The following is a 57,671-nucleotide window of genomic DNA, read 5'->3' as shown; positions in this document are numbered from 1 at the left end:
GAATCGGTGCGGTTCAGTCCTGTCACCCTATAACTCCCGGGCAGGGGGCGCCACTCACGCACGGTACGCGCCAAAAAAAGCGCCCCCGAAGGGGCGCCGTCATTGGTCTTGAAATGACTCAGTGATCGACCGCGCCGTGGGCGCCAAGCCCGGTCTGGGAGCGAACGAACTGAGCGTCGAACGCCTCACGTTCGAGCCGCGCCCGCTCGGAGTTGTCGGTGATCGAGAACAGCCAGATACCGATGAACGCGACCGCCATCGAGAAGAGCGCCGGGTACTTGTAGGGGTAGATCGCATTTTCATAGCCGAACACCTGCACCCACACCGTCGGCCCGAGAATCACCAGCGCGATCGCGGTCAGAAGCCCCAGCCCGCCACCGATCACCGCCCCGCGGGTCGTGAGCCGCTTCCAGTACATCGAAAGCAGCAGCACCGGGAAGTTACAGCTCGCCGCGATCGAAAACGCAAGCCCCACCATGAAGGCGACGTTCTGGGTTTCGAATGCGATCCCCAGAACGATCGACACCACCCCAAGCACCAGCACGGTGATCTTGGAGATCCGCACTTCTTTCGCTTCATCGGCGTTATCATTTTTGAGGACGCCCGCGTAGAGGTCATGCGAGATGGCCGATGCCCCGGCAAGCGCAAGCCCCGCCACCACCGCCAGAATGGTCGCGAAGGCGACTGCGGAAATGAAGCCCAAGAACAGGCTGCCGCCGACCGCCTCGGCCAGATGCACCGCCACCATGTTGGTGCCGCCGATGATCGCCCCGGTGTCGTCCATGAAGGTCGGATTGGTGCTGACCAGAATGATCGCGCCGAAGCCGATGATGAAGGTCAGAATGTAGAAGTAGCCGATGAAGCCGGTCGCCACGAACACGCTCTTGCGCGCCTCCTTGGCGTCACTCACGGTGAAAAAGCGCATCAGAATGTGCGGAAGCCCGGCGGTGCCGAACATCAAGGCAAGGCCCAGCGAGATCGCCGAGATCGGGTCATCCACCAGCCCGCCCGGGCTCATGATCGCTGCGCCGTTGTCGTGCACATCGACCGCCTGCTGGAACAGGCCCTCGAGGCTGAAATCCACGTGCGCCAGCACCATCAACGCCATGAAGGTCGCGCCGAACAGCAAAATCGCGGCCTTGATCATCTGAACCCAGGTGGTCGCCAGCATGCCGCCGAACAGCACGTAGCACACCATCAGCACGCCCACCGCGACCACCGCGATCACGTAATCGAGTCCGAACAACAGCTGAATCAGCTTGCCTGCCCCAACCACCTGCGCAATCAGATAAAGCGCCACCACCGCAAGCGAGCCAAACGCCGAGAGCGTCCGCACGGGGCGCTTGCCGAGGCGGAACGAGGCCACATCGGCAAAGGTATAGCGGCCCAGATTACGCAGCCGCTCGGCGATCAGGAACATGATGATCGGCCAGCCGACCAGAAAGCCCATCGAGTAGATCAACCCATCGTAGCCCGAGGTAAACACCAACGCGGAGATGCCCAGAAAGGACGCCGCCGACATGAAATCCCCCGAAATCGCCAGCCCGTTCTGAAAGCCGGTGATCTTGCCGCCGGCGGCGTAATAATCCGACGCGGTGCGGTTCTGTTTCGATGCCCACCACGTAATCACAAGCGTTGCCGCCACGAACACCAAAAACAGCACGATGGCCGAGACGTTGATGCTGCGTTTCTCGACCGACCCCGTGATGGCGTCGGCAAACACGATCTGCGGTGTCAGTACCAGCGCGCCGACCAACACCAGCCACAGAGCCCATAAAAGACGTTGTCGATTAATCACCATGCCCACCCCCCGTGCGCTGCTTCTTGACGTCATCCAGAATCTCGGCGGTCAGCCGGTCAAACTCCCCATTGGCGCGGCGCACGTAGATGCCGGTCAGCACGATAGCCACCACGATCAGGCCAAGCCCGATCGGGATACCGAGGGTGATGACCGTCCCGCTTCCGAGCGGCATGCCAAGTACTCCCGGAGCAAAGGCGATCAATAGGATGAAGGTGAAGTACAGCGCCATCATGATCAGCGACAGTCGCGTCGCGAAGCGCCCGCGGCGCTCGACCAGGGTTTGAAAGGTCGGGTTGCGTTGAATCGCCTGCCAAGGGCTGGCGTCGTCGGTCGGTCTTGCCATGAGCTGCTCCCATCGAAGAATCCTATCGGTCAGGGCCATGTTTTATCCGTCTTATCTATGACCCCGCCTATAATCGATAGCGCATTTGTCAGACAAAGCGCAGCACACTTTGGTCTCTATTCGACCAAAGGCGGGTCGGTTACGCGGCTTAACAGCCGCCGGGCAACCGCTTGCCCACCGGGCAACTTATTGCTCACCGCGCGGGCAACAAGTTGCACGCCTGCGCGGGGCGCGCTTACGCAATAAAAAGTAAGCGATTGATAATAAATGGAAAATAAATACTGGCACGCCGATTGCTCCTTAACCGGTACGCACCGTTCATTCATATCAAAGGAAGAGCAGACTCATGCCAACACCTTGCTATATCTCGATTCAGGGCCAGACCCAGGGCAACATCACCGCCGGCGCCTTCACTTCCGACTCCGTCGGCAACATCTACGTTGAAGGCCACGAAGACGAGATGCTGGTGCAGGAATTCAAGCACAACGTCACCGTGCCGACCGACCCGCAGTCCGGCCAGCCCTCCGGCCAGCGCGTGCACAAGCCGTTCATCATTACCGTTGCGCTGAACAAGGCCGTGCCGCTGCTTTACAACGCCCTCGCCTCCGGTGAAATGCTGCCGAACGTCGCGCTGAAGTGGTACCGCACTTCTGTTGAAGGCCGTCAGGAGCACTACTTCACCACCACGCTGACCGACGCCACCATCGTCGACATCGACTTCAAGATGCCGCACGCCCAGGATCTGCAGAAGTCCGAGTTCACTCAGCTCATCGACATCTCCATGGCGTACCGCAAGGTCGACTGGGAGCACACCGTTTCCGGCACCAGCGGTTCCGACGACTGGCGCGCTCCGCTCGAAGCGTAAGCGCCCCGTGGTCTCAGGCCCCGGCCTGATCCTTGCCGCGCCCTCGGGCGCGGCATTTGTGCTTTTGAAATGACAGTGGTTTCCTGTCACCGCGCAGTGCGCGCAGAGACCGACCGCCACGCGTGACACACGCCGATGCCCGGCACCGCCGCCGACCCAGGCCCGACCCCAATGCGAGGCTCCCATGACCGATGCCACCGGACTCCAGATGACCCTCACCCTGCCCGGTAACCCCGACGATGTCGTGGTCGCGGGGTTTCGATGCGAGGAAGCGCTGAGCACCCCGTTTTCGCTGACGGCAGAGCTTGCAAGCCAGCACACCCCGCTCGATGACTCACTTCTGGGGCAGGCCGCCACGCTCGAGGTCTTCCAAAACGGCACGGTCGCCCGCGCCTTTCACGGCGTGATTTCCGAGGTTACCCGCGGCACCACCGGCCATCGTCGCACGCGCTACCGCCTGATCCTGCGCCCGGCGCTGTGGCAGCTCTCGCTCACCCAGACCTCGCGGTTTTTCCAGCAGCAGACGCCGCAGGCCATCGCCCAGACGCTTTTAAGTAACGCGGGCATCACCGATGTGCAGTTCAACGTCAGCGCCCCGGGGGAAGTGCGGGAGTACTGCGTGCAGTACAGCGAGACCGATCTGGCGTTTTTCGAACGCCTCGCCGCCGAGGAAGGCTGGGTCTACTACCACACCTTCACGAAAAGCGCACACACGCTGGTGATTACCGACACGCTGGCCAGCGCCCCGGCGCTTGGCAGCGCCACCCTCAACACCAACGCCGGCGGCCGCGCGCCCACGCCGCTTTTGTGGGCATTTTCACGCACCGCCCGCGTCGCGCCGTCTCGCTCGGAACTCAAGGATTACACCTTCAAGCGCCCGGCCTACGCTCTTGACCACACCGCGCAGGCCTCGACGCTCAACGGCCAGCAGGACGACTACGAACACTTCGACTACCCCGGCCGCTTCAAGAAGGACGCCAGCGGCGCGCCCTACGCCAATACGCGCCAGCAGTACCTGCGCCGCGACGCCGACACCGCCTTCGTCACCGGTAACCTGCCGGGCTTCAGCGCCGGCCACGCGTTCACTCTCGACGGCAGCGTCGAGGCTGCCGACAACCAGCGCTGGCTGATTACCACTGTTACCCACCAGGGCCGGCAGGATCAGGCGCTCGAGGAGGACGCCGGCGGCCAGGACAGCGGCGACACCTTCTATCAGAACGACACTTACCTGATTCCGGCCACCGCGACCTGGCAGGCCACCCCCACGCCCAAGCCGCGGGTCGAAGGCCCACAGATCGCCCGCGTGACCGGCAGTGAAGGCGATGAGATCACCACCGACGAGTTTGGCCGGGTCAAGGTGGTGTTCCCGTGGGATCGCGACGAACAGCCGAGCGCCTGGGTTCGGGTCGCCCATGGCTGGGCCGGCGGCGGCTACGGCATGGTCACGCTGCCGCGCATCGGCCACGAAGTGATCGTCTCGTTTCTGGAAGGCGACCCGGATCAGCCCATCATCACCGGGCGCACCTACAACGCCGCCAATACCGTGCCCGCGCCGCTGCCGGACAACAAGACCCAGACCCTCTGGCGCACCCAGACCCACCAGGGCGAGGGCTACAACGCCCTGCGCTTCGAGGACAAAAGCGGCAGCGAACACATCTGGCAGCACGCCCAGAAGGACCTCGAGCTCATCACCGAGCACGACCGCCACGACGACGTGCAGAACACCCACCACTCGACCACCGGCAACATATCGAAGACCCGCATTGATGGCCGCGAGGACCTCACCGTCAAGGGCGAGCGCCGGGTGCAGGTCAGTGGCGACATGAGCCACACCATCGGCGCCACCCGCCACACCAGGGCCTCCACCAGCTGGCTGATGGAGGCGGCGACCGTGCACCATAAAGGCGGCCACAAGGTGGTGCTGAGCGCCGGCCAGACCCTCTCGCTCAGCGCCGGCGGCAGCTTCATCAAGCTCGACCCCTCCGGCGTGACCATCGTCGGCCCCTCGATCAAGATGAACTCAGGCGGCAGCGCCGGGTCCGGCCCCGGCCAGAACGCGCAGGTGCCGCTAATGCCGGAAAAGAACACCGACTGACGCAACTCACCGGCGCCTGCCCATAAAAAACGCCACCCTCGGGTGGCGTTTTCCGTTCAATGCGGCGTTTTGAGTCTCACTCAAGACTTCCGCGGCGGTTCGTCGTTTTCAGAGGGTTCGTTTGAAGCATCGTCGCTTGAATCGGTGTTTTTCTGCGCTTCGGGGTGGTCAACGAATTCCGGCGTGCTGCGCAGGAAGGTGCTGAACCGGTCGATGTCCTTCGGCTCGGCGGTACGCTGGTTGCGGTAGCCCTGAATCGACAGCTCCATCGCGTCCGGCCGGCCGGACCATGGGGCGCTTCGTACCTTTCTGGCCTGTTCCTCACACAGCTTCTCGATCTCTTCCTGGCTGGCGTTCAGGTAAAAATCGCGCCAGTACCGCTCGGGGCGCCCACGTTTGCCGGCGGCGTCATACGCCCGTGTGGTCGGGTCGCGGTGACGAAACATCTCAAGCACGGGAATATCGGGCAATGGCTGGTTAACGTCCATATAGCGCTGAAGCGTATCCCACGACGCATAACATTCGGACGGAAAACCTGAGCCGACTGTAAAACTAGGACTTACTTTTAAAGTTTCATCGTAGCTTTTTTCGGGATAGCGATGATGTAACACTAAATAGTGCGTCGTATTGTATTGACTAACTTCTCGTTGCAAATAAGCATCAAACTCATGAAACGGATAAGGCTTATAATTAAAATATAGCATGCCATCTACGCGGCTAAAGCTGAGCCGATCACGCCACTCATTATCCTCAAAATACCTTGTTAAATCCTTTCTCTCAACCACTCTTACATAATAAACATGAAATGCATAAAAAAAAGCCAACGGCACCAAAAAAGATTTAAAAAAACCATAAAAGTCCAACTTCAAAAGAAAAAAAAGCCCAAAAAATGCAAAAGGTATTATTAGAACTTTACCTACGTTATCCTTAAAATTCAGTGCCCTCGAGAGTGCGGTAGCGAATCGCTCCATTCTATTTGAAAAGCCTGACTTCTTTTTTTTAGAGCTCGAAATATTTATTTTTTTTTCACTATAATAAAATCCATTTTTTAAAAAAGCTTTTTCGCCATGATACCTAAGAAGTTCAACCCAATACGCGTTGGAGCTCTTGAAATATTTTGTTGCGTTGATACCCACGTAGCTGCCCCAGGGTACACGCGCAATGGTCATTTCCTTTTTCAGCTTCTTGCTCTGGTCCGGTCCTGGCGGCTGAGGCGGCAGCCAGTCCACGCTGTAGGCCGTATCGGCATAGTGGGTCATTTCATCCGTCATGGGTGCGTCGTCCTTTTCTATAGAAGCGATTAATCGAACAAGTGCTGTGCGCTCTCGAGGGCGTCACTGGCTGTAGCCCGGAAGCTACTGCCCGCGGCCAGGCTCGACTCCTGAGCGGTATCTAACGCATTTGATGGGTGGGCTTATCGTAAAAAAGCCGCCCGAAGGCGGCGTTCAGAGAGGCCTCGATCTCAAGGTTGAAGGTCCTGAAACATCGCTGCTCGCGCCCGCTATCCGTCCTCAGGGCACACGAAACGGATGCTGCTCGGCCGTCTCGCGTTGTGGCAACGCCACGCTGGGCAGGGTCAGGGTGCCCTTGGCGAGGTTGAATTCACCGTCGATTGATAGGGAATACTTGTAGATATCGATGAATTGGCATTCACACCAGGCATCGCCAATGACGATTTAACGATGACCCGATGCAAAAAAGCGCACATATAAAATTATATGTGCGCTTTTAATTTCTATTATTCGATATACTCAAAATAGGATGGATATTTAAATGTCTCTCTCACCCATGAGTCGTATTTTTTAGATTCGTTCTTATCCTTATCTGTAACAAGACGCAAAGCATATTCGTAAGATGATTTGGCATTGCTCCCTCCAACTTCTTTGAGGTATTTAAAGATTGCGATCGCTTTTGGCTTATTGTCATCGCCGTAGCCTTTACATTTAAATTTTTCAGCATCAAGAAGGCAAAGTGCGAATGTATCCATTGCTCGCGCGTAGCCTTCTTTAGCAGATTCAAACATATACTCCTTGCTATTAACTGAATCCTTATTTAACAAAGAATAAAAGTAGCCTCCAACTGGAAAGCCATTTTCAAACGCTTTTTTGGCCCATTTCGCTGCGTCTTCTTTACGACCAGAATCTGTAAAGTAAAACCCTTGCCCACTACTTATGGATTTAGCCCATACATACTGACCACGCGAATACTCTGCCTTGGCTGATTTTTCTATCCACTTATAATATAAGTTATCTTTTTCATTATTTAGGTAACCTATCGCAAGTACGTACATGGCCTTTCCATCACCTTTTTCAGCTCTTTTCTTGGCCTCATTTTCCGCATAATCAAACCAGTCTTTTCCTTTAGGAGGGCAGGACTTACCGTATGCACAAAGTTCGTAGCCTGTTAACCTAAACATCGCGCTAAGGTTTCCATTATTTGCAGATTTATCTAACCACTTGATAGCTTCATTTGATAAACCACCATCCCTCGAAATGATAGAAACCGCATAATAATACTGTGACGAAGGATCACCCTCTTTGGCTGCTGGCAAGAAATATCGCCCAGATTCAACCTTATCCCTTAAATTATAAATAGAGACTGCCTTCTCTTTACTTTCAATAGCTTCTTTGCTTAGTGCAAAGCTTGTTACTGCAAAACTCATCATGAAAATAAAAACAAAAAATCTCACAGATCACCTCCGGCGGACAATTTCTCTTTAGACCAGTAGAAATCATCTTTTATTCTAATATATTGCATTTCATCTCCTTCATCTGGAGAATTATTTATAAAATTACTTATTCTCCCTAGGTTGGATCCGTAGTTTATATCCTCAGGCGCGACTTGCTCAGGAGCAATCCCAACCCCATACATCGCCATATCCTTCATCGAGATGACAGCATTGCGGAACAGCTTCTGCGCGGGATTACGTGTGCTCGAATTTCCAAAGCCATAATGCGTGCCGTCAAAATCGCCATCCTTCGCTGCCTCGATAAGCCATTTCATGATCTTGACGATCGCTTGCTGCTGTAAAAGCAATGCGTCGACTTCCTCAACGTTTGCCCCTCCTCTAAGATCAAAGGCCTGCGAGCGACTGATCAGCGTCTCCAATAACGCCCCCAGCGCTTCGGGCAGTAGCCGGATCACCCAAGCCCGAAATTCTCTGTCGTGGCTGTCGTCACTAACTATCTGGTAGGCGATGATGCCGCTGCGTTCGGGGGTGGTAAAGCGGTCGTAGGCGTCGTCCAGCGCTTGCAGGTTGTGTGCAAGCAGCGCCGCGACTTCGAACCCGGCGGTGACGATGAAGTAGCCGATCTTGGCCAGTGCCGAGCGGGCTTCGGGCTGCACCCATTCGAGCGTATCGTCGGCGCTGTCGAGCACGGCCTGGTTGACCATCAACAGCCAGATGTCGAGGCGGTCGAGGTCCAGTTCGACATCGACACTGCCGCCCATGCCTTCACCCATCACCGCCTTGAGCTTGAACCGGAAGTGAAACCGCCCGTTGCGGACGATCAGCTCGAAATCGAAGCTGACCCCCACGCCCCAGCTGGCCTCTCCAGCCAGTTTGGCCACCGCCAACGGCCGCCAGCCACGGAGGGAGATATCGCTCTCGCCCAGCAGACGCTGATGGGCATTCAATACCGGAAGCTGGTCTTGCAGATCGGCCGGCGGGCACCAGTTGAGCGACACGCACATTTCTGCGGTCACGCTCGCGCCCGCGAACGCTTCGCCGCTGCTTTGCGCGCCCAGCTCGCCCTCGATATAGTCGATGCCGTCTACACAGCCTTCGAAGGTCGCGAACTCGAACGAGGGCGCCGTCTGGGGGGGTACGGCCGGGCAGTTCGACCAGGGCAGTGACCCGGTCGTCGATGCGCTAATTAAGTTCGCTGTCGATCATCCCGAACAGGCAGCTGTATTGAGCTATAAAAAAAGCCCCGAAGGGCTTTTAATCAATAGACGACGCGCTGACCGAAGAGCCTGGGAATTTTAGATTTCAGCTCTTGATAGTATTTTTCGGCTTCTTTCCTTTCTTCATAAGTGAAACTATCTTCATATTCAGATGCTTCGTCGACATATACTCCATAATCATTCATATATAACATTATACCCCACGCTTCCGGCTTGTTAACTTTCAGATCCCCACATACTAAATCTCTGTACCTTAGCGACATCCCAGATGTACACCTATACATCACATCAAAAGCGCCAACGAAGCCATCATCAAATGCCTCATGGAGTAGATTTTTTCCTTCCTTATATTTTTCAACATTGAAATAAAGACTACTTAAAGCAATTGTTGCTGGATAAAAACCATTATCAGAAGACTTCTTGTACCATTCCTCTACATCTTTATTTCTACTGGTTTCACTCCAATAAAATCCTTTTCCTTTCTTTATCTCCATTGCTAAATCATATTGAGCTCTAGCGTACCCGGACTTCGCCGACCTTTTTAACCATCTATATTTTTCATCATTGTCCCCTATTAACCCATAATAATAACTTAAAGCCCTCATTGCTTTTCCGTCATTACTTTCCGAGCGACTCTTAGCTTCTTTTATAAAATAATCAAACCAACCGCCATTATCGGGAGAGCAGAAATTAGAGGATTTACAGGCGTCAACACGGCCAAGGGCAATCATAGAATAAAGATCGCCATTCTCAGCGGAAGCAAGATACCATTTTAAAGACTCACTAGTCATTGAGCCCATATAAGATAACTTATAAGCCAAAAGCCTTTGTGCAATTGAATCCCCTTCTTTCGCTTCTGAACGGAGATATGGGATAGCACTTTTTTCACTATCGATATTGTATAAATAAACACCATCCTCAAGCTTTCCATCCGCACTTACAAATTCTGAAAAAAGAACAAACAAAAATAAAAATGCTGCCATTTTTTTTCTACTCGACATAATCAACCTCTACCATAGCCGTACTGATCCATTTCAGAGCTTTCCAAAGGTGCTAATCGTTCAAAAAGTTTATAAAATTTTAGGTAATGATAACTATCAGCTACCGACTGAGCTTCCCGAGGTAGGTTATCATAACCAGACCTATCTAAATTATTATTCATAAAATCTTTTATCTTATCTCTCGAATCGTAAAAATCCATTAAATAGCCCGACCGGGCTTTATCTCCTTGCACGTTCATTCGAAACATGGCCTCGGTATACAATGTCTGTGCCGGATTTGGGTTACTAAAGTCATTGAATCCATAGCACACGTTATCAAAATCACCGTAACGCGCGGCCTCATACAGCCAGTTGGCACAGAGGTACATCGCTTTTTGTTGGTATACCAACGCTTCATCCTTTGAATGAGCATACCCATCTCCCGGATCAAAAGAAGCTGGCTCACTCGTCAGCAGATTAAGCAACGGCCCCAACGCGCCGGGCATGAACCGGATCATCCAGTGCTTGAACTCGTCCTGATGCGCGTCATCGGTGACGATCTTGTAGGCGATCATGCCGCTTCGATCCCCCCGCCGAAGGGTGTCGATCATGTCCTGCAGCGCCTGCACGTTGTGGCCGATCAGCAGGGCCAGTTCGATGCCGAAGGCGGCGGCGGCAAAGCCGATGTTTTCCAGGAACGTGCCGGCGTCCTCGTGAATCCAGGCCGGCACCTTGTTGCGGTTGTCGATCATGGCCTGGTTGATCAGCAGCATCCAGAAGTCCAGCCGCTCTAGATCAAGCGCCACCGAGACCTTGCCCGCCACCCCGGCACCACAGAAGGCCTTGAGCTTGGATTCGAAGATCAGCCGGCCATGCTCGAGCTTGAGCGCGAAGTCGATGCTGCCACCGGCCCCAGCGCCGGCTTCCCCGCTGAACGTGGCCCGGGCCAGCGATGTCCAGTCCAGCTCGGCCTGTGTTTCTCCGGTCAGGCGCTTGTGGGCGGCGTAGGCCGGCAGGTGCTCGTAGGCGTCCGACGGCGGGCACCAGTTCAGGCTGTGGGTGCTTTCGAGTGCGAGACTGACCCCGGCGTAGAGCTGCCCTTCGAGGCTTGCACCGCCGGCAAACTCGATGCCCTGGAGCGAAGCGCCCCCACTGGTGGGGTCGACTGAAATGCCGACCGATTCGGAAAGCTGAACGCTGACGGCGGCCAGCCCCTTGGCAACCAGGTTCCACTCGAGCGTGTACGCGCCGAGGTCGCGCTGAATCACGCCGTGGGCGGTATTGTCGAGCTCGACCTTGATCGGGTTCTGCCGGGCCTGAGCCCGGGTGGGCAGTTCGAGCGAGCCCAGCTCGATCTCGCCCTTGGCCAGATTGAACGCGCCCTTGATCTCGAACGACTGCTTGGCCGAGGCCTCGGTGGTGCTGGACTGCGCCGTCTGCCACTCGCGGCGGCGGTTGCCGTCGTCATCGACTGTGCCCGGGTCGAACGTATCGCTCTGTAGGCCGTTCCGCGCTTTGCGCTCGACCCCGGCGGGGCTGCTGGCATCGCCCACGCTGCCTTCGAAGGTCGCGAACTCGAATGAGGGCGCCGTCTGGGGGTTACGGCCGGGCAGTTCGACCAGGGCAGTGACCCGGTCGTCGATGCGCTGGTTCAGTTCACTGTCGATCACCCCGAACAGGCGGCTGTATTGGGCCTGTGCCGAGACGTCGAAGAATCGGTAGAGGTTATCTTCCTGTGCTTCGAACAGCATGCGCTCGAGCGCATCGCCCCACGCCCCTTCCTGACCATCCAGGCAGCTGATGTCGTGGCTTTTCTTGATGTCGGCGATAAAGGTACTGGCCTCGAAAAAGCCGAGTTCGTTGAACCATTCATCACGGATACTGACCGCAAGCGCCCCTCGGTTCCTGAGCCATAGCCCCAGGGCCGATTCGTCGAAGCTTCGGGGGTTGGCGGGCAGAATGCCATCCTGGTCGAGCGCGGCCGCGATGGCGTCAGCTTCGTCGTCGGTCATCGGCAGCTGCTTTAAGCTTACGTGGGCCAGTGGGCGAGAGAGCTTGGGCGAGGTGAATTCCCTGAGCGGGTAGCCCTTCTTGACCAGCAGGCTAATCGGCGTTGGCTTGTACCCCAGCGCGTAGCGGCTGTCTTCGATATCGGTGTGCCAGAACAGCGTCCGGCGCGGTACGGTGTTTTTAACCCTGGCCTTGGCGGCGTTGAATTGCCGGTCCAGTGTGTCTTTTGTAGCTCGGTACTTTTCACGCTCTTTTTTGAACACGAACATCGGAATAGGCGCAGCCCGCCCGGTCGCGATCGACCAATCCTTGACCTTGGCTTTCAATTGTTCACTGATCGCGTGCAGTTCGAGCAGCGTCTTGTTGAATTCGCCGAATTCAGATGTCCCGCTTCCCTCATCTCCGGCAAGCGCCAGTTCCGGTACCGCAATGCCGAGATCGCCAAGTTTTATAATGCTGTCGGCATAGCGTTTTTGAACAGCATCTAGAATCTTCCGTATGGTGTTGATCCGGCCCATCGGTGCAACGCACACAGATTTTGCCTTGTCGTTCTCACAGGCGGCGCTCAGCTCTTGATACGCGGAGATAATGCCATTGATCGATTCAAGATCGCCAAAATCCTGACCGCTAGTTCTCGAAAGCGTATCCAGATACGTTTTGGCAGGGCCTTCAAGGCAAAACTTTACCAGCGTGCTACGGCTCTGCTTGTACGCTTCCAGTGCCGCCTTTATTTCATCGACCCATGGGCCATAAAACGCGTTACCGTCGATGGTATAGCCATTTTCCGTAGCCAAGGTGCGCGCTGTTTTGCGCAAATTCCGGAGCGTTCTTTCATGGCGCCTGATTTTAGTTCGAATAGCCCCTTTCTGTTGCGCCAAGAGAGGTAAGTCTTCCATGCTGGCCGACTCGATTCGTCGATCCAGCTCATCAATATCACTATTGAAATCATTGATCTCATACGTTAGCTGGTTGTACTGCTTACGCTCCGACTCGCTAAGAAACGAGCCTTCGGAAGCTGGCAACAAGTAGCTGATGATGCCCGCCTCGCTTTCCAGCGCCTGGATACGCGCTGTTCCCGATTGCGCCGCCGCCTGTGTGAGCGCATTGGCCGCTTCGTGCAGGTCATTCGAGGCCTGCTCCGGCAGAAGGTAAAACGTCGAGGTGCCGGTAATGTGAATAACATCGACAAACTTTGCAGGCTTACAGCCGTGCGCGGGCTCCTCGGCAACCGCCGAATCGGTCGGCGGCTCGCCAGGCTCCTGAAGAGAGATGGGTGAGCTTATACTGCCTTCGGATTGATCCTGCTTCGCCGCTTCTTGAATTTCCTTTCGCTCACGCAGGCGTATTTTCTGCTCCGGATAAATCAGATCCACGTTCTCGATGTCTGGATTTTGAGCCGCCAACTCATCGACCGAGAGACCGTGCTCCTCGGCAATATGGGTGAGGTCATCACCATCCTTGACCGTATACTCCGTGTCATCCGCCATATCTACCTGCCTGTTCGCTGTGCGCGTTTCTGCTCGAGACGCGCTTAATCCTGGGTCACGTTATCAAGTCGTTCGGCAAGCGCCTGAACCTTTTGCCAGCCGGGCTGAGGGCCGTCAAGCACCGCCTCGACCGCCGATGTCCACGGCCGGTCATCGATGATCAGCGGCATGAGCCGCATGAGATGTCTGCGCTGCGTAATGCCAGAGGCGTTCAGTCGCGAAAGTCTGCCAAGCGCGTCGTCACTGATGTCATCGAGCTCGAGCGCCTGCCTCTCGGCGAGCCACCAGCGCCGGTGGGCATCGTTCAGCGCGGCATGAAGCGTGCGAGTGAGCGCGCGTCTTGGGCTCGGCTCGGCCTCGCTTGGAAACCAGTGGCGCCACGCTCCGTGCGGGGTCGGGGTGACAAGCTCGCCGAGCGGGCCTGTGAACGCGGCGCGCTCGCGTTCGGTGGCCGCCATCAAGAGCGCACTGATCGTCGCCGGGTCTTCGATGTGAAGTGCGGACTCACCGCCCAGGGGGTCCGGCAGAATCAGCAGCCCCTGCAACTGCGCAAGCAGCGTCTCGAACACGTCGGTCTCTGGCAGAAAACACCAGCCGCCGCGGGCACGTTCGGCAAGCGCCATACAGGCGTCGAAACCGGGGCCGTCACCCGGCACCTGCACCCACAGCGGGCCACTGGCCTGAAGGTCGGCAAGCGGGGTGCCGGCAAGCAGCGGGAAGATCTCGCGGGCATCCTCGAGGGCGTGCAGCGCGCGCGCCTCTCGCGGTGCGCGACGCGGGTCGATCACCCAGTGCCACAGCCGCGTGTGCCCACGCGGATGGGCGGCTCTGGGGTCCGGCAGCGTCCGGCTTTTCTGCCAGAGGGGGGTTACCGCCATGGGCAGTCCTCACGGGCACAGGGGCTATCGGGGGCCTCATCGGTGCTCGTACAGCCGCCGTCCTTTAGCTTGCCACACAGGGGGATCAGCGAGGCTTCCACCGCGTAGTCATTGGGCGAGACATTGGCGTTGGCCAGCGCCTCGACCGGCTCGGGCGGCTCGGGGGCGGCGGGGGTGCCGCTTCCGGGGCTGCCGCCGGCGTTCATCTTGACGTTGCCGCCGATGGTCACGCCGCTTGCGTTGATGGTGATGAAGCCGCCGCCGGCCTTTAGCGTGATCTCGGCGCCGGCCTCGACCACCAGTTTCACCCCGGCCTCGTGGTGCACTTCGGTGCCGGCCTCGAGAAGATGGCTGGCGCCGATGTGCTCATGTGCGGTGGCATCAATAGTCTGATGATCATTGCCGTCGACCTTGATCCGCCGTTCGCCGGCCACCCGATGATGGTCACTGGCGTCGAGCTTGGCGGTGAGGTTGCGCTTGATGGTGAGGTCGCTGTTGCGCTTGACCTCGTCGAGCCGGTCGTTGGTGACGTGCACGCTCATGTCCTTCTGGGCGTGCCAGCGAATCTGCTCGCTGTCTTGCGCGTCTTCGAAACGCAGCTCGTTGAAGCCTTCGCCCTTGTGGGTCTGGGTGCGCCAGACGCTCACCGTCTTGTGGGCGGGCAGCGGGTACGGCGCCACGTTGACGGCGTGGTAGGTGCGCCCGGTGACGATGGGCTGATCGGGGTCGCCTTCCAGAAACGAGACGATCACTTCATGGCCGATGCGCGGCAGCGTCATCATGCCGTAGCTGCCGCTGGCCCAGTCCTGCGAGACGCGCAGAAACGCAGATGTGGTCTCATCGCCCTTGCCGTAGCGGTCCCAGGGGAACTGCACCTTCACCCGGCCGTGTTCGTCGGTGTAGATCTCCTCGCCCTTCGGCCCGGTGACCACCGCGATCTGCGGGCCATCGACCCGGGGTTTGGGCTCGGGGGCGGGCCGCCAGGGGCGATCCCCCGGCAAAAGCGTCAGGCGGTTCTCGTAAAACGTGCCGTCTGCGCCAGCGCCGCCGGCGTCTTCTTCCAGCGCCTGATCCTGCCGGCCGGTGTGTTTGACCCGAATCACGCTCCAGTCGGTGTTGTCGGTGCTCGGGTAGGCACCGGCGAGCGTCACGCGGCTGCCGCCCATCAGCATCATCAGGTTGCCGGTGGCCATCGCCGTATCGGCCTCGCGGGTCAAATACTCCATCCGCGTGCGGGTGTAAGGCTCCCCGGTGGCGTCACGCTTGAACCGGCCGGGGTAGTCGTAGAAGGGGTACCGCGGCTCGCCGGTGTCGCCTTCCTCCTCTCGGCCGGTCTGTTGGGTCGGCTGCTCGTTGAAGGCGAGGTCGTAGCGCGGCCGCTTGAAAGTGTAGTCCTTGAGCGTTACCTCGTCGTGGGCGAGCTGCCAGGCGTGGCGGAAGGTGAACAGCGATTGTTCGGTGTGCGAGGCGCCGCCGCTGTTGGCGTTGAGTTCGGCCACCGCCACCCACGGAAGGCTGGCCACGTCGTCGGTGAAATAGAGCTGATGCTGGCCGTTTTCGAACGTGTGGAAGTAGAAGAGCCCTTCCTCGGCGGCGAGGCGCTCGATGAAGGCAAGGTCGTTCTCGCGGTACTGCACGCAGTACTCACGCTCGAGCGGGGTCGCGCTCAGCATGAACTTGGCGTCGGTGATGCCGCGCTCTTCCAGAAGCGTTGCGATAATGGCCTGCGGCGTGGCGTGCTGGAAGATGCGCGAATTCTGCCTGAGCGACAGCCGCCACAGCGCCGGGCGCACCTCGACCACGTAGCGAGTGCGGCGCGCGCCGGTGGCACCGCGGGTAAAGGCGCTGACCACGCCGCTGACCGTGCGCTGACACACGCCGTTTCGGTACAGGGAAAGCGTGGCGGGCTTATCGAGCATCGCCTCGGCCGTGAGCCCGCTCTGCTCGCAGGCCAAATGCACCGTCAGCTCGAACGGCTCGGAAAGCCCCTCGGTCAGCTCGAACGAAACCACGGCGACGGCGTCGGCCGTCAGCCCCGGAAGGGTCATCGTGTACTGGAGTCCGGTTGAATCCGCCATGGGCCTGTCCTTCGCTCGCCGTTACTGCGTTAAGTCGTGAGTCATGAATACAGTCGTGCGTCATGAATAAAAAAGTGCGGCGCGGCTCAACCGCCCTCGCCGCTGCCGGAGCCGATCAATACACCGCCACAGTCCACCGCGTCGTCGGTCAGCGCGATGGGCTTGCCATCGACCAGAATGTCGGCGGTGCCGGCGGCGACAAAGCGCGGGTGCGGCGAATGGTTCGGCTTGTCGTGGGGTTGGAGCGGGTCGCCCTGACGCGCGACCGGCTTGCCGTCCATCAAAACACTCGAACTGCCGGCGATCACCGGTGAGGGATGATAGCCGTCGTGGTCGGTGCCGATGTCTCCGACCAGTACTACCTTGCGGCCCATGGGCGGTCTCCTTGGTTCGTCAGTGCGCGGGGCGCGGGTTCAAACGTCATCCGGGGGTTCATTTCATCTCGTTCTTTCGTTCATCTCGGTCTTTCGTTCATGGCGTTCTTATTTCATCTGAGCCGAGGCTTCGAGCGAGACGATATTATTGGCATCGATGTGCATGTTCTCGAAGCCTGCGTGCTCGAGCGCGTGAATCGCGGTCTCGCAGGTCTCGGGCACGCGCGTGCGCAGCGGAAGCTCGCGAAAGTACGCGCGAATTTCCATCAGCATCGAGACCGCGTGGCCGCGGGTCTGCCACTCCGGGTCGATGGCGAAAAACCGCACCTGCCAGGCGGCGTCGTCGTCGGGCCGGGTCAGAAGCGCCATTCCAATAGGCGCGTTCTCGCCAAGCCGGTAGGACAACACCCGCCCCTGCCAGCGCTCGACCGCGCCGTACTCGTTTTGAAGCCAGAGGCCGCGCCGGAGCGTGAGCTCGAGGGTCTGACGCAGAACGTCGGACTGCTCGCGCCGCGTGAGCGACCACGGCGAGTGCCCGGCGCGGGCGGCGTGCTCGATCGCCGTCATGAACCAGTCGAGGTCTTCGAGTCGAGCCTCATCCAACCGAGAGCTTGCCCGTTTGGGCGCAGGCGCCGTCTCCGGCGCCGCGGCCCTGGGTCTGTCGCGCCGCAGCAGCTCGGTAAGCCGTGCAAACATGGTGGTCTCCTTTAACCATGATCGAGTTGTATGGCAACTCGCGCCAAGTCATGTCATGGGCGGCGGGAAAGCCCCGCCGCCACGGTCGATCAACCGATCGACACCGCTTGATCAATAAAGCGTATTGGGCAGCGCGAAGCCGCGCAGTACCGGCCGCGTGAACGGGTTGGGTGCCTGGTTGGCATTGAGCCGGTAGGTCACCTGGCCGCCGTTGACGTCAAAGCGCAGATCGACCCGCCGCTCGCTGGCACCGGTCACCCGAGCGTGATCGATCAGGTGGAACCACGCCCACGGGCCATCGGTACGAATGCTTCTCGGCGAGCGATTGACCTGCGCCGGAATCAGGGTCACCCGAGACTCGTTGAGCGATCTGAGCGTGTTCGGCCAGATCATCGGCACGGTGTTCTCACCGCCGTGGTTGTAGTCCAGCAGCTGGCCGTCGACGCTTACGATCGCGCGGCGCTGATCGTTGCTGAGGCTCATCGGCGTCAGGGTGAACTCGGCGTTGAGCGCGCCCTGGCCGTCGAAGAAGGCGTCCCGAATCCGCTTGGCCCGCTGGAAGGCGGTCAGTACGTCTTCACGGATCAAGAGATTGCCGTCGGCGTCCTTGATCGAATCCGGGTTGTCCTCGATGAAGGGCTTCAGGTTCTTGGTGTAGAAGCTGTCGAGGGTGCCGCCCGGTTTGAAGAACGCATCGAAGGCCTGAAGGCTGACTTCACGCGAGGCGTTGCGGTTCATCGGGTAGCGCCCGGCGATCTGCTGATTGAACGGCGAGACCACGTCCTCGACCCAGCTGTGCTCGAGATGCTTGAGCGCGGCGTTGAGCACCACTTTCCAGCTCTGATCGGCCAGCGAATTGAGCATGTCGCCCAACGGCTGCGGCGCGTCGCCGGCAATGCGGTGCAGGGTGAAGATCGGGTCGGCGTCCGACAGCGACAAACGCGCCTTGGCGGCCCGGAACGCGGCTCGATCCTGGTCGCTGTCGTCGGCGATCTTGCGCATGTAGCCTCGAAGGTTGTCGATGGCCTTGCGCACGTCGTCGATGTTGGCGTTCTGCCGGCTGTCGTCGGAGCCGTTCAGGTCGTTGATCGAGGCGAACCGGCGGTCGATCTGGCTTGCAAGCTGATAGCGCGTGGTTTTCTTGAGCGCTTCGCGAGCGGCCTGGTCGTCGGTTGGAAGCTCGGGGTAGAGCTCGGTGTTGTCCTGCACCGTGGCCAGAAGCCGCGTCAGCGGCTGGCCGCTGCCGGTCAGGGTATCGAGCACCAGCACGGCCTGATCGATGTCATCGAAGTGCGCGATCTCGAGCGAATCGAGCGCCGTCTCCCAGGTGTTGCTGTAGTCGGCGGCGTAGGCATCGCGCAGCTGATTGCGAAGCCGCTCGCGGTCCTGCTGGCTGAAGTCGGTGTCGTCCCGACGGCCCAGCGCCCAGGTGTCGATCAGGGCAAGTTCGGTGGCGTCATCGAGCCGGCCGAGGAAGTAGTTCTCGAATCCGCGGTCGGTCAGCATGCGCGGAATGCGGTAGGCCGAGCGCGACTCGGCGTCGGAATCGAACACCACCGAGAAGCTGGTGCCGATGGTCGAGCGCAGATCCAGCGGCGCCGGCAGCTGGCTTTCACTTTGCGCCTTGAGCGAGGCGTAGACCCGGTTCGCGATCGGCTCGTCACCAAGCTCGGCCTGCGCGGCCTGAATGCTGCGCCCGAAGGTGGACATGGCCACATCGGCCTTCGAATCTCCCCGGCGCTGATCGCCGACCAGATCGGTATGGTCGAGGGCGTAATCCAGATGCGCCATCAGCCGGTTCTGCACGTCGGCGCGACCGGGGAAGCGGTTCTGCCACGCCTGGGCCATGTAGGTCTTGACCATGGCGTCGCGTCGGCCGCTGGCGTCAGAGAGCATCCGCAGAATGCGCAGCTGCTTCATCTTCTCTTCGCTGTCGGCGGGGGCGCGGTTCATGGCGTCGGTCACGCCGATCATCAGCGCCGGCAGGAAGCGGTACTCGAGCATGTCGACGTAGGCCTTCTCGGCGGCCGGGCCGATGCGCCGGCCCTGATAGAGCCCAAGCTCGGACACCAGCGGCACGTGGTCACGGTAATCGCCGAAGGCGTTGGTGGCCTGACGCAGTTCATCGAGTGCCGGCAGCAGCGCGTGCCCGCTCGGGTCGCTGCCGTCGGTAGTGACCGGGCGATTTTCCACGAACTGCTGAGCGCTGTTCTCGACCACATCCGCCGCATAGGCGTTTTTCTGGTAGAAGTGCCACCAGCCGCCAAGAAGCACCGCCCCACCCACACAGCAGGTCACGGCGGCCAGCCACAGCGCCCGCTCACGGTCGCGGCGCACGCGGCCGTTGTCACCGGCAAGGCCGGATTCCGGGTAGATGATCCGCGTGAACAGGTCTTCGGTGAAATAAAGCCCCGAGCGCGCGGCCCGGTGTGCGGCCTGCACGCGCTCGCGCATGCCATAGCGGCGGGCGGCGGCGTCGACGAACGGGTCTTCCGGCACGCCCTGCTGATAGACCGAGGTGAAGTAGGTGCCGCGCACCATGGCGTCGGTTGAGTAGCGGTCGCTGCCAAGCGTTTCGCTCAAAAAGTCCGACAGCACGTCCTTGAGACCGGCCATCTGACGCATGAAGCAGAACAGCGCCTCGCGCTCGGCGTCGTCGCGGCAATCGGCGAGCATGCCGGGCAGCCGCGCATTGAGGTGCTCGACCATGCCATCGAAGCCATCGACGAATTCGCGCTGCCACGCGTCGGACTGACGAATGGTCTCCGGCGTAAAGGTGAAGCCCAGCGGCTCACGGCGCTCCTGGCGGGAGTAATGCCGGAAGAAGGTATCGAAGCCGTGGAGCAGGTCGATCTTCGAAAACGTCACGTAGATCGGCAGGCGCGTGGAGAGCGTATCCATCAGCTCCTGAATGCGCGCACGCAGAAGATGGGCGTAGGCCTTTCGAACCGACACGCGGGCGTGGGAAAGTTGGGCCAGATCGACCACCAGCACCACACCGTTGAGCGGGCGGCGGCTGCGGGTCCGCTCGAGCCAGCCGAGAAAGTGGGTCCAGAGCCGACGTTCGAGCTCACCCGGGGTATCGCCCTGAAGCGCGCGCTGGGTCAGAAGCTCGCCATCGGGGTCGATCAGTACCGCCTGATCGCTGACCCACCAGTCGAAGCCGTAGCGGCCCTGATCGGCCTGGCTCTGCGCCTTCATCACATGCGTCAGCGAAAAGCGCTGGCCGGAGCGGTTGACGAGGCTGGTCTTGCCGGCGTTTTCAACGCCCATGACCAGATACCACGGCAGCTTGTACAGATACTCCTGCGAGCCCAGATGCGCCTTGAGCTCGCCTTGCATGTGCTCGAGCACTTCTTCCTGATGCTCGATGTCCGCCGCGATCGGGTCGTCCTTGAGGTGGCTTTCGTGCGCGCGCTCATCGGCCATGGCTCGCACTTTCTTGGCCTGACGCTGCCCCCACCAGAGCGCAACGACCAGCACCAGCCCCAGACAGACCAGTAACCGCGTCTGGGTCGGCGCCAGCGGGTGTCCGCCGCTGAGCGGAATCAGTGGCCCGAGCCACCAGATGGCGGCCAGCACGATCGCAAGCAGCAACGCCAGCAGCAGGCTGCTGGTGCTTTGAAACGCCTTGCCGAGCTTGCGTGCCCAAGGCCTGACGCGGTTAAACCACCCTAACGCTCTCCAGAACATGTTCGTTCCTACCCTTTACGTACGTCGTCGTTCACGTGTGTTCAAAATCAGCTGCGTTCCCGAGCAGCCCGATCGCGCGCCTTTTCGATGCGCTCCAGCAGATCCGGCTCCCACTGATCCAGCGCAACCCCCTCGAGTTCGCGCGCCAGCGTCTCGAACTGATGGCTTGCCATCACCCCGAACCCGGCGCTGACCATCAGCTCCGCCATCACCAGCCGCCAGTAGAACTGGGCCCTGGGCGACTTGGCCGTTTTGAGGCCGTCTTCCAGAAGCGCCAGCGCCGGCGCAACACCGTCGCTTTCAAGCAGCCCCTCGGCGGTGTCGAGCGCATCGAACCAGGCATCGCCGCTGCCGCCGGCGCTGCCGCCCTTCTTGGCGCCCTGCTGATCGAGCCAGTACCTGGTGTCGTCACTCAAGAACGGCGTGCCGTCCTTGAACGTCAGCGCCTCGATGCCCTCGAGGCGGTCCAGAAAGAGGCGCACTTCATCGGCGATGGCCTCGGCGCAACGCGTGTGCCCAAGCTGCATGGCGGCCTGCGCCGACAGTGCATGGCCATCGAGCCAGTACGGGCTGGCAGCAAGGCTGGCCTCGATCTTGTGCCAAAGCTCGAGGTCGGCGCCCTTGGCCAGCGCGTCCTCGTAATCGGCCACGCGGTCCCGGGACACCGCCATCAGCTCGGTCTTCACGCCGTCCTTCGTCAGCGGAAGCGAGGTGATCGAGGCCCACACCGCGTGTCGGCGCAGCCGGTAGCCCAGCGGGTCCGATACGCTTGCCTCGTTCAGGTGATCGGCCACCTTCAAAAGCGCCTGCCGGTTGGCCCGTTCGTTGCCACCGGAGAGCGACACATCGAGCGCCGGCTGAGCCTGCGTGCTGGCAGCGCTCGGCTGGGCCGGTGCCGCCTGCGCCGGGGCAGCCGCGGGGGCTGCGGCCGATTGCTCTGCGTGGGCGTCGGCGGTCTGGGTCGGCTCGGCCGGCGCGGTTTCACGCGCCTTGGTGTTCAGGGCGCGAAGCAGCGTGCCGAATTCATCATCCGGCAGTCCGTGCGCCTCGGCGTGGGCCTCGAGCGCGGTGAGCTGTTCGAGCGCGAACCCGACGCCATCGCCGATCGAGGGGTTGAAGTCGAGCGCCTCGACGTCCTGGCTCGCCCGCTGCATGACCTGGGTAAACAGTCGTGCCCGGCCGCGCTTGCCCTTGGGTCCCTTGAACGGCCAGGCCGTCTCCCAGAACTGCTCGAGCGCGCGATTGAGCAGCAAAAGCGAGAGCGCGAAACGTTCGCCGCTGTGCTCACGCTGCAGGCAGTAAAGAAGATGCGACAACACCTTCAGGTCCTTGCTGCGCGTTTCAAGCAGCATCACCGCGGTGGATTCGACCTTGGCAAAGTCGATCTCCTGGTGCTGCATGGTGCCGAGCTTCATCATCTGCGCGTCGAGGAAGTCGTAGTCCGGATCGTCCTCGAGTCGCTCGCCGGCGGGCGGGTCTCCAAGAGGTGCCAGCACCCGCTCGACGTAGGCGTGATCTTCGATGGCTTTCATGAGCGCTTCATCCCTACCAATGACACAGTGAGCGCATCGGCTTGATGCGGTTGGCCAGATCGCCCAGCTCGAACACCAGCCCATTCAGCGCGCTTTCGCTGCTGCTGAGTTCGATGCTTGACTGACGCAGCATCCACTTGAGCGTGTCGATGGCCGGCAACCCCCGCCCGGCACTGACGGCGTAGCCGTTGTCGGTCAGCCGCCAGGTCTGCTCGATGCTGCCGCGATCGCCCTGAAGCCGTACCGGAATGCGCGTGCGCGACAGTGGCGCATCGACGTCGAACTGAAGCCTTGTGATGTTGTCGACGCAGCCGATGACCAGCAGCGGCCTCGGCGGCGTGGTGCCAAGCGCCGGCGCGGTCATCATCATGTTGCCCTCGAACCCGCCGTCGCTTGCCCAGCGCTTTTCGAGAAACGGCGCGCTCTGATCGGTGCGCTTGCCCTCGAGGGCCTTGGCGTCCTGCCAGAACGGCGGCTGGGCGATGACGGGCGCATCGACGCTCTCGGTCGTCCGGGAGCTCGCCATCGTGGCCGGATTGCCCGGGAACAGATCGTCGAAGCATTTAAGCCGCGCAAGCCGCGAGCCAATGGCCGCGCATTCACGCGCCTGGCGTTCGAGGCCGGCCTCATCTGCGCCCGTATCCAGCGGCGCGGCGGTTTCCGACGTTTCGGCTTGCGCCGGCAGCGCCGCAAGCGTCAAAAACGCAAGCGCCACCAGCGCGACGATCCTGCATGGGGTCAAGACACTCATGCCCTGTTACTCCTCACCAATGCGAAATTGCTGACACTTGTGCGCCAGGGTTCGTTTCGGAAGATTGAGACTTTCCGCTGTCATTGCCCGGTTGCCGTCAAAGCGCGCCAACCGCGCCCGAATGACCGAGGCCTCGAACTGACGCGCGGCCTGACGCAGGTCGGTCACGGCCTCGAGCGCCAGCGCCGTCTCGGCGTCCTGACCTTCCTCGACGCCCTGGGCATCTTCCCGGGCCTCGAGCGCGGTGACGTCGATGTCCTGTCCAGGCGGCGTCATCGCCAGCGCGTACTCGATCACGTTCTTGAGTTCGCGCACGTTGCCCGGAAAGGTGCGCCCATCGAGGGCAGATAGCGCCGCACTCGAAAGCCCCACCACCGGACGCCGCTCCTGCTCACAGAAACGGCGAACGAAGGTGCGCGCCAGCAGCTCGATGTCGCCCTTGCGCGCCGCAAGCGCCGGCACGCGCAGCGGAAACTGCCCCAGGCGGTAGAACAGATCCGCCCGGAACAGCCCGTCGTTGATCTTTTCGCGAAGCGGCTGATGGGTCGCCGCGATCACGCGAAACGAGGACTGCTGTTCCTCGGTGGCCCCGAGCGGGCGAAAGTGACCGCTTTCGAGCACCCGCAGCAGCTTGGCCTGGAGATCCAGCGGCATGTCCCCGATTTCATCGAGAAACAGCGTGCCGCCATCGGCCTGTTTGATCAGCCCCTGTCGGTTTTCACTCGCGCCCGAGAACGCGCCCTTGACGTGACCGAACAGCTCGGATTCCAACAGCGACTCAGGGATCGCGGCGCAGTTGATCGCGACGAAGGGCTTGTCGGCGCGGGGCGAGCACGAGTGCAGTGCACGGGCGATGACGTCCTTGCCTGTGCCGGTTTCGCCCTCGAGCAGCACCGACATGCTGGTTTCTGCTGCGCGCACGATCTGCTGGCGCAGCGCCACCATCGCCTCTGACTGACCGATGACCTGCTCGCCGAGGCCGTGGGCGGCCGTGCGTCGGCGCTCGTCCTCGCGAAGCGTGACCAGCGAGCTTCGAAGCGTGTGCTCGCGACGGCGCGCGTCTTCCGAGCGCTTTTGCTGCTGCCAGTGAAAGGCGCCCAAATCCACCAGCACCCGAGCCGCATCGCTTTCGATCAAAACGTCGATGCTTTCAGAACTGCCCCAGCAGGCCAGCACGCCAAGCGGCGCCTGGGCGGCGTCCGGGGCCAGTGTCCAGAGGTACAGGTCGGTGTTGTGCGGCACGGCGCGCACCTGCCGCTGAAACCCGGGGTGATCGAGCCGCGGCTGACGCGCGACGTCGTTCAGGCGCATGCCACGTCGCTGGCGCAGCGCATGAGCGTAGGGGTGGCGAAAGTCGTCGCAGAGGAACAGCTCGTTTTCGCCATCAAGCACCAGCGCCCGCTGATCCGCCGTCATCACCCAGCAGTCCACCCGATACAGACCGAACAGCGTGCTCATGTCGGCACCCAGCACCGAGCGCACCTCGCGGGGCGAGGCGGCTCGAGCCATGGCCAGGGCGCTTTCGAGGCCCTGCTCCATGTTGGTCGGTGCGTGTGGTGACATCCAGACGTTCATCGTATTCGCCTCGGCCTAGTCGATCGCAGCCGTGAAGGCGCCCTCCTCGACCCCGAGCACGACGCGGCGCACCGGTGTTTCGTTGGCCAGATGCTCGAGCAATGCACTCGAGACCGGCGGCAGCATGTCGCCCTCAATGATCGACTCGAGCATCCGCGCGCCGTTTTCCGACCGGGTCGCCCGGGCGAGAATCGCCGCTTCCAGCCCGTCGCCATAGCTCACCTCGGCCTTGTAGCGCGTGCGAATGCGGGCGGCGAGGGTGTCGAGCTTGGCAGTGACGATCTCGGCAAGCGTTGCCTCGGCAAGCGGCAGATACGGCACCACTTCCATACGGGCCAGCAGCGCCGGCTTGAAGAAGTCGGCCAGCACCGGATAGAGCGCATCGTCCATGGCGTCGGTGTTGTCGGCGTGCGCCACGATCTGTTCGAACCCGAGGTTCGAGGTCATGAAGAACACCACGTTCTGGCAGTCGATCTGACGCCCTTCGCCGTCGGACAGCTCGCCCTTGTCGAAGGCCTGATAGAACAGGTTAAGCACTTCGGGATGGGCCTTTTCGACCTCATCGAGCAGCACCACCGAATAGGGTTTCTGACGAATGGCTTCGGTCAGAAGGCCGCCCTCGCCGTAGCCGACGTAGCCGGGCGGCGAACCGATCAGGCGCGAAACGGTGTGCTTTTCCTGGTACTCGGACATGTTGATGGTGGTCAAGAACTGCTGGCCGCCGTAGAGCCGCTCGGCAAGCTGTACCACGGTTTCGGTCTTGCCGACGCCGCTTGGGCCCACCAGCAGAAACGCCCCCATCGGCCGGCCCGGACGCCGCAGGTCGGCGCGGGCAGTGACCAGATGACGATGAATGCGCTCGATGGCCACGTTCTGGCCCTTGATGCGCTCGGTCAGAAAGTCGGGCAGTTCGGTCAGCTTCGAGAGCTCATCGCTGGTCATGCGCTCGACCGGAATCCCGGTCCAATCGCCGATGACCTGAGCGATCTGCGCCTCCTCGACGCTGCCATGCACCAGCGCGTGCTCGTTTTGAAGCTGTTCGAGTTCGGTTTCGAGCGCGCCAAGCTCGGTAACGAGAGCGTCACGATCCCTGACGCCTTCGAGTTCGCCGGCGGCAGCCTCGGCCGCCGCCAGTACCTCGTCAGCGGCCGTCGGTTCCGTGGCCTCTGCAGCCGGCGCCGCGTCCATGTCGAGAAGCTGCTCGTGAACGTCGAGAATACGGCGCACCAGCGCCCGCTGGGTCTGCCAGGCCTCGTCGAGGGTGGCGAGCTCGCAATCGATCGTTTCGATCCGGCGGGTCAGCGCGTCAAGAAGCTCGGGCTCGACGGCCCGGCCGAACAGACGTTCGCGTTCGAGCTGTTCATGCTCGCGAGCGCACTGCACGCGCTCGCTTTTCAAGTGACTGATCTGACGCGGCGGCGCGTCGATGGCTTGCGCCACACGGGCACAGGCGGTGTCGAGCACGTCAATGGCCTTGTCCGGCAACTGTCGGCCGGCAACGTAGCGCGCGGACATGGCGACCGCCGCTCGAAGGCCGCTGTCACCGATCAGCACGCGGTGGGCACGCTCGTAGACGTCACGCAGGCCACGCATGATGTGCAGCGCCTGCTCCTGGGTCGGCTCGCCGAGTACCACCGGCTGAAAGCGACGCGTCAGCGCCGGGTCCTTCTCGATGTACTTCTTGTACTCACTCCAGGTGGTGGCGGCGACCGTACGAAGCTCGCCTCGCGCAAGCGCGGGCTTCAGAAGGTTGGCGGCGTCGCCGCTGCCTTCCTGATTGCCGGCACCGATCAGGGTGTGGGCTTCATCGATGAACAGGATCACCGGCTTGCTGGCGTTCTTGACCTCATCGATCACGGCCTTGAGCCGCTTTTCGAACTCGCCCTTGACCGAGGCGCCGGCCTGCAGCGCGCCGAGATCCAGTGTGATCAGGTCGACGTCCTTGAGCGAGGCCGGCACCAGCCCCTCGCTGATGCGAAGGGCAAGCCCTTCGACCAGCGCGCTCTTGCCAACGCCGGCCTCGCCGATGGCGATCGGGTTGTTCTTGCGGCGGCGACAGAGAATATCGATCATCTGATCGACCTCACGGTCGCGGCCGAGCACCGGGTCGAGCCGGCCTTCCCGTGCCGCTTGCGTGGTGTTGGTGCCAAAGCGGGCCAGCGCGCTGTCACCGCTCTGCGCGGCGGGCGCACTGCCCTGGCCCGAGGCCGGCGTGTCGACCGGCGTTTCCGCGGAGTCGGCGGTAATGCGGTCGAACTCGCGCTTCAGGGTCTCGCGGTTAAAGACCGAGAGCAGGTCGAACGCGCCCCGTGACAGATAGCGCTGCGCGTTCATCAATACAGTCACGAATACGGCACCGCTTCGAAGCTCGCTGTGGCCGAACTCGGTCGAGGCCAGAAGCCAGGCGTCCTGCAGCACTTCGATCAGAAGCGGCGAGAACACCGGGTACGGCTCGGCGGTGGTCGGCTGATCGGCAAAGCCCCCGGCCAGCGCCTGCTTGAGCGACTGCGGGTCGATGTCGTGAAGCGCCAGGCAGCAGCGGATGTCCGACAGCGGCATGTCGGCCAGGGCGTACATCAGGTGCTCGACCGTGATCTCGGCGCCCTGACGCTCGGCGCAGAGGCTGGCCGCCGCTTCCAGAGCCTGGTGGGTAAAGGGATTGAGCCGGCGAATCAGTGCCGGCAGTTCGACCCGAATCATGGGCGCTCCTAGCTGGTGATCTGGTTGAGCGTGGAAATCACGTCGTGGCTGTGGCTGCCAAGCGTCAGCGACAGGCCGAGGTAAATGGCGACCATGACGCCTGCAAAGATCGCGAACACGCCCCAGACCGGCATCTGGCGGTCCGGCCGATAGCGGGCGTCGGCCACGTTATCGAGCGGGCTGGTCAGTTGGTCCGAGCGCGTGTCGTCGTCGGCGATGTGCTCGCGGAGCTGCTCGCCGAGCGCTCGAATGATCTGCTCGCACTCTTCGTGCCCGTCGGGCATGACCTTGTAGCGGCCTTCGAAGCCGAGGCAGAGGCACATGTAGATGAACTGGAGCATCTCGCGGTAGCGATCCGGCTCCTTCTGAAGGCGGGCCAGAATCGAGAACACCTTTTCACCGCCCCAGGTTTCGTTGTGAAACCGGGTCAGAAGCGAGTGCTCGGCCCAGGCGCTCTGACCACCCCAGCGTGTGCCCATGACCGCTTCATCAATGAAGGAGCACAGCACGTAGCGGTAGGCCAGAAGCGTCGGCCGGTCGTAGCCCTTCTCGGTCAACTCCACCTCGATCGCCATGATTTCGTTGACGACCTGCTCGTAGAGTCCTTCGATGTCGGTGTACTCATCGAGCTGGCGAATGCGGATGACCATGCCCATCAGGGGGGTGGCTGCATCGATCAGGTCATTGAGGTTGTGGCCGCGCAGGCGAAACCAGAAGTCTTCGTCGTCGTCGAGCTGATGAGCGTGACTGTGCAGAACTCGATCGAGGCTGCGCTCGGAGACGTCGCTGGGATCCTTCGGCGCGCGCTTGGCCCGCGCGCTCTGATAGGCATCGAGATCACTCATGGTCAACTCCTGATCGCCCAGAACTGAAGTTCGAGACCGGGGAACTCACCGGCCACATGGAAGGCAAAACCGCTGGCGTTTCTCAGCATGTCCCACGCCTGGCTCTGACGGTCGAGCTGGAAGTAGGTGTAGCCTGCGTGGTAGGGCAGCTGGCGTGGCGCGACCGGCAGCGGCGTCAGCGGCACGCCCGGCAGCTGAAGGCTGATCAGATCGCGAATGCGCTCGACGGAGGCGATCTTGGTCTGCTGCACGAACTGCTTGCGCAGCCGCTCAAGCGGCATCTCGGCGCGCACTGCCAGAATGAACTCGGCCGAATCCAGCAGCGAGGTGTCCGTCAGCGGTGCGACCATCAGGCCGTAGCGGCGTTTTTGCAGCTGAATGGCCACCGCGCGGGATTCGAGCACGGTCGAGAGCGCCTGACGCATGGTCAGCATCAAGGGCGAAAAGGTCGCCTCGGGGTAGTCGTGATCGTAGCTCGGGTATTCCTGCGGCAGCCGCGATTCGTCGGTAAACGTCATCAGCTCGCCACAGGTACTGACCAGCGTCTCGAACAGCCGCTCGGGGTGCAGATGACTGAGCCGTGAAAGGTGCTGAAACTGCGGATGGGTGCGATTGAGCAGTTGCAGCAGCATAAAATCCGACACATCGGCCACACTGCCCTGACTCGGCGCAGAGATGCGGTTGGCGATGTTGCGAGCACGCTCGCGCATCAGGCCCGCCATTTCACCGACAAAGCGGTGCAGCACGGGCGCAGCGAGTACGTTCAAGAGCGTCGGGAAAAAGTTTTGATCCATCACCAGGCTGCCATCGGCGCGCTTTTCGAGAATGCGGCCGACGGCAAGCGTTGCGTAGGCGCTGCGGTCGTCGCGCTCGAGCATCAGCCGTGGGGCGACCTGCGCCAGATCGAGATCGACGTAATCACCGCTTTCCGAATGCAGATCACGTACCGGGCGAGTGGTGTGGGAAAACCGCGCCGACACGCCGGACTCCGGCCACTGCACCTCGCCCAGGCTGTCGCTGACCATCGGCAGCGCCAGATAAACGATCTGATTGGCCACCGACCCGTCATGAATCTCGAGCGGGTCCGGCAGAGCGTCGTCATGGGGCAGCGAGAACGCGGTGCCGTCGGGGAACACGCCCTCGGCACGGGCCAGGGCAATGCGGCCGAAGCTCAGGTACTCTGCGTTGAGTTCGAGCGCCGTGAACCCGTAGAGATAGCGGCTGACGCCACTCAGACGTTCATTGAGCTGCGCTTCCAGCGCGCGACTTTGTTGCTGGAAATGCTGGGGCTTGATGAATAGCCCCTCGTTCCAGATGACTCGATTACGACTCGACATCAGACACCTTCCTAGTATTCACGCCGCAGCTCGACCGTGTGATTTCGCAGATGCACGAGGATGTGATAGCGATGGCCCTTGGGTCGGATGCGTACCACTTTCTTCCATTCGGCGTGATCCGGGTCGTTGTAGTAGGCGATGACCCCGATAAACCGGGTCTCCGGATCCACATCGAACGATTCGTAGAACTTGAACTGACGCGGCAGCAGCGCGAAGTCGTCGTGGTCGATGTAGTTGGTGCCGAGCGCGTTCTCGAGATCGTCGCTGACCTCGGCGTAATCGGCCGCCATCAGCTTCGAATCGTCCTTGAGCTGAAGCACCTGAAACGACATGGGCGCGCCAAGGCCGTTACCGTCAGCATTCATGTCCGACTCGGCCACCATGCTCAGATCGACGGTGCTGGCCTGTTCGGTGTCGGCACCGACCTGCACCGAGGGGTTCCAGAGCACGCGACCGGTCTTGGTCACGGCGTTGTAGGCCGTGCTGCAGCCGGCCAGCGTCACCGCGACCAGCAAAAGCATGACAAGGCGTTTCACGACGATTCACCTCGCTGGCCGGCGTCCTTTTGAAGCTCTCGTACGCTGCGGTCGTAGCCCTGCTCGAATACCTCCCAAAACAGCTTTTCGAAGCCCTGCTGTCGGTTGGAGGTCAGCTCGCGGTAGTAGTGTTGATACATGTCCCATGCCCAGGCGCTCTCCTCGGCAGGGGTCATGTCGCTGCGCCGATAGGCGTGAAAGCGCTTGAGCAGCGCGTCCGGCGAGAATGCGTCCAGAATGGCGCCGAGCGCCTGACCGATGGCGTCCTCGACGGCCTGCTGATGGCGGCGCTGCTGATCGAGCGATTCCCGAACAGCCGCCGGGGCCGACAGGTGAACAGGGCTGCGCTCGGCGGAAAACAGCGTATGGATGGTCTGCTCATAGCCCTGACCGAGGCGAAGCGGGTTATCTTCGATCGGCTGCAGCCGGCGGTCGCGCAGCGAGTAACGTCCGTCGCCCTGTGACGCGTTCAGCTCCAGCATGCCCTCGACCAGCGACCGAAGCGTCGCCCCGGCTTCGTGCAGAAACCGCTGTTGCTCTTCAGTGTCCTTGAACGACAGCGGCGCGCCGAGGCCTCGAAGCAACGGGTCGGCGCCGATGTGGCGAGAGCGCCCGGCGTCCTGGTCCGACCAGTGGTCGTGCAGCTGTTCGCCGACGGTTTGTTCGAGTTCGTGAAGTAGCTTGTCGTCCATAGCGGCACCCTCGGCGCGGTTGTACGTCGGTTGTTGAGTGGAATATGTAGAGGTCGAAGACGTGCTCGCACGCCCTGACTCGATGCGAGGCAATCCCATGGCCGCCTCGCTGCGATTCTGGTTGTCTTCCATGGCGCTCGGCGCGTCCCGGAGCCATTCGTCATCGGCGTCATCGAGCCAACCGTTTGATTCCGAGGATGAGGCGGTCTCAGCGCCGCCCCGATGGTTGAGCGCAAGCATGGGGTCCTCGGCGCTGGCGGCCGGATTGACATCGCCGAGCGCGTCGAGGGGATCGTCCTGTGCACGCCTCGATGTGGCCTTGATCGGGTCACCGTCTCGTGTGAGCTGCGTGGTTTCCTCGTCGACGAGATCGCTCAGTGGCGCCGAGCCGGGGGGCTCGGCGCTCCAGTTGCCGTGATGCACTCGAAGCGTGTAACGCCCGACGCTCAACTCGTCGCCGTCTCGGAGCACCACGCTTCTATGGCGCCCGATCTGACTGGTCGCGTTATTGATAAAGGTGTGGCCTGACAGGTCGACCAGACAGAACTGGCCGTCGACGCGCTTGATCTGGGCGTGCGAGGGGCGAATGGTGCGTTCACGATCCTGAAGCAGCCAGTCGTCGCTGGGCGAGCTTCCCAGTGTGCCGCCTTCCGGCCCGAACACGTGGGAACTGGTGGAGCCGCCCTCGAGCAACTGACTGTTGATCACGACCAGCGTGAGATCGTATTGGGGGTGTTTTCCCTTCATGAGGTCACCGTCTGATCTGGATACGGACGCGTTCCAACGGTCGGGTCGTATCCGGGTTAACAAAAGTGGTCCATCCGAGCTGACAACTGGTGCCGTCGCCGAGCTGCATGGGTTTGATCTCGTGCGGCTTGAGTTCGAGTTCGAGATCGAAGGCGAGCTGCTCGCGCATCGTCATGTCCATGAGCTGACTCAGCGCGGTGAAATCCTTGCCGTTGGGCAGAAAGTCCTTGAAGCGGTCAAGCGATAGATTCTTGAAGCAGAGGGCGAACTTGCTGCCGATGTCGCTGACCCGCTCGCCGGCGACCGTCGAGATGCCGAGTGCGGCGTTGGCACCACCGAGCGCGGTGCGCTGATCGGGCGGAATCTCGATCCAGCGGGGCTTGAACTGTTCGATCTCGACTTCCTCGAGGTCGAAGCAGTGCGCCACGATGCCGCTGACCACCTGAGGCGAGCGCGAGCGGCCGGCCAGCAGACCGGTATAGGCAAGCATCTTGCTCCAGTTGACGGTGCTGTCGTGGCGAAGCCGCTCATCGCCAAGCCCGAACAGGGAAAATACGGCGCGAGAAAAACCGTCCTGCCCGCCGTCCTGAAAGCGCACGTAGTAGCGGTACTTTCGCCACATCAGATGCAGCTGGCTCAGGAGACGGTGGTTGAAGAAGTTCAGGAAGTCGCCGAGCGCGCCCTCGCGGTGGGCGTACTCATGCGCCAGCGACTCCAGATAGAAGCCGGGCAGCGGCGACTGGGCCCCCTGAAGCCCGAAGAAATTGACCTCGACCCAATAGCACGGCATGCCTGTCGACAGCGCAATCGTGCGACGCGCCCGGCGCACATCGCTTGCCGGAAAGCCGAGCGAGCCACAGGCGGTAAAGCGCAGGCGCGAGAACGTGGGCGTCTCGAGCGCGTCGCGCTCGAGATCGTCGCCGTGCAGCCGATGCAAAAGCTCCACCAGCTGGAAAAAGCTGTAGTGCGGCGCTCGTTCCAGCACCGCCTCGCTGATTAGATCAGCGGTTGCTGGCCGGAGAGCGGGGCCCACTGGTAACGCTCCTGATTGCTGTGATTGATGACGTGCAGTTCATGAAACGCATTGATGCTTGCGTAGAGCGCGAAAAATTGCGCAAGCACCGTGCCGAACAGGTAGAGATCGCCTTCGGAGGCAAAGGCGTTCTGATCCAGCGTGACGACCGAGCGAATGCCACGTACCGGCCGCCCTCGATACATGCGATCCACCGGTGCGGTGTCGATGCTCAAGATCCCCTGGAGGCGCAGCCTGGAAGCCTGCTCGGCCTGACGGTCGATCAGGGCCTTGAAGTCATACGCTGACAGCACCGCGCTGAGTGCGTCGCGGTCGAGCAGCGAGGAGTAATTGAGCGACAGGTTCGAAATCAGATGCCAGAGCAGGCGACCATCAAGCGTCGGCCGCAGGGGCAGCGAGGGCCGCGTGATGTTTCTGAAGGTCGCGAAGGTCGGACTCGATTCGGTCGGCGTGGTGATGTCGCCGATCGTCAGGCGCTCGGGCAACTGGCGGTTGGTGCACTTGAGCTTTAATGAAATCGCCTCGTGCATTCCAAGGCAGGCTTCCTCGTCGTCACGCACAAAGGCAATGTGATGATCGAAGCCATCGGAGCGCGCGCTGTTTCGAACACGCACCCGGAAATAGCCCGTCGGTTTTTCATTCTGCTGGAACTGATGCTGAAAGCTTTCAAACGGCGTGTACTGGCGGGCATGAGTATTGCCACGCCCCCGGGCGCCATCAAGCCACCCCTGCACGCGCTCGACGCTGAACACCTCGAAGTGCGCGGGTTTGCGACCGTTGGGGCGCACGCGGTATTCGGTCTGCTCGCCATCGAGATCGACCGGCTCGCCGTCATGGTCGAACAGGTTGATCGCAGGAGCGCAGTAAAGCTGAAAGTGCTCGTCGCGCACACGTGCGTCCACCGGCAGCGTGCGTGTGAAGCGAAACCTCAGGGTCAGCGAATCGGCCTTTTCGCGGGGGAGATAGCGGGACAGCTCGTTGATGTCGAAAAACAGGAACGTTTCCGGGAAGCACAGGTATTCCTGAAGAATACGATAGCCCTGATACGCATTGCGCGGGTACGGCAGCAGCGCATCGGTTTCCTTGAAGCCGACCGGTGCAATGGCACTGGCCGGAAGGCGACGGGACTGGCCGTTGGCCTCGACCTCCACTGCACCGAGATGATGATTCAACCACAACAGCAGGGTCTGGGCAGTGTAGTTGTCGCCGCCCATGTGAAGGCGCAGGCTCTCGAGCCCCAGCTTATGAAGCGGCTGATCCGAGTGCACGCCAAGTTTCAGCTCGATGACCGACGCCGTTTGAGAGTGCTCGGCCTCGACACCCTGATGCGTGATCGGATAGACAGTCACGTCCCGGCAGGTGCGGAATTCACACGCCGTGCCATCCACCGGTTCGCTCAGAAGCGCCGTGCCCTGTGCAATGGTCTGCTTGCCATTGAGGGCGTGCAGTTTCGGGTCAAAACGAACGATGGTGGCGCTGGGCACGGGGCGAAGATAGTTCGGCCACAAGAGACTGATCAGCGAGTGCGTCAGCTCGGGAAATTCATCCTCGACCTTTTCCTGCATGCGACCGGTCAGAAACGCGAAGCCTTCAAGCAAGCGTTCAACGTCTGGGTCGGCACTGCGTTCGGAAAGAAACCGGCTTAATTGAGGATGCGCTTCGGCGAACTCGCGTCCCTGGAGACGTAAAAAGTTCAGCTCGTCGCGATAATAGCGATTCAGCATGACGTGACTGTTCCCTACCGCCCACGTGGGGGATATAAATCATGGTGCGAACCGCGCTGGAGGCGTTTATTCCAGGCAGCGGTAACGCTTGTCGTTAAGGACTAGATCGATCGTCGCGCGGCCCATGTCATCGGGAACACGCACATTGGCCCGGATCTGAAAGCGCAGCGACAGCGGTTCGTCACGGGGCATGACCCGGACATCCACATTGTCGACTCTCGGTTCGAAACGCTCGATACAGCTCTTGATCGCGCGCTGAATCGTAAGCTCCAGATCCAAGGTGCCTACCGTGGCATCGTTAAAGTCCATCAAGCCCAGAGTGGGGCGACTTTCACAGTTTCCGGGATGGCTGTTGAGCAGCCTGACCAGATGGTGCTTGATCGATTCCACCGTCTTGTAAAACTGCGACGACTCGGTCGTGACCGAGCCTCCCGCAGGTGCGGTGTTGATGCGTTCAAACAGACTGGCCCCCAGGGCGCCTTTTGCAGGTGCTTCCACCGTGAAACACTCCTGGCATCAAGTAAGTCTTGCGCCTCCGCCCGGGGGCGGAGGCGTTTCGTTCTATCGATCAGTCCTTGTCGAGACGGCCAACCAGTGACAGCTCGAAATTGGCACCCATGTACTTGAAGTGCGGGCGCACCGCCATGGACACCTTGTACCAGCCCGGCTCGCCCTCAACGTCGGAGACCTCGATCGAGGCCGCACGCAGCGGACGACGGCTACGTACGTCCGCCGGCGGATTTTCCTGGTCGGCGACGTACTGGCGAATCCACTTGTTGAGTTCGCGCTCGAGGTCCTGACGCTCCTTGTAGCCACCGATCTGTTCACGCTGAAGCACTTTCACGTAATGCGCCAGGCGGTTGATGATGAACATATACGGCAGCTGGGTGCCCAACTTGTAGTTGGTCTCGGCTTCCTTGCCTTCCTTGGTGTTGGGGAACGCTTTCGGTTTCTGAACCGAATTGGCCGAGAAGAAGGCCGCATTGTCGGAGCCCTTGCGCATGGTCAGGCTGATGAACCCTTCATCGGCCAGCTCGTATTCACGACGGTCGGTGATCAGCACCTCGGTCGGAATCTTGCTTTGCAGTTGACCGAAAGCCTCATAGTGATGCACCGGCAGATCCTCGACCGCACCACCGCTTTGCGGGCCGATGATGTTCGGGCACCAGCGATACTTGGCGAAGCTGTCAGTCAGGCGTGTGCCCAGAAGGAACGCCGTGTTGCCCCAGAGATAGTTGTCGTGCTCGCCACCGGCCTGCTCCTTGTAATTGAAGCTCTTGACCGGATTCTCGTCCGGGTCGTAGGGCGAGCGCAGCAGAAAGCGCGGCGCGGTCAGGCCGAGATAGCGCGAATCCTCGGATTCGCGCAGGGCACGCCATTTGGCGTAGCGCGGCCCTTCGAAGATCGACTTTACATCCTTGATATGCGGAAGCTGTTCGAAGCTATCGATATTGAAGAAACTTGGCGCCACCGAGGACAAGAACGGCGCGTGGGACATCGCACCGACCGAGGAGGTGTACTGCAAAAGCTTCATGTCGCGAGACGACGGTGTGAATGCGTAGTTGCCGATAATCGCGCCAACCGGCTCGCCGCCGAACTGGCCATATCCTGCGGCGTACACGTGCTGATAAAGGCCACTCTGGGTGATTTCGGGGGCAAATTCGAAATCCTCGAGCAGCTCATCTTTCGTGGCGTGCAGGACGTCGATCTTGATGTTCTCGCGGAAATCGGTGCGATCGACCATCAGCTTAAGGCCGCGCCAGCTGGACTCGAGCTCCTGGAACTGTTCATCGTGGAGAACTTCATCGACCTGCGCGCCGATGCGACGGTCCAGCTCGACGATCATGTTGTCGACAAGCCCCTTGCTGACCTTGCTCTGCTCGTCGCCGCTTTGAAGCAGCTGACGTACGAACTCAGCCACGCCTTTCTTGGCAGTGTCATAGCCTTCTTCGTTCGGGTTCATGCGCGTTTGCGACATGACCTGATCAAGCAGCGAGGACTGCTCTTCACTCACGCTGGAGGACGTGTTCTCTTTTGCGGTGTTAGCCACGGAAGGACTCCTTGGGAAAGCGGGCGCTAAAACGGTTACTGGGCGCTGGACGAATCATCGAGCAGATCGAGTTCCTTGAGCAGCTGCTCGCGGGCGTTGTCGTCCCCCAGAAGCTCCTGAAGGCGGCTTCGAAACGCCGGAACATTGCCGAGCGGTCCCTTGAGGGCCACCAGCGCTTCTCTAAGCTCGATCAGCTTCTTGAGTTCCGGCATCTGGCGCGCGATGCTGTCCGGCTCGAAATCGGCAAGACTGTCGATCTTGAGTTCAACGGGCAGTTCCTTAGGCTCGTCGCCTTCACTGTCTTCCAGACGGTTGGGCACCGCTGTGGTCAAGGTGAGTCCCGTCTCTTTCATGACCGACGAGAAATTGTTCTTGTCGACAGAAAGCACTTTACGCTCTTCAAGCGGGGTCTCTTCCTCGCCTCCCTTGAAATCGCCGACGACCATCAGCTTGAGGGGAAGCTCCGTCTCGCCTTCCTGATCGCCTGCCGAAGGCACATATTTGATGTTGATGCGCTCTTTCGGCGCGACGGTACCGTCGTTCTTAGCCATCCTGACCCTCGGAAATTCTACATAAGCAGCTGTTAAGTTTTGCGAAGGCTATCCCACACTTCTCTCTTTAATCAAGATTAAATAAATTCCACCTATCTACTTAAGCCATTATAAGCAAACTAAAAATTAACAAAAGTTAACACAAAGACACGGAAAGGAATTTCTCTTAAGACGTTGTTTTATGAGGATTAAATTTTTAAATCGCAAAAAACGGAGCAGCCAATATTAAATTCAATTCATTTCTATCGGCTTAAATTAGAATAATTAATAATTGAAAGTACCAATATCCTTAGTCATCCACGTGTATTAAACGCTTGTTTTAACTAAATTTAACTTTTATAAATTTTAATTTTCCGAGTTCTAATTGTGTCTTTTTTGAGCGGGCACACACTCGTTAATTCATCTGTCAACGGTGTGATCCTATTTACAAACGTGGCGCTAACATCAGCCACAGGCACCAAGGGGTCGAACTCGGCGCCTGAGCTTTAAAACGACTACACAGTGAATCGATGCTTATCGCTTGCCACGAAACATGAAAGCGAATAGCACCAACACGCCGAGTGCGAAGCACGCAGGAAACAACCAGATGCCTTGCCAGTCATGGCCATCCGCCATCACGAACCGCTCGGTAATCTGACCGGCCACCCAAAAGCCGATCAGCATGCCCACGCCGTAGGTTGCAAGCGTGATCATGCCCTGGGCTGCACTCTTGAAACGCTCACCGGCCCGCTGGTCGGTATAGATTTGCCCCGAGACGAAGAAGAAGTCGTAGCACACCCCATGCAGGGCAATCCCGATCAGCAGCAGGATGATCCCATCGTCGGCGTTGCCGAACGCGAACAGCACATACCGTACGGCCCAGGCCAGCATGCCGATCAACAGTGTGATCTTGATGCCGAAACGCTGAATGAATACCGGCAAAAGCAGCATGAACAGCACTTCCGAGATCTGACCTAGCGTCATCTTGCCCGTCGGGTTTTCAACCCCGATTTCAGCCAGAAACGGATTGGCGTTCTGGTAATAAAACGCAAGCGGTATACAGATCAAAACCGAGGCCATGAAAAACACCGCGTAGTTTCGATCCTTGAGCAGCGTCAGCGCATCGAGCCCAAGCATCTCTCGAAGCCCACCACCGCCAGCCACCGGGGGTGTCGCTGGCAGGGTGAAGCTATACAAGCCGAGCGCAAGGGAGGCGATGGCACACATCAGGAAGGTGTAGCGCAGAAGACCCGCCTCGATGGCGGCTGTGGAATCCCATGAAAATACGAAGCTGATCATTAGACCTGCCACGATCCAGCCAATCGTGCCCCATACGCGAATGCGTGCGAACTCGCGGCCCGGGTCTTCCATCTGCCGAAATGATACCGAATTGACCAGCGCAAGCGTCGGCATATAGAGCACCATGTAGGCAAGCACGAGCGGGTAAAACGTCGAGAAGTCGGTCGAGGTGTACAGGCCGAACATCAAGACGGCGCCGGCCAGATGAAGCACGCCGAGAATGCGTTCGGCATTGAAGTAACGGTCGGCAATCAATCCGATGATAAAGGGGGCAATGATTGCGCCCCAGGATTGGGTCGAAAACGCCATGCCAATCTCACCGCCGGTGGCCTCGAGATTGTTGGCCATGAAGGTACCGAGCGTGACGAACCAGCCGCCCCAGATAAAGAACTGCAGAAACATCATGATGCCGAGCCTGGATCGAATCATGCCGTGGCCTCGCTGTTGTAGTGTTGGTCAAGGGGCGAACGCCCAGATCAGTTGGCAGCGTCCAGCCCGAGCAGCAGCCGGTTACGCGCAGGACTGCTTTCTCCGCCTGCGAAATCATCGAACGCCTTCTCGGCGCGCTGAATCAGGTGGGATTTGATGAAGTCCGCGCCTTCGACCGCCCCTTGCGTGGCCTCTTTCAGACAGCATTCCCACTCGAGCACCGCCCAGCCGTCGTAGCCGTACTGGGTCAGCTTGCTGAAGATGGTCTTGAAATCGATCTGACCGTCACCGAGCGAGCGAAAGCGGCCCGGACGGTCGATCCAGTCCTGATACCCGCCGTAGACGCCGCTTCGAGCATCAGGCCGGAATTCCGCGTCCTTGACGTGAAACATGCCGATGCGGTCGTGATAGCGGTCGATAAACCCGAGGTAGTCGAGTTGCTGAAGCAACAGATGGCTCGGGTCGTACAGGATCTTGGCCCGAGGGTGGTGATCGACGCCGTCCAGAAACCGCTCGAACGTTGCGCCATCGTGCAGATCTTCACCGGGGTGCAGCTCGAAACAAAGATCCACGCCGGCCTCATCGAAGCGGTCCAGGATCGGCCGCCATCGTTTTGTCAGTTCGGCAAACCCCTCGTCCACCAGCCCGGGCGGTCGCTGCGGCCACGGGTAAAGAAAGGGCCAGAGCAGCGCGCCGGAAAACGCCGCCGCCGAAGTCAGTCCCAGCCGCTCGCTTGCACGTGCGACCAGGTGCATCTGTTCGACCGCCCATTCGGTCCGTGCCTTGGGGTCCCCCTGAAGCGCCTTGGGGGCAAAGGTATCGAACAGCTCATTGCAGGCCGGATGAACCGCGACCAGCTGACCCTGTATGTGAGCCGACAGCTCGGTGATCTCGACGCCCGCAGCCTCACAGGTGCCCTTGAGCTCATCGCAGTACGTTTGGCTTTCGGCGGCAAGTGTCAGATCCATACAGCGCGCATCTCCGCTTGGAAGCTGAACACCGCAGTACCCTTTCTCTGCCGCCCACCCGGCCAGGGTGTCCAACCGATCAAACGGGGCAGCCTCATCCAGAAACTGCGCCAGAAAGAGGCCCGGCCCGCGTATGCCTCGAGATGTTTCCTGTGTCATGACGTTATTCTCCTTGGGTCGCTTGGCGACGCTGAGCCTCGAGGTACGCGTCTGTATCGGTTACCGATGTCCATTTTTCACTGCTTCGATGACTGGCGGTGACGGCCTCGATGAACGCCATGCCGCGAAGGCCGGATGCAAGCGTTGGCACGCCCTCGGCGTCGTGTGCGTTTTGAGCACGAATGGCGTGTGCGAAATCGCTGTAGAGGTTGGCCAAGGCCTCCAGATACCCTTCCGGATGCCCGCCTGGTAGACGAAAGCGACGCCGAGCCTCATCGCATAGACCGGGTTGGTCGATGCCGCCTCTAAAAATCTGCATCGGCGCCTGTGCACGGCGATGAATCAAACTATTGGGCGCCATCTGACACCACTCGAGACTGCCGGTCTCGCCGTGGATTCTCAGACGCAGGCCATTCTCTTCACCGGTACAGACCTGGCTCACGGTCAATGTCCCGCTGGCCCCTTCTGCGGTTTTGAACAGCACATCGCCGTCGTCATCGAGTTGGCGCCCCTCGGCGTGAATGCCGAGCGCGGCGCACAGGGCATCGATGCGATGCCCAGAGACAAACTCGGCCAGCCCGAACGCATGAGTACCAATGTCTGCCATGCATCCGCTCGCGCCGGAAAATGCAGGATCAGTACGCCAGGCGGCCTGCTTGTTGCCCTGCGCCTCGGGCTGATCGGCAAGCCACCCCTGCGGGTACTCGACATGAATCTTTCGAAGCGCCCCGAGTTCATTGCGCGCAACCATATCCCTGGCCTGCCACACCAGTGGATAGCCCAGATAGGTGTGCGACAGGCCATACAGACGCCCACTGTCGGCAAGGGCTTGTGGCAAGGCCTGGGTCTGCTCAAGTGATAGCCCCGCCGGTTTTTCCGACATCACATGAAACCCGGCTTCGAGCGCGGCAACCGCCATGGGCACATGCAGATGATTCGGGGTCACGATCGCGACCATCTGCATACGCTGATCTTCCGGAAGCTGGCGCTCGGCCTCCAGAAGCGCACGCCAATCGGTGTGTACGCGCTCAGGAGAAAGCCCACACAAGGCGCCGGTACGGCGATTGTTGTCATCGGTTCGGCTGAAACTGCCACTGACCAGCTCAATGTGCCCATCTAGCGCCGCGGCCAGTCGATGCACCTTGCCGATAAAAGCGCCGTCACCGCCACCAATCATTCCCATGCGAACAGGCATCAAGGGTTGCGCCATATCGTTGTTCTCCGTTGAGTTCAATCGGGGCGTGAGGGTTTGAGCTGGCCCCTTAAAATAAAATTGTAACCGGTTACAGCGCGATAGAATGTAGGTTTTCAGCAGTAAACTGGTCAATCAGACCAAAGTTGACGCTTCAGGCGTTGGCGTGGAATCTATGAGCCTTACCCTGAAATCCGTTAAGCTTGTCCTGAACGGAAATCAATGGCTCGCACGTGGGGAAATGCAGTGAACGCAGGCGGCTTTCATGTCTAATATTCGCAAGGTAGCCGAGCTTGCCGGGGTCTCGGTCGCGACGGTGTCACGGAGTCTGGCTACACCCGAGATGGTCTCACCCAAAACGCGTGCCAAGGTGCTGGATGCGGTCGAACGCGCGGGGTACAGACCCAATCAGATGGCCGTCAAGTTTCGCTCACAGCGCACCCATAACCTGGTCGTGCTGGTGCCAACGATTGCCAATACATTCTATGCCCGCGTCATCAGCGGCATTCAGGAAACGGCGCGAAAGGCCGGATACAGCGTCCTGCTGTGCAATACCCAAGGGCAGGATGAGGTTGAACGCGACTATGCAAGGCTTGTGTCGTCGCGACAGGCGGATGGGATAATCCAGCTACGGGCGTTCAATCCGTTTTCAGACGACGACCCCACCCCACCCATGGTCAACGCCTGTGAGCTTTTGGATAACGCCCCGTGCCCAACCGTTGGCATCGATAACCGTGGCGCCACCTACGAGCTGACACGGCATCTTATCGAGCTGGGCCATCGCCGCATCGCGATGATCCAGGGCCCCGGCCAGAGCCCTCTGACTCGAGAACGAAATGCAGGCTATCAAGAGGCGCTCGAGGCCGCAGGACTCGAGGCCGACCCCGGCCTGTTTCTGCCAGGCAACTTCACCCCGCGCTCCGGATTCGAGGCCGCCAGGCACCTGGTCGATCATGCGAACCGCCCAACAGCGGTCGTCTGCGAAAGCGATGAAATGGCGATTGGCGCCGTTCAATGTTTCAAGGAAGCCGGGCTTCGCGTGCCGGGGGACATCTCGGTCGCGGGATTCGATGACATCGAGTTTGCCTCATTCATCGACCCGCCGCTTACCACCATCTCGCAGCCGGCCGAACGGTTCGGCCAGGAAGCCGTTGCCCGGCTGATTGAGGTCATCGAAGGCAAGAGAAACGTAACGCCTCATCAAACGCTTCCCCATCGGCTGGTAATTCGGCGCAGCACCGCCGCTGCGCCGCCCCGGTAATCATTCCAGTATCGCCTTGAACAGGGGGGCCGGGGTGCGGCGATAACCCCTAATCAAAGCCTGATCATCGCGCGCTCTTTTGTACCGGCTTGGCATCGTGAGGAAGCAGCGCGCAGTAATGACGGTTCCACATCATGACCGCGGCGGCGACCGCCGCCGGCATCATCAAAAGATTCACCAACGGAATCATGAGCCCAAGTGTGACGACGCCACCGAACGTCAGGGATTGCCACCATTTCGTCCGAAGGCGACCGCGCATGTCGGTAAAGCTGACGCGATGAAGGTCCATCGGATAATCCAGATATTGAATCGCCATGCTCCAGGCCGAAAACAGTGCCCATAGAAAGGGGGCTGCCACGTTGATGACGGGGATGAACCCAATCACGACCAGGACAGCCACGCGAGGCAGGAAGTACCCAAGCTTCTTGAGTTCTCGCCCAAGGCTATCGAGGGCCTGGCGCGTGAGGCTTCGGGGGTCATTGATCGGGCGCCCCGTCAGTTCTTCATCCAGACGCTCGGCAAGAAAGCCGTAAAAGGGCGCCGCGATCAACGTGGCAAACAGGTTGAAGGTATAGAACGCGACGATCAGCAGCGAGACCACCACCAGCGGCCAGATCAACCACTCAAGCCATGAAAGCCACGCCGGCACCTGCGCCATCCAGTAGTCCATCCAACCGCCGAACTGGGTAAAGAGCCAGCCAAGCAGCAGGCTGTACACCACCAGATTAAGCAGCAGCGGCACCACAACGTAGCGCCGACATCCGGGCTTCAGCACCATCCGAAGCCCTTTTTCCAACATGCCTACCGATTCAAGCATAGCGTTGCCTTCCTTTTATCGGGATCTGATACGACCAGGCTTTTGTGCCTATTGTCGCATTTACAAAATCGAGCGTTGAATTTTTCTTTCGAAGTAATCATTATTACTTTCATCTCAAAACAAGGCAGTCATCGTGACGGAAGTGCTAGCCAAGCGAAACACCCCGCAACGCCGACGCAGTATCGTGGAGTTCGTCAACGCCCAGCAAGAAGCGAGCGTCGATGAACTCGCGCGCCGTTTTCATACCTCAGAGGTCACTATCCGCAAGGATCTGGCGGCGCTCGAGAAAAACGGCCTGCTGCTCAGACGCTACGGTGGCGCGATTCCCCTGCCGTCTGAACTGGCCGAACAGCCGCCTCGACTTTCAAAGCAGAAGCAGGCCATTGCGCGTGCCGCAGCGGCAACCATCAAGGATCATAACCGCCTGATCATCGACAGTGGGAGTACGACAGCGGCACTGATTCCGCTGCTCGAACCCCTGATGGGTCTGGTCGTCATGACGAACTCACTCTCGATCGCCCACCAGCTTCGCGGGCTCGAGCGCGAACCGACGCTCCTGATGACCGGCGGTACCTGGGATCCGCACTCGGAATCGTTTCAGGGTCAGGTCGCCGAAGGCGTGCTCAAGGCCTACGATTTCGATCAGCTCTTTATCGGGGCAGACGGCATCGATGTCGAACGGGGTACTACCACGTTCAACGAGCTGCTGGGGTTATCTCAGGTCATGGCGGAAACCGCACGCGAGGTGGTGGTGATGGCGGAATCCGACAAGGTCGGTCGGCGCATGCACAATCTCGAACTGCCCTGGTCCTGCATTGATGTCTTCATCACCGATGACGGTCTCAGTGACGGCCATCTAGAATCCATTGCAACACACGGTGTTCGAGTCATTCGTGCGTCCACCACGCACTGAACCGCATCGTGTCCATCAAGAACAAGGAGTGTACTTATGTGTGGCATCGTTGGCGCCATGGCTCAACGCCAGGTTCAAAACATCCTGCTGGAAGGCCTCAAGCGACTGGAATATCGGGGCTATGATTCCGCCGGTATGGCGATTCTCGACGATCAGGCCACGCTGAATCGCACCCGTGCGATGGGCAAGGTTGCCGCGCTCGAAGACAAGCTTCTGGAAAGCGCCCTGTCCGGTCACGCCGGCATCGCGCATACCCGTTGGGCCACCCACGGCCGGCCGTCCGAGCACAACGCGCATCCGCATCAGTCCGGTGACAAGCTGGCCGTAGTGCACAATGGCATTATCGAAAACTTCGAAGCCATCAAGGAATCGCTCGAAGGCGAAGGCTACGTTTTCACGTCAGAGACCGACACCGAAGTTATCGCCCACCTGCTGGCCCGTGAGTTCGATAAAACCGGCGATCTGCTCGAAGCAGTTCAAAACATTGTCAGTGGCCTTGATGGCGCCTATGCGCTCGGCGTCATTCACGCCGACCAGCCCGACACCCTGATCGGCGCTCGCAAGGGCAGCCCGCTGGTCGTGGGCGTCGGTATCGAGGAAGCTTTCCTGGCCTCCGACCCGCTGGCACTGCTGCAAGTCACCGACCGCTTCATCTATCTGCAGGAAGGCGATGTGGTTCGCCTGCGTCATCAGGGCAATATTCAGGTCTTCGATCACGCCGGTGAGCAGGTGTCCCGTGAAATCACCAAGTTCGAGCACGGTGACGGCGCGGCCTCAAAAGGCAACTATCGCCACTTCATGCTGAAAGAGATTCACGAGCAGGCAAGCGTCATCGCCGCCACGCTTGAAGGCCGTCTCAGCGATCACCACGTGTTTCCGCGCTGCTTTGGCGCCGACGCTGACGACATGCTGTCTCACGTCAAAAACATCCAGATCGTCGCCTGCGGCACCAGCTATCATGCGGGGCTCGTTGCACGTTACTGGATCGAGAAACTGGCCGGCATCCCGACTCAGGTCGAAGTGGCCTCGGAATACCGCTACCGCGAGGTGGTCGTGCCCGAAGGCACGCTGTTCGTGACCCTGTCTCAATCCGGTGAAACCGCCGATACACTCGCCGCATTGCGCTACGCCGCCAGCAAGGGCGGGTATCTGGCAAGCCTTGCCATCTGTAACGTTCCGGGCAGCTCGCTGGTGCGGGAATCCGATTTGTGCCTGATGACCCATGCCGGCCCTGAAATCGGTGTGGCTTCGACCAAGGCCTTCACTTCACAGCTCATCTCCATGATGCTTTTGACGCTGGCACTTCGAAACGTCAAACAAGGCGATGACGACGTTCAGGCCGACATCGTCAAGGCACTCCGCGCCCTGCCGGGCCTTTTTGAGAAAGGCCTTGCGATGGATGGGGCGATCGAGAAGCTGTCTGCGGCGTTTGCCGAGAAGCATCACGCCCTGTTCCTTGGCCGTGGCCCGATGTTCCCGATCGCGCTTGAAGGTGCGCTGAAGCTCAAGGAAATTTCCTACATCCACGCTGAAGCGTACCCGGCAGGCGAGCTGAAACATGGCCCGCTGGCCCTGGTCGATGCCGATATGCCGGTCATCGCGGTGGCGCCGAACGATGAGCTGCTCGAAAAGCTCAAATCGAACCTGCAGGAAGTTCGCGCCCGTGGTGGCGAGCTGTTCGTGTTCGCCGACGAGCACGTAAGCTTCAAGGAAGACGATCACGTGCACGTGATGCGCCTGCCGGCGGTCGATGAACACGTCGCACCGCTTCTATATACGCTGCCGCTGCAGCTGCTGTCCTATCATGTGGCCGTGTTGAAAGGCACCGATGTGGACCAGCCCCGTAACCTCGCCAAGAGCGTTACGGTCGAGTAAGCCCCCCAGGCTTAGCCTTTAAAGCCTCGGCGCCGCACTCTGCGGCGTCGAGGCTTTATACTTGGTGCGATCCTCGGCATAGTGCAGGACTCACTCACTGCCTTAGTCGCTTATCCGCCATGCCTCATCTGCTCTCCATTCAAAGCCACGTCGCCTTCGGTCATGTCGGCAATCGCGCTGCGGTTTTTCCGCTTCAGCGCCTGGGCTTCGATGTTTCGGCCCTGCATACCGTCCAGTTTTCAAACCACACGGGTTACGGCCATTTTTCGGGCACGGTCTTTTCACCGGATCACCTGCTCGAGGTATTGAATGGCATGGAAACCCTCGGGGCACTTTCGAACATGACCGCGCTTTTGAGCGGGTACCTGGGCGATGAGCATACCGGTGACGTGGTACTGACGGCACTCGAGCGCATTCGCCGTCATCACCCTGATGCGATCTACTGCTGCGATCCGGTCATGGGCGATGTCGGGCGCGGCTTTTTCGTAAAAGATGGATTGCCCGACTGGATTCGCGAACACGCGATCCCTCGCGCCACCATCACCACACCCAATCAGTTCGAACTGGGCTTTCTCACCGGCACTACGATTGAAACGCGTCAGGATGCGCTCGAGGCGACCCGCGCGCTGCGCGCACGAGGGCCTGCCGAGGTGGTAGTAACCTCACTCGACATCGACGAATTGCCCGAGGGGCACATCGCGATGATGGTCGATACGGCCGAAGGCAGCTGGGAGCTGGCCACGCCCCGGCTTCATTTTGAAACCCCGCCGAACGGGGCAGGCGATCTGACCAGTGCGCTGTATCTGGCGCATCGCATGAACGCACTTGCCCCGGAAGACGCTCTGGCACGCACGGCGGCGTCCGTGTATGACGTGTTCTCGGCGACGTTCGCGTCGGGCGAACGCGAACTTCAACTGATCGCGGCGCAGGAGTCACTCGTCAAGCCGTCGCATCCGTTCGCGCCTCGACGCGTTCGCTGATGACCGATTATCCAGCGGCCCCGCTAAGACTTGGCCTTCCCATGTGGTCGTATGAGGAGTGGAAAGGTCACTTCCTGGCCCGAACGACCCCGATGCAGCATGCGCTCGAGGAGTACGCGAGCGTATTCGGTGCAGTTGAAGGAAACACCACATTCTACAGCGGCACACCGGCTCAGCGGACATTGGAGAACTGGGCGGCCCAAACCCCGGAGACGTTTCGATTCTGCTTTAAACTGCCTCAGCTTCTAACGCACGAACGCCGCCTGAACGACATCGATGGCTGCCTGGCGTTTCTCGAGGCACTTAGAGTTCTGGGGCCGCGCATCGGCCCGGTGATGGTGCAACTGCCACGGGATTTCGGCGCCAGTGAGCTTTTAAAGCTCGAGCGACTGCTTGCACGCTGGCCCGACGATATCGGGTGTGCTATCGAGGTACGGGCGCTCGAATTTTTCCACAAGGGCGATGCCGAGCGTCAACTCAACCGATTGTTGATAACTTTCAATGCCGATCGAGTGATGCTGGACGTACGTCCGCTATTTTCAAGCACGGATGTTTCCAATCGAGGCTTGACAAAAGCGCAACAGGAAAAACCTCGACGCCCGCTGCATGTGCTCTCCACAGGCGACCACCCCATCGTTCGCTTCATCGGTCACTTCGATGAGAAAGCGAACACTCACTTTTTTGAACCGTGGATTTCTCAGCTGAACCTGTGGATAAATCAGGGGAAAAAACCTTATTTCTTCGTTCACACCCCCGATAACATCCTGGCCCCGGCCTGGGCGCGCACATTCTGGAACAGGTTGAGTGAGACCGTGGTGCTGCCTGAATTACCGGAATTCCCCGCCGATAAACAAACGTCGCTCTTTTGAACGCGTGATGAGCGCCATCAGACACTTAATCAAAAAACGACGCCATCGTGCTATCAACGTGACGTTATCTTGAATAAACCGCCCGATATTGCGCGGAGCTCTTTTGAGAGTTCATGCTTAAAGTGCCCGGGCGGCTTGGCGTATACTTCGCGCCACTGCTTCTTGATCATGGCATCGAGCCAAGGTGCCATGTGGTTAAAGGCGATTACCCGCGCCGATCAGAAGCGTTATGCAAGCCTATATGCAGGATCCATACTGGCTTGGTGACATAACAAACATAACAACAGAGGCGGTCGTGAGGACGCGCCTTCGACAAACAGGGTGAAGTGATGTCTCAAAAATCCCATACCCACGCGCAGTGGTCTTCTCGTGTTGCGTTTTTGCTGGCTGCGGTCGGGTCGTCTGTCGGCCTGGGCAACATCTGGAAATTCCCGTACATGACCGGCGAAAGCGGCGGTGGCGCGTTCGTGCTGGTCTATCTGATCTGTATCGCGCTGATCGGTTTGCCGATTTTGATGTCCGAGTGGATGCTCGGCCGGCTCGGACAGAAAAACCCCATGTCGACCATGCAGCAGATTTCAGGCCGCCTGAAACGCTCACCGGCCTGGGCGCTGGTCGGACTCGCCGGTATTCTCGGCGCGTATCTGATCCTTTCCTTTTATAGCGTGATCGGTGGCTGGGCATTGGCCTACGTGAAGTACGCCGTGACCAACACCTTCGGCGGGCTGGACAATGACAGCGTCGGCGGCCTCTTTGGTGGACTGCTTGAAAGCCCCACGGCGCTTCTGGGCTGGCACAGCGTCTTCATGATCATGACGGTCGGGGTCGTCATCGGCGGTGTCGCGGGCGGTCTCGAGCGAGCGGCCAAGACATTGATGCCGGCACTTGGCATCCTTTTGCTGGTCATGGTGCTCTACGCCGCGACCACGCCCGGTTTTGCAGAGGGCGCGTCGTACCTTTTGATGCCGGATCTATCGAAACTGACCGGCGAAACGGTACTTGCCGCACTGGGACACGCGTTTTTCACGCTAAGCCTTGGCATGGGCATCATGATGGCGTACGGCTCGTATCTGTCGGATGATGTCAACATCGGCCGCACGGCCGTCGTTGTTGCGGTCATGGATACCGTCATCGCGCTGATGGCCGGTCTTGCGATCTTCCCGATCGTGTTCAGTAACGGCCTCGACGCTGCTGCCGGCCCCGGCCTGATTTTCCAGACGCTGCCACTCGCGTTCGGGCAGATGTCCGGAGGCTGGTTCTTCGGCATTTTATTCTTCGTTTTGCTGGTGTTCGCCGCCTGGACATCGTCGATTTCACTGTTGGAACCAATCGTTGAGTGGCTTGAAGAGAAAAGCCCGCTGAGCCGAACCGGGGCCACCATCGCCGCCGGCCTTGCGACCTGGGCACTGGGGATCGCCACCGTGCTGTCGTTCAACCTCTGGTCGGGCGTTCATCCGCTGGGCGTGTTCGCGATGTTTGAGGGTAAAACCATCTTCGATCTGCTGGATTATCTGACCAGCAAGATCATGCTGCCGCTGACGGGGCTGGCCACTATTATATTCGTGGGCTGGTACATGCAGCGCGACGAGCTCAGAACCCAGCTCAACATGTCGAGCGGTGCGTTCTCGGTCTGGTACGCCATTTCGCGCTTCATTACGCCAATTGGTGTGGCGGCCGTGTTCATCTTCGGCTTGCTGCACTGAGTTAGCCGCGACGCTGCGACTCAAGGGTCGACACGTTCTGCCGATAAGGCGGGCTTGTCGGCCCTTTTTCTTGGCCTGACGTTCATGCCTGGTTGGATAGGATAGCCCTACCGTCTTGATGACTACCTCCACCGAGGTATGGGGCTTTCATGTCAAACAAACTGACTTCTTCCGTGCTTAAACTCAGCCGACTTCCGATCAATGCCTCGACGCTCATCGGGCTGTCCGTCGGTGTGTTGCTCCTGGTGGCCGTTCTGGCCTATGGCGCTGACTCTCCCCTTGCCTTCCTGAATATTCCCGGTCTATCGATCGTGATCGCCGGCACGCTGGCGGCAACCTTTCTGAGCTTTCCGCTGAAGGAACTCTCGCGTGTGTTTTCATCGCTTCCGGCCATCTTTCGCCGTGAAGACGACCACGTGCAGGAAGACATCGCCGAGCTTGTGAATCTGTCTCGCCAGTGGATGCACGGTCAGGGGCGTAATATCGAAAAAATGCTGGAGCAGACCCGCAACCCGTTTCTGAAAACCGGCATCAGTCTCGTCATCGACAACATCAAGGAAGAGGAGATTCTTGACCTTATGCGCTGGCGCATCGCCCGGCTCAAGGCGCGGGAACGGGCCGAAGCGCAGATCTTTCGCACCATGGCCGCCTACGCGCCGGCGTTCGGTATGCTGGGGACACTTGTGGGCCTTATCAACATGCTGAGCGTGATGGAAACCGGTGATATCTCCGTCATCGGCCCCAGCATGGGCATCGCGCTGCTGACGACCTTTTACGGCATTCTGCTGGCGAATCTGGTGTTCAAACCGATTGCGGTCAAGCTCGAACGCCGCACCGAGCGGCGCGTCATTACCATGAACATGGTGCTTGAAGGCGTCTCGATGCTGTGCCGCCGCCGACTGCCCTCCTTCATCGAGGCCACACTTCAGTCGTTCATCGCGGAATACCGCGATCAGGATGAACTCGGTGAACACCGTTCCATGGAGAAAGCCCCCCATGTTCGCCAAGCGTCTTGATGCTCAATCAGAGGTTGAACCCGTTCGGCGCGCCGGCGCCAAGCACGATGCGCTGGACGATGCCGAAAGCCCCATCGAGCAGGCCGGATGGCTCATAAGCTATCTGGACGTACTGACACTTCTGATCATGCTGTTCATCATCCTGCTGATGTTCAATCGGCCAGCGGATGAGCCGGAACCCCCGATCGAAGCGCCGATGACTGGCGGCATCATGCCCTTGCACCGGGGCATTCAACCGATGGTCAATGGCGAAGTGGTCGGGCCTGCGAAACCTGCACGTCAGGCCATCGTCGAAACGCCCGGGGAGCGGCCCGCGCCTTCTGCTCACGTCTTTGCGCTGTCTCCGGAAGCGCTTATGGCGGTGGGATTGGTCACAGCGCCCTCCAGCGCGTTCACACCTCCGATCACGCCGGCACGCAGCGCCGAGTCAGAGCCCACTCTGGCAAGCGAGTCCGTGCCGGCAGTGGATCGGCTCGAGGACATGTTCCCGGCGCTTGAGGGCGTACTGGTTAGCCCGACACCTCAGGGCGTTACCGTGCGCATTCAAAATCAGGTGCTTTTCTCAAGCGGTGACGTTGATATATCGGACAGCGGCGAGCGCTTGCTTGATAGGCTGGTGCCGGGACTCAGTCAGTTCAAGGGATCAATTTCGGTTGAAGGGCATACGGACAGTCGGCCAATTTCGACCGAGCGCTTCCCCTCGAACTGGGAGCTGTCGACGGCACGGGCAAGTTCGGTGGTGCGTTTGTTGAGAACGCGAGGGATTGATGGTGAGCGACTGCGTGCGGTCGGGTTGGCATCGACCCATCCTGTGGCCGACAATGACAAACCGTCCGGACGCGCCGAGAATCGACGCGTCGAGCTGGTGTTGAAAGCCCTGCCCTGACTTGGGCAGGGCAAGTTCAGGAGAGACGGCGTTTTCGTCGAGCCGCCTCTTCATTGATGTCTTTTAGATCGCGCTCCAAACGACGTTCTTCGCGATGCTGCTCGATGCCCTTGCGAGCCTTCACATACCGCATTTCTGCCGTTTGCTTGCGTTTTTCGTGTTGCTCGGCTTCAAGTGCCATATAAATGTCCAGAAGCTCGGCCTTGATGGTTGCAAGCTGTTCGCCCTTGTGCATGATCAACTCTCCCTTGGGGGATCTATGAACAGTGCCAACCGAACGACGGTTCTATCTGTTAAAAGGGCCTATCTAAAACAGCGTTTTCGCCTAACGTTAAGGTCCGTTTAACAGTACTATGTGACGCATCATCCGGACGGCTGTCTCGTCGTGAACGAGGCGCTGCAACATTACTATAGCGTTATTGACAGTATAATGACGTTAGCCGAGCCAAATTTATGCATTGGGAGCTACCGTGAGTCTTGCCCTGTTTGATGAGCTGAGGGAACGTCTGCCCGATTTCAGACGCTCCGAACAGAAGGTGGCGCGCTACGTGCTGCGCCACCCTGAAGAAGCCATCCACATGCGTATTGCCGACATCGCCAAGAACGCTGGCGTGAGCGAGCCCACCGTTATCCGCTTTTGCCGGGCACTGGGGTGCGACGGCTTCCAGGATTTCAAGCTGCGGCTGGCCCAGATGCTCGCAACCGGTGCGCAATTCGCTCAGTTTTCCATGGATGACAGCCACGATGTGGCTGAATTCACCAACGGTATCTTCGATTCAACCGTAGGTATTCTGCTGTCCGTCCGCGATCGAATGAATCCCGAGTCCATCAGTCAGGCCATTCACGCCCTGACCAACGCCAACCGGGTCGAATTCTATGGGTTCGGCGCATCCGGCGCCGTGGCCTCCGACGCGCAGCACAAGTTCTTCAGGCTTCAGGTTTCAACCGCCGCCTACGCTGACCCGCACATGCAGAACATGTCAGCGGTAACGCTTGGCGAAGGTGATGTGGTAGTGGCGATCTCACAGACCGGGCGCACAAGCTCACTGCTCAGCAGCGTCGATCTGGCGCGCGAGGCTGGCGCGACCGTCATCGGGCTCTGCCCCAAGAATTCCCCGCTGGCCCACGCGGTCAACCTGCCACTCTACATCGATGTGCGCGAAGACAGCGAAGTGTATACGCCGATGACCTCTCGTATCGTCCACCTGGTCGTAATCGATATTCTTGCGGTGGGCGTGGCAAAGTCGAAGGGCCCTCAGCTCGATGAAAAGGTCCGGGCGGTAAAACGCAGCCTCGCGCCACTGCGCGTGCCCGAGGGCAACAGCAACCACTGACGGGTATGGTAAGGTAAGGGCATTCAGTCACCTTCTGCCGACGGCCTTTCATGACGGATTCATCGCCTTTACTCGACGCCCTCAATTCGGACCAGTGCCGCGCCGTCAGCGCGCCGCAGGGCAACCTGCTGGTGCTTGCCGGCGCCGGTTCCGGCAAGACCCGGGTGCTGGTTCACCGCATCGCCTGGCTGATGCATAACGAGCACCTCTCCCCCTTTTCGATCATGGCGGTCACCTTTACCAACAAGGCCGCACGCGAGATGCGTACCCGTCTCGAAGCTCTGCTGGACGTCTCACTTCGAGGCATGTGGGTCGGCACCTTCCACTCGATTTCTCACCGACTGCTGCGCACTCACTGGCAGGATGCCAAGCTTCAAGAGCACTTTCAGATCATCGACCCCGATGATCAGCTTCGCTTGATCAAGCGGCTGATCAAGGAATACAACATCGACGATGAGCGTTATCCGCCCAAGCAGGTGATGTATTTCATTGGAGGCTGCAAGGAAGAAGGTCTTCGCCCGCCACAGATCGATGCGCACGGCGACAGCTACATGATGCAGATGGTGGAGCTCTACGAGCTTTATCAAGCGGCCTGCGAGCGTGGCGGGCTGGTCGATTTCGGCGAACTTCTGCTGAGAAGCCTGGAGCTTCTACGTGATAACCCGCGGCTTCTCGCTCATTATCAGGAGCGATTCGCGCATCTATTGGTCGATGAGTTTCAGGACACCAATACGCTCCAATACGCCTGGCTCAAGCTCCTAGCCGGCCAGCGTGAATGCCTGACGATCGTCGGGGATGATGATCAATCAATTTATGGATGGCGTGGCGCTCGGGTCGAGAACCTCGACCGGTTTCGAACCGAGTTTGCCAATACCGAGGTGGTTCGGCTAGAACGCAATTACCGCTCTACCAACGTCATCCTCGATGCTGCAAACCATCTGATTCGCAATAACGCCGGGCGCATGGGCAAGGAGCTTTGGACCGACGTCGACAACGGCGAAAAGATCGCCGTGTACTCCGGATTCAACGACCTGGATGAAGCACGCTTCATCGTCGACACCATTCAAAAACACGCCAAGAAGGGCATCTCGCGCAAGGACATCGCGATCCTTTATCGCTCAAATGCGCAGTCACGCGTATTGGAGGAGGCGCTTATTCGTGCAGGCGTGCCCTATCGCATCTACGGCGGACAGCGTTTCTACGAACGCCTCGAGATCAAGAACGCGCTGGCGTATCTGCGCCTTTTGATCAATCGCGACGATGACGCCTCGCTCGAGCGCATCATCAATGTTCCTGCCCGCGGCATCGGCACCCGCACGATCGAGCAGCTTCGCATGATCGCCCGTGAACAGGATATGTCACTGTGGCAGGCCCTGCATGAGGCGACGGCTCATAAGCTGCTCAAGGGTCGGGCGGCCAGTGCAGTCAGCCAGTTCACCGATCTGATCGAGTCGATGGACAACGACACCGCAGGCGTCAGTCTTCATGAACAGATCGATCATGTGATCACGACGACCGGTCTGGTCGAGCATCACCGGGCCGAAAAGGGTGAAAAGGGTCAGGCGCGCGTCGAAAACCTGCAGGAGCTGGTCAGCGCCGCCAAGAATACCGGCACCCAGGATCCATTTGCCGATACTGAGGCGCTGCCTGAGGCTGACAACGGCCTGGCGACGTTTCTGGCAGAAGCGGCACTCGATGCAGGTGATCATGAGGCCGGCGAATTCGAGGATGCCGTTCAGATGATGACATTACACTCGGCCAAGGGCCTTGAGTTTCCAGTGGTGTTCATCGCAGGCGTTGAAGAAGGCTTGTTTCCGCACAAGATGTCGCTCGAGGAACCCGGGCGGCTCGAGGAAGAGCGACGGCTCTGCTACGTTGGCGTCACGCGTGCCATGCAGCAACTCTACCTGACGCACGCGGAAATGCGCCGATTGCACGGCAAGGAAACCTATCAGCGCCCCTCTCGCTTTATCCGCGAACTGCCGGATGAGGCACTCGAGGAAATCCGCCTGCGGGGGCAGGTCTCGCGCCCGGTGTCACATCGGCCAACCCCAACCCAGGGCGCCAGGGCGTCGGGAACGCAGTTGAGCGTTGGCCAGCGCGTTCGCCATCCGATGTTCGGTGAGGGCATCATCATCGATGGTGAGGGTGAGGGTGACCGCGCTCGGGTGCATGTAAGCTTCGAAGAGCACGGTGACAAATGGCTGGTTCTGGGCTTTGCCAAGCTCGACGTGCTTTGAGTGTCAAACAATTGTCATATTGATCGAATAACATGTTCTGCCATTACTATGGCACTCAACCGCCTCTTTTATGGCAGCAGGATGAGTTATGGATATCGACAGCGGCCGGCACAGCCAACATATCTCCAGTCAGTTCAATCAGGAACTGGAGGCTTTGAAGACCCACCTGATGGCCATGGGCGGTTTGGTGGAACGGCAGGTTCAAGATGCCATCGACGCCCTGCTCGAAGGCCATGCGCATCAAGCCCAGGAAGTGTGCAGGAAGGATCAGGAAGTCAACGAAATGCAGCTGCGCATCGACGATGAGTGCACGCACATCATCGCTCGTCGTCAGCCGGCAGCATCTGACCTTCGACTTGTCCTGGCGGTGACCCGAACAGCTTCGGATCTCGAACGCATCGGCGATGAAGCTAACAAGATCGCGCGAAACGCGCTGTCTTTGATTGAGGAAGGCCACACCAATCACGGGTTTGTCGAAGTGCGACGTATCGGCCAGCAGGTCCGGGAGATGCTTAGAAACGCGCTGACCGCGTTTGCACGCTTTGATACGGAGTTGTCGATTCAGGTCCTGCATACTGACGAAGCGGTCGACAGTGAGTACCGAAGTTCAATGCGCTCGCTGGTCACCTTCATGATGGAAGACCCTCGCTCAATCGGGTCTATCCTTAATATCATGTGGGTACTTCGAGCATTGGAACGTATTGGCGATCACGCCAACAATCTGGCTGAATCCGTCATCTATCTGGTCAAGGGGCTGGATATTCGACACACCGACATCAGCGGTCTGGACACCAAGAAACTGGATTCCTGACACGCCGCTTCAGATGTCATCGTGCTCGATGGCATTCACGAGCATATAAAAAAGCCGGGGCTCAATGCCCCGGCTTTTTTTAGCGCTTACTTTTTGGCCGGTCTGACCCAGTCATTCTTCTCGACCTGACGACCACGCGCAATCGCAAGCGCATCTTCGCTGACCCGGTCAGTGATGGTAGAGCCCGCCGCGATGGTCGCGCCGTGACCAACGTCCACTGGCGCAACCAGCGCGGTGTTCGAGCCAATGAACGCGCCATTGCCAATAAGCGTCTTGTGTTTGTTGACGCCATCGTAATTGCACGTGATGGTGCCTGCGCCCACGTTCACATCGCTGCCAAGTTCAGCATCGCCAATGTAGCTCAGGTGATTGATCTTGCTGCCCTTTCCGACCTTGGCGTTCTTGGTCTCGACGAAATTGCCGACCTTGGCCTGATCGGCCAGCTCCGTCCCCGGCCGCAGGCGCGCAAACGGCCCAATCGTTGCCTCTTCACCAACCTGCGCCGACTCAACAATACTGTGCGCTGCAATGACTGTGTGCTGCTTGATAACACTGTTCTTGATAAGCGTATATGGCCCAACATGCACGCCATCTTCAAGCACCACGTCCCCTTCGAAGACGCAGCCTACGTCGATAAAGACGTCCTGACCAACGCTCAACCGGCCTCGGACATCAATGCGGTTTGGATCGGCAAGGCTTGCACCGCTGCGCATCAGTGTTTCAGCTTGTGCCTTCTGATGAATACGTTCCAGATGGGCGAGCTGAACACGATCATTTACGCCCTGTACCTCATGCTCGTTCATGGGTTCGGCGGTCGTGATGGCCACACCTTCGCCAGCTGCCATGGCGATGATGTCTGTCAGATAGTATTCGCCCTGGGCGTTGTTCGAGGAAAGCGCCGGAAGCCATTGCTTGAGCTTCTTGCCGGTTGTCGCAAGAATACCCGTGTTGCATTCCTGAATGGCCTTTTGCGCATCCGTCGCGTCCTTTTGCTCGACAATGGAAGTCACCGCGCCGTTTTCACGCACGATACGCCCATACCCGGACGGGTCATCAACGGTCACGGTTAAAAGGCCCAGATGATCGTCATCGACTTTCTCCAGCAGCGCGGCCAGCGTTTCCGACTTGATAAGCGGCACATCACCATAGAGCACCAATACCGGGCCATCGCCAAGATTCTCAAGCGTTTGGGCAACGGCATGGCCTGTTCCCTTTTGCTCTTTTTGAAGCGCAAAGCGGATGTTCTGATCCGAAAGTGTTTTCTCAACCCGTTCAGCGCCATGGCCAACCACAACATGCAACGTGGCCTCTCCGATGGATTTCGCGGCATCCACAACATGCTGAACCATCGGTTTACCTGCCAAGGGGTGTAGCACTTTAGGCAGGGTGGACTTCATGCGGCTTCCTTGCCCAGCGGCGAGTATGACGACATCAGTGGTCATGATTGGCGGTGCTCCTTGCGGCATCGTGAAAAAGAGCCTTTAGTGTACCAGCGATAAAGATATGTGGCTTGATGGCTGTGCGCACGCACGGCCCTGTATTTCAGGCATAAAAAAAGGCCCCGATCGACTGATCGGGGCCTTGGTATAGATGCCTGACGATGACCTACTCTCGCATGGAGAAGCTCCACACTACCATCGGCGCGGGGTGGTTTCACTTCC

Annotated in this window: 44 protein-coding genes; 13 read left to right on the top strand and 31 right to left on the bottom strand. The window is 59.7% G+C overall.

What is annotated here, in order from left to right:
• Nucleotides 1–118: 118 nt before the first annotated feature.
• Nucleotides 119–1,801: a cation acetate symporter gene (locus NAT49_RS11960; protein ID WP_251594497.1), complete on the bottom strand. Its 1,683-nt coding sequence runs from the start codon at nt 1,799–1,801 to the stop codon at nt 119–121.
• The gene (locus NAT49_RS11955) at nt 1,791–2,144 is read right to left on the bottom strand and encodes a DUF485 domain-containing protein (RefSeq protein WP_251594495.1); all 354 of its coding nucleotides are present in this window, start codon (nt 2,142–2,144) and stop codon (nt 1,791–1,793) included. The genes NAT49_RS11960 and NAT49_RS11955 overlap by 11 nt, the downstream gene beginning before the upstream one ends.
• Before the next feature lie 346 nt (nt 2,145–2,490).
• Here NAT49_RS11955 and NAT49_RS11950 point away from each other — a divergent pair, with 346 nt between their 5' ends.
• Nucleotides 2,491–3,009 (top strand): Hcp family type VI secretion system effector, encoded by a 519-nt coding sequence (locus NAT49_RS11950; RefSeq protein ID WP_251594493.1) that lies wholly within the window; start codon nt 2,491–2,493, stop codon nt 3,007–3,009.
• Between the two features lie 184 nt (nt 3,010–3,193).
• Nucleotides 3,194–5,104 (top strand): type VI secretion system tip protein TssI/VgrG, encoded by a 1,911-nt coding sequence (gene tssI, locus NAT49_RS11945; RefSeq protein WP_251594491.1) that lies wholly within the window; start codon nt 3,194–3,196, stop codon nt 5,102–5,104.
• Nucleotides 5,105–5,184: 80 nt separating this feature from the next.
• Here the strand turns inward: tssI and NAT49_RS11940 are convergent, their stop codons facing one another.
• The 26 genes from NAT49_RS11940 to NAT49_RS11815 all read right to left on the bottom strand — a co-directional run bounded on the left by NAT49_RS11940 (nt 5,185) and on the right by NAT49_RS11815 (nt 41,323).
• A complete protein-coding gene (locus NAT49_RS11940; protein ID WP_251594489.1) occupies nt 5,185–6,375 on the bottom strand; it encodes a hypothetical protein in 1,191 nt (396 codons plus the stop codon).
• A 467-nt stretch (nt 6,376–6,842) separates the two neighbouring features.
• Nucleotides 6,843–7,793: a tetratricopeptide repeat protein gene (locus NAT49_RS11935; RefSeq protein WP_251594487.1), complete on the bottom strand. Its 951-nt coding sequence runs from the start codon at nt 7,791–7,793 to the stop codon at nt 6,843–6,845.
• Nucleotides 7,790–8,809 (bottom strand): hypothetical protein, encoded by a 1,020-nt coding sequence (locus tag NAT49_RS11930; protein WP_251594485.1) that lies wholly within the window; start codon nt 8,807–8,809, stop codon nt 7,790–7,792. The genes NAT49_RS11935 and NAT49_RS11930 overlap by 4 nt, the downstream gene beginning before the upstream one ends.
• A 242-nt stretch (nt 8,810–9,051) precedes the next feature.
• Nucleotides 9,052–9,993 carry a tetratricopeptide repeat protein gene (locus NAT49_RS11925; protein ID WP_251594484.1) on the bottom strand — a complete coding sequence of 314 codons (942 nt, stop codon included), beginning with the start codon at nt 9,991–9,993 and terminating at the stop codon, nt 9,052–9,054.
• A gap of 20 nt (nt 9,994–10,013) precedes the next feature.
• Nucleotides 10,014–13,487: a LysM peptidoglycan-binding domain-containing protein gene (locus NAT49_RS11920; protein WP_251594482.1), complete on the bottom strand. Its 3,474-nt coding sequence runs from the start codon at nt 13,485–13,487 to the stop codon at nt 10,014–10,016.
• A 44-nt stretch (nt 13,488–13,531) separates the two neighbouring features.
• Nucleotides 13,532–14,365, bottom strand: a complete 834-nt coding sequence (locus NAT49_RS11915) for a DUF4123 domain-containing protein (RefSeq protein WP_251594480.1) — start codon at nt 14,363–14,365, stop codon at nt 13,532–13,534.
• Nucleotides 14,356–16,443 (bottom strand): type VI secretion system Vgr family protein, encoded by a 2,088-nt coding sequence (locus NAT49_RS11910; RefSeq protein WP_251594478.1) that lies wholly within the window; start codon nt 16,441–16,443, stop codon nt 14,356–14,358. Before NAT49_RS11910 ends, NAT49_RS11915 begins: the two co-directional genes overlap by 10 nt.
• A gap of 86 nt (nt 16,444–16,529) precedes the next feature.
• Entirely contained in the window at nt 16,530–16,817 is a 288-nt protein-coding gene (locus tag NAT49_RS11905; RefSeq protein ID WP_251594476.1) for a type VI secretion system PAAR protein, read from the bottom strand.
• Between the two features lie 108 nt (nt 16,818–16,925).
• Nucleotides 16,926–17,513: a GNAT family N-acetyltransferase gene (locus NAT49_RS11900; RefSeq protein ID WP_251594474.1), complete on the bottom strand. Its 588-nt coding sequence runs from the start codon at nt 17,511–17,513 to the stop codon at nt 16,926–16,928.
• A 111-nt stretch (nt 17,514–17,624) separates the two neighbouring features.
• Complete coding sequence (gene tssM / locus NAT49_RS11895; protein WP_251594472.1) at nt 17,625–21,206, bottom strand: type VI secretion system membrane subunit TssM; 3,582 nt, start codon at nt 21,204–21,206, stop codon at nt 17,625–17,627.
• Between the two features lie 47 nt (nt 21,207–21,253).
• Entirely contained in the window at nt 21,254–22,738 is a 1,485-nt protein-coding gene (gene tssA / locus NAT49_RS11890) for a type VI secretion system protein TssA (protein ID WP_251594470.1), read from the bottom strand.
• Between the two features lie 13 nt (nt 22,739–22,751).
• The gene (gene vasI / locus NAT49_RS11885; RefSeq protein ID WP_251594467.1) at nt 22,752–23,489 is read right to left on the bottom strand and encodes a type VI secretion system-associated protein VasI; all 738 of its coding nucleotides are present in this window, start codon (nt 23,487–23,489) and stop codon (nt 22,752–22,754) included.
• A gap of 6 nt (nt 23,490–23,495) precedes the next feature.
• Nucleotides 23,496–25,064 (bottom strand): sigma-54 interaction domain-containing protein, encoded by a 1,569-nt coding sequence (locus tag NAT49_RS11880; protein WP_251594465.1) that lies wholly within the window; start codon nt 25,062–25,064, stop codon nt 23,496–23,498.
• 15 nt (nt 25,065–25,079) lie between these two features.
• Nucleotides 25,080–27,764: a type VI secretion system ATPase TssH gene (gene tssH, locus NAT49_RS11875; RefSeq protein WP_251594464.1), complete on the bottom strand. Its 2,685-nt coding sequence runs from the start codon at nt 27,762–27,764 to the stop codon at nt 25,080–25,082.
• Nucleotides 27,765–27,772: 8 nt separating this feature from the next.
• Nucleotides 27,773–28,609 (bottom strand): type IVB secretion system protein IcmH/DotU, encoded by an 837-nt coding sequence (gene icmH / locus NAT49_RS11870; protein ID WP_251594462.1) that lies wholly within the window; start codon nt 28,607–28,609, stop codon nt 27,773–27,775.
• 2 nt (nt 28,610–28,611) lie between these two features.
• The gene (gene tssK / locus NAT49_RS11865; RefSeq protein ID WP_251594460.1) at nt 28,612–29,946 is read right to left on the bottom strand and encodes a type VI secretion system baseplate subunit TssK; all 1,335 of its coding nucleotides are present in this window, start codon (nt 29,944–29,946) and stop codon (nt 28,612–28,614) included.
• A gap of 11 nt (nt 29,947–29,957) precedes the next feature.
• Nucleotides 29,958–30,482: a type VI secretion system lipoprotein TssJ gene (gene tssJ, locus NAT49_RS11860; protein ID WP_251594459.1), complete on the bottom strand. Its 525-nt coding sequence runs from the start codon at nt 30,480–30,482 to the stop codon at nt 29,958–29,960.
• Entirely contained in the window at nt 30,479–31,921 is a 1,443-nt protein-coding gene (gene tagH, locus NAT49_RS11855) for a type VI secretion system-associated FHA domain protein TagH (RefSeq protein ID WP_251594457.1), read from the bottom strand. Before tagH ends, tssJ begins: the two co-directional genes overlap by 4 nt.
• Nucleotides 31,922–31,925: 4 nt before the next feature.
• Nucleotides 31,926–32,954 carry a type VI secretion system baseplate subunit TssG gene (gene tssG / locus NAT49_RS11850; RefSeq protein WP_251594455.1) on the bottom strand — a complete coding sequence of 343 codons (1,029 nt, stop codon included), beginning with the start codon at nt 32,952–32,954 and terminating at the stop codon, nt 31,926–31,928.
• Entirely contained in the window at nt 32,918–34,678 is a 1,761-nt protein-coding gene (gene tssF / locus NAT49_RS11845) for a type VI secretion system baseplate subunit TssF (RefSeq protein ID WP_251594453.1), read from the bottom strand. The genes tssG and tssF overlap by 37 nt, the downstream gene beginning before the upstream one ends.
• Before the next feature lie 66 nt (nt 34,679–34,744).
• Nucleotides 34,745–35,176, bottom strand: a complete 432-nt coding sequence (gene tssE, locus NAT49_RS11840; protein ID WP_251594451.1) for a type VI secretion system baseplate subunit TssE — start codon at nt 35,174–35,176, stop codon at nt 34,745–34,747.
• Nucleotides 35,177–35,246: 70 nt separating this feature from the next.
• Nucleotides 35,247–36,728, bottom strand: coding sequence for a type VI secretion system contractile sheath large subunit (tssC, locus tag NAT49_RS11835; protein WP_251594449.1), 1,482 nt, complete (start codon nt 36,726–36,728; stop codon nt 35,247–35,249).
• Between the two features lie 35 nt (nt 36,729–36,763).
• Nucleotides 36,764–37,279 (bottom strand): type VI secretion system contractile sheath small subunit, encoded by a 516-nt coding sequence (gene tssB, locus NAT49_RS11830; protein ID WP_251594447.1) that lies wholly within the window; start codon nt 37,277–37,279, stop codon nt 36,764–36,766.
• A 513-nt stretch (nt 37,280–37,792) separates the two neighbouring features.
• Nucleotides 37,793–38,986, bottom strand: a complete 1,194-nt coding sequence (locus tag NAT49_RS11825) for a nucleoside permease (protein WP_251594445.1) — start codon at nt 38,984–38,986, stop codon at nt 37,793–37,795.
• Nucleotides 38,987–39,033: 47 nt separating this feature from the next.
• A complete protein-coding gene (locus tag NAT49_RS11820) occupies nt 39,034–40,113 on the bottom strand; it encodes a sugar phosphate isomerase/epimerase family protein (RefSeq protein ID WP_251594443.1) in 1,080 nt (359 codons plus the stop codon).
• A gap of 4 nt (nt 40,114–40,117) precedes the next feature.
• Nucleotides 40,118–41,323, bottom strand: a complete 1,206-nt coding sequence (locus NAT49_RS11815; RefSeq protein WP_251594441.1) for a Gfo/Idh/MocA family protein — start codon at nt 41,321–41,323, stop codon at nt 40,118–40,120.
• A 247-nt stretch (nt 41,324–41,570) separates the two neighbouring features.
• On the opposite strand from NAT49_RS11815, the gene NAT49_RS11810 reads away from it, so the two are divergent.
• Nucleotides 41,571–42,566: a LacI family DNA-binding transcriptional regulator gene (locus tag NAT49_RS11810; protein WP_251594439.1), complete on the top strand. Its 996-nt coding sequence runs from the start codon at nt 41,571–41,573 to the stop codon at nt 42,564–42,566.
• Between the two features lie 64 nt (nt 42,567–42,630).
• On the opposite strand, the gene cysZ is transcribed toward NAT49_RS11810, so the two are convergent.
• On the bottom strand, nt 42,631–43,383 hold the full coding sequence (gene cysZ / locus NAT49_RS11805; RefSeq protein WP_251594437.1) for a sulfate transporter CysZ: 753 nt from the start codon (nt 43,381–43,383) through the stop codon (nt 42,631–42,633).
• A gap of 133 nt (nt 43,384–43,516) precedes the next feature.
• Here cysZ and NAT49_RS11800 point away from each other — a divergent pair, with 133 nt between their 5' ends.
• The 7 genes from NAT49_RS11800 (at nt 43,517) to NAT49_RS11770 (ending at nt 51,625) form a co-directional block, all read left to right on the top strand.
• Nucleotides 43,517–44,296 (top strand): DeoR/GlpR family DNA-binding transcription regulator, encoded by a 780-nt coding sequence (locus NAT49_RS11800; RefSeq protein WP_251594434.1) that lies wholly within the window; start codon nt 43,517–43,519, stop codon nt 44,294–44,296.
• Nucleotides 44,297–44,332: 36 nt separating this feature from the next.
• Nucleotides 44,333–46,171 carry a glutamine--fructose-6-phosphate transaminase (isomerizing) gene (gene glmS, locus NAT49_RS11795; protein ID WP_251594433.1) on the top strand — a complete coding sequence of 613 codons (1,839 nt, stop codon included), beginning with the start codon at nt 44,333–44,335 and terminating at the stop codon, nt 46,169–46,171.
• Nucleotides 46,172–46,290: 119 nt separating this feature from the next.
• Nucleotides 46,291–47,151, top strand: coding sequence for a pyridoxal kinase PdxY (pdxY, locus tag NAT49_RS11790; RefSeq protein WP_251594431.1), 861 nt, complete (start codon nt 46,291–46,293; stop codon nt 47,149–47,151).
• Nucleotides 47,151–48,020, top strand: a complete 870-nt coding sequence (locus tag NAT49_RS11785; protein ID WP_251594429.1) for a DUF72 domain-containing protein — start codon at nt 47,151–47,153, stop codon at nt 48,018–48,020. Before pdxY ends, NAT49_RS11785 begins: the two co-directional genes overlap by 1 nt.
• A gap of 329 nt (nt 48,021–48,349) precedes the next feature.
• Entirely contained in the window at nt 48,350–49,723 is a 1,374-nt protein-coding gene (locus NAT49_RS11780; RefSeq protein ID WP_251594426.1) for a sodium-dependent transporter, read from the top strand.
• Between the two features lie 197 nt (nt 49,724–49,920).
• The gene (locus tag NAT49_RS11775) at nt 49,921–50,739 is read left to right on the top strand and encodes a motility protein A (protein ID WP_251595245.1); all 819 of its coding nucleotides are present in this window, start codon (nt 49,921–49,923) and stop codon (nt 50,737–50,739) included.
• Nucleotides 50,720–51,625 carry an OmpA/MotB family protein gene (locus NAT49_RS11770; RefSeq protein ID WP_251594425.1) on the top strand — a complete coding sequence of 302 codons (906 nt, stop codon included), beginning with the start codon at nt 50,720–50,722 and terminating at the stop codon, nt 51,623–51,625. The genes NAT49_RS11775 and NAT49_RS11770 overlap by 20 nt, the downstream gene beginning before the upstream one ends.
• A 16-nt stretch (nt 51,626–51,641) precedes the next feature.
• Here NAT49_RS11770 and NAT49_RS11765 read toward each other — a convergent pair whose 3' ends face one another.
• Complete coding sequence (locus NAT49_RS11765; RefSeq protein WP_251594423.1) at nt 51,642–51,860, bottom strand: PA3496 family putative envelope integrity protein; 219 nt, start codon at nt 51,858–51,860, stop codon at nt 51,642–51,644.
• A gap of 235 nt (nt 51,861–52,095) precedes the next feature.
• On the opposite strand from NAT49_RS11765, the gene hexR reads away from it, so the two are divergent.
• From hexR to phoU, 3 genes are all read left to right on the top strand, one after another.
• Nucleotides 52,096–52,959 (top strand): transcriptional regulator HexR, encoded by an 864-nt coding sequence (gene hexR / locus NAT49_RS11760; RefSeq protein ID WP_251594421.1) that lies wholly within the window; start codon nt 52,096–52,098, stop codon nt 52,957–52,959.
• A 50-nt stretch (nt 52,960–53,009) separates the two neighbouring features.
• The gene (gene uvrD, locus NAT49_RS11755; protein WP_251594419.1) at nt 53,010–55,199 is read left to right on the top strand and encodes a DNA helicase II; all 2,190 of its coding nucleotides are present in this window, start codon (nt 53,010–53,012) and stop codon (nt 55,197–55,199) included.
• Nucleotides 55,200–55,287: 88 nt separating this feature from the next.
• A complete protein-coding gene (gene phoU, locus NAT49_RS11750; RefSeq protein ID WP_251594418.1) occupies nt 55,288–56,010 on the top strand; it encodes a phosphate signaling complex protein PhoU in 723 nt (240 codons plus the stop codon).
• Between the two features lie 86 nt (nt 56,011–56,096).
• Here the strand turns inward: phoU and glmU are convergent, their stop codons facing one another.
• Entirely contained in the window at nt 56,097–57,452 is a 1,356-nt protein-coding gene (glmU, locus tag NAT49_RS11745; RefSeq protein ID WP_251594416.1) for a bifunctional UDP-N-acetylglucosamine diphosphorylase/glucosamine-1-phosphate N-acetyltransferase GlmU, read from the bottom strand.
• Nucleotides 57,453–57,671: the final 219 nt, after the last annotated feature.

It is taken from the genome of Larsenimonas suaedae, assembly GCF_023712105.1.
Classification (GTDB): domain Bacteria; phylum Pseudomonadota; class Gammaproteobacteria; order Pseudomonadales; family Halomonadaceae; genus Larsenimonas; species Larsenimonas suaedae.
Note: the sequence above shows the minus strand (reverse complement) of the source record. Positions and strands in the feature narration are given on the sequence as shown.

Excerpts from the sequence above, each read along its gene's own strand:
- NAT49_RS11785 (WP_251594429.1), top strand. The coding sequence starts at position 47,151 with ATGACCGATTATCCAGCGGCCCCGCTAAGACTTGGCCTTCCCATGTGG.
- tssM (WP_251594472.1), bottom strand. The coding sequence starts at position 21,206 with ATGTTCTGGAGAGCGTTAGGGTGGTTTAACCGCGTCAGGCCTTGGGCA.
- vasI (WP_251594467.1), bottom strand. The coding sequence starts at position 23,489 with ATGAGTGTCTTGACCCCATGCAGGATCGTCGCGCTGGTGGCGCTTGCG.
- pdxY (WP_251594431.1), top strand. The coding sequence starts at position 46,291 with ATGCCTCATCTGCTCTCCATTCAAAGCCACGTCGCCTTCGGTCATGTC.
- NAT49_RS11880 (WP_251594465.1), bottom strand. The coding sequence starts at position 25,064 with ATGAACGTCTGGATGTCACCACACGCACCGACCAACATGGAGCAGGGC.
- NAT49_RS11905 (WP_251594476.1), bottom strand. The coding sequence starts at position 16,817 with ATGGGCCGCAAGGTAGTACTGGTCGGAGACATCGGCACCGACCACGAC.
- tssH (WP_251594464.1), bottom strand. The coding sequence starts at position 27,764 with ATGATTCGGGTCGAACTGCCGGCACTGATTCGCCGGCTCAATCCCTTT.
- NAT49_RS11915 (WP_251594480.1), bottom strand. The coding sequence starts at position 14,365 with ATGGCGGTAACCCCCCTCTGGCAGAAAAGCCGGACGCTGCCGGACCCC.
- NAT49_RS11920 (WP_251594482.1), bottom strand. The coding sequence starts at position 13,487 with ATGGCGGATGACACGGAGTATACGGTCAAGGATGGTGATGACCTCACC.
- NAT49_RS11910 (WP_251594478.1), bottom strand. The coding sequence starts at position 16,443 with ATGGCGGATTCAACCGGACTCCAGTACACGATGACCCTTCCGGGGCTG.
- tssK (WP_251594460.1), bottom strand. The coding sequence starts at position 29,946 with ATGTCGAGTCGTAATCGAGTCATCTGGAACGAGGGGCTATTCATCAAG.
- tssA (WP_251594470.1), bottom strand. The coding sequence starts at position 22,738 with ATGAAAGCCATCGAAGATCACGCCTACGTCGAGCGGGTGCTGGCACCT.
- tssI (WP_251594491.1), top strand. The coding sequence starts at position 3,194 with ATGACCGATGCCACCGGACTCCAGATGACCCTCACCCTGCCCGGTAAC.
- phoU (WP_251594418.1), top strand. The coding sequence starts at position 55,288 with ATGGATATCGACAGCGGCCGGCACAGCCAACATATCTCCAGTCAGTTC.
- NAT49_RS11925 (WP_251594484.1), bottom strand. The coding sequence starts at position 9,993 with ATGGCAGCATTTTTATTTTTGTTTGTTCTTTTTTCAGAATTTGTAAGT.
- NAT49_RS11820 (WP_251594443.1), bottom strand. The coding sequence starts at position 40,113 with ATGACACAGGAAACATCTCGAGGCATACGCGGGCCGGGCCTCTTTCTG.
- NAT49_RS11825 (WP_251594445.1), bottom strand. The coding sequence starts at position 38,986 with ATGATTCGATCCAGGCTCGGCATCATGATGTTTCTGCAGTTCTTTATC.
- NAT49_RS11900 (WP_251594474.1), bottom strand. The coding sequence starts at position 17,513 with ATGTTTGCACGGCTTACCGAGCTGCTGCGGCGCGACAGACCCAGGGCC.
- NAT49_RS11955 (WP_251594495.1), bottom strand. The coding sequence starts at position 2,144 with ATGGCAAGACCGACCGACGACGCCAGCCCTTGGCAGGCGATTCAACGC.
- NAT49_RS11765 (WP_251594423.1), bottom strand. The coding sequence starts at position 51,860 with ATGCACAAGGGCGAACAGCTTGCAACCATCAAGGCCGAGCTTCTGGAC.
- NAT49_RS11815 (WP_251594441.1), bottom strand. The coding sequence starts at position 41,323 with ATGGCGCAACCCTTGATGCCTGTTCGCATGGGAATGATTGGTGGCGGT.
- tssF (WP_251594453.1), bottom strand. The coding sequence starts at position 34,678 with ATGCTGAATCGCTATTATCGCGACGAGCTGAACTTTTTACGTCTCCAG.
- tssB (WP_251594447.1), bottom strand. The coding sequence starts at position 37,279 with ATGGCTAAGAACGACGGTACCGTCGCGCCGAAAGAGCGCATCAACATC.
- NAT49_RS11810 (WP_251594439.1), top strand. The coding sequence starts at position 41,571 with ATGTCTAATATTCGCAAGGTAGCCGAGCTTGCCGGGGTCTCGGTCGCG.
- tagH (WP_251594457.1), bottom strand. The coding sequence starts at position 31,921 with ATGAAGGGAAAACACCCCCAATACGATCTCACGCTGGTCGTGATCAAC.
- NAT49_RS11780 (WP_251594426.1), top strand. The coding sequence starts at position 48,350 with ATGTCTCAAAAATCCCATACCCACGCGCAGTGGTCTTCTCGTGTTGCG.
- icmH (WP_251594462.1), bottom strand. The coding sequence starts at position 28,609 with ATGAGTGATCTCGATGCCTATCAGAGCGCGCGGGCCAAGCGCGCGCCG.
- glmU (WP_251594416.1), bottom strand. The coding sequence starts at position 57,452 with ATGACCACTGATGTCGTCATACTCGCCGCTGGGCAAGGAAGCCGCATG.
- NAT49_RS11940 (WP_251594489.1), bottom strand. The coding sequence starts at position 6,375 with ATGACGGATGAAATGACCCACTATGCCGATACGGCCTACAGCGTGGAC.
- NAT49_RS11950 (WP_251594493.1), top strand. The coding sequence starts at position 2,491 with ATGCCAACACCTTGCTATATCTCGATTCAGGGCCAGACCCAGGGCAAC.
- glmS (WP_251594433.1), top strand. The coding sequence starts at position 44,333 with ATGTGTGGCATCGTTGGCGCCATGGCTCAACGCCAGGTTCAAAACATC.
- NAT49_RS11770 (WP_251594425.1), top strand. The coding sequence starts at position 50,720 with ATGTTCGCCAAGCGTCTTGATGCTCAATCAGAGGTTGAACCCGTTCGG.
- cysZ (WP_251594437.1), bottom strand. The coding sequence starts at position 43,383 with ATGCTTGAATCGGTAGGCATGTTGGAAAAAGGGCTTCGGATGGTGCTG.
- NAT49_RS11960 (WP_251594497.1), bottom strand. The coding sequence starts at position 1,801 with ATGGTGATTAATCGACAACGTCTTTTATGGGCTCTGTGGCTGGTGTTG.
- uvrD (WP_251594419.1), top strand. The coding sequence starts at position 53,010 with ATGACGGATTCATCGCCTTTACTCGACGCCCTCAATTCGGACCAGTGC.